Origin of the sequence: Brachybacterium sp. GCM10030267 (assembly GCF_042666875.1) — a bacterium.
Taxonomy (GTDB): Bacteria; Actinomycetota; Actinomycetes; order Actinomycetales; family Dermabacteraceae; genus Brachybacterium.
This window is the reverse complement of sequence record NZ_JBHTCX010000011.1, coordinates 56,417-112,519: the sequence shown is the minus strand read 5'-3', so window position 1 is coordinate 112,519 and position 56,103 is coordinate 56,417. Positions and strand designations below refer to the sequence as shown.

Annotated in this window: 51 protein-coding genes (1 of these 51 running past the window's edge); 19 read left to right on the top strand and 32 right to left on the bottom strand. The window is 70.8% G+C overall.

The genetic code is table 11. From position 1 onward, the window contains the following. Together ACFQS2_RS09760 and ACFQS2_RS09755 are read left to right on the top strand one after the other, a co-directional pair. Window positions 1–384, top strand: partial view of an ArsR/SmtB family transcription factor gene (locus ACFQS2_RS09760; protein ID WP_377020183.1) — the 3' portion only. It extends 87 nt beyond the left edge of the window; 384 of the gene's 471 nt are visible here — the last part of the coding sequence; the start codon falls outside the window, past its left edge; the stop codon is at window positions 382–384. 2 nt (window positions 385–386) lie between these two features. Beyond that, window positions 387–869: an SRPBCC domain-containing protein gene (locus ACFQS2_RS09755; RefSeq protein WP_377020182.1), complete on the top strand. Its 483-nt coding sequence runs from the start codon at window positions 387–389 to the stop codon at window positions 867–869. A 109-nt stretch (window positions 870–978) separates the two neighbouring features. Here ACFQS2_RS09755 and add read toward each other — a convergent pair whose 3' ends face one another. Continuing rightward, complete coding sequence (gene add, locus ACFQS2_RS09750; protein ID WP_377793549.1) at window positions 979–1,992, bottom strand: adenosine deaminase; 1,014 nt, start codon at window positions 1,990–1,992, stop codon at window positions 979–981. 180 nt (window positions 1,993–2,172) lie between these two features. Between add and ACFQS2_RS09745 the strand changes: the two genes are divergently transcribed. Continuing rightward, window positions 2,173–2,700 carry a hypothetical protein gene (locus tag ACFQS2_RS09745; protein WP_377793548.1) on the top strand — a complete coding sequence of 176 codons (528 nt, stop codon included), beginning with the start codon at window positions 2,173–2,175 and terminating at the stop codon, window positions 2,698–2,700. Between the two features lie 130 nt (window positions 2,701–2,830). Continuing rightward, a complete protein-coding gene (locus ACFQS2_RS09740; protein WP_377793547.1) occupies window positions 2,831–3,685 on the top strand; it encodes a GNAT family N-acetyltransferase in 855 nt (284 codons plus the stop codon). 24 nt (window positions 3,686–3,709) lie between these two features. On the opposite strand, the gene ACFQS2_RS09735 is transcribed toward ACFQS2_RS09740, so the two are convergent. Genes ACFQS2_RS09735 through ACFQS2_RS09725 form a run of 3 tightly spaced genes read right to left on the bottom strand, consistent with a single transcriptional unit; the run spans window position 3,710 to window position 7,024 of the window. Further along, window positions 3,710–5,386: an ABC transporter permease gene (locus tag ACFQS2_RS09735; protein WP_377793546.1), complete on the bottom strand. Its 1,677-nt coding sequence runs from the start codon at window positions 5,384–5,386 to the stop codon at window positions 3,710–3,712. Beyond that, a complete protein-coding gene (locus tag ACFQS2_RS09730; RefSeq protein ID WP_377020176.1) occupies window positions 5,383–6,318 on the bottom strand; it encodes an ATP-binding cassette domain-containing protein in 936 nt (311 codons plus the stop codon). Before ACFQS2_RS09730 ends, ACFQS2_RS09735 begins: the two co-directional genes overlap by 4 nt. 28 nt (window positions 6,319–6,346) lie before the next feature. Further along, a complete protein-coding gene (locus ACFQS2_RS09725; RefSeq protein WP_377020175.1) occupies window positions 6,347–7,024 on the bottom strand; it encodes a TetR family transcriptional regulator in 678 nt (225 codons plus the stop codon). A 246-nt stretch (window positions 7,025–7,270) separates the two neighbouring features. On the opposite strand from ACFQS2_RS09725, the gene ACFQS2_RS09720 reads away from it, so the two are divergent. Together ACFQS2_RS09720 and ACFQS2_RS09715 are read left to right on the top strand one after the other, a co-directional pair. Then, window positions 7,271–7,639: a hypothetical protein gene (locus ACFQS2_RS09720; RefSeq protein WP_377793545.1), complete on the top strand. Its 369-nt coding sequence runs from the start codon at window positions 7,271–7,273 to the stop codon at window positions 7,637–7,639. A gap of 2 nt (window positions 7,640–7,641) precedes the next feature. After that, window positions 7,642–8,451: a nitroreductase family protein gene (locus ACFQS2_RS09715; protein WP_377793544.1), complete on the top strand. Its 810-nt coding sequence runs from the start codon at window positions 7,642–7,644 to the stop codon at window positions 8,449–8,451. A gap of 86 nt (window positions 8,452–8,537) precedes the next feature. On the opposite strand, the gene ACFQS2_RS09710 is transcribed toward ACFQS2_RS09715, so the two are convergent. Further along, on the bottom strand, window positions 8,538–9,977 hold the full coding sequence (locus tag ACFQS2_RS09710; protein ID WP_377793543.1) for an acyl-CoA dehydrogenase family protein: 1,440 nt from the start codon (window positions 9,975–9,977) through the stop codon (window positions 8,538–8,540). After that, window positions 9,977–11,194 carry an acetyl-CoA C-acetyltransferase gene (locus tag ACFQS2_RS09705; RefSeq protein WP_377793542.1) on the bottom strand — a complete coding sequence of 406 codons (1,218 nt, stop codon included), beginning with the start codon at window positions 11,192–11,194 and terminating at the stop codon, window positions 9,977–9,979. The genes ACFQS2_RS09710 and ACFQS2_RS09705 overlap by 1 nt, the downstream gene beginning before the upstream one ends. 282 nt (window positions 11,195–11,476) lie before the next feature. On the opposite strand from ACFQS2_RS09705, the gene ACFQS2_RS09700 reads away from it, so the two are divergent. Then, entirely contained in the window at window positions 11,477–13,153 is a 1,677-nt protein-coding gene (locus tag ACFQS2_RS09700) for a catalase (protein ID WP_377793541.1), read from the top strand. Window positions 13,154–13,313: 160 nt separating this feature from the next. After that, window positions 13,314–13,838, top strand: a complete 525-nt coding sequence (locus ACFQS2_RS09695) for a GNAT family N-acetyltransferase (protein ID WP_377793540.1) — start codon at window positions 13,314–13,316, stop codon at window positions 13,836–13,838. A 212-nt stretch (window positions 13,839–14,050) separates the two neighbouring features. Here ACFQS2_RS09695 and ACFQS2_RS09690 read toward each other — a convergent pair whose 3' ends face one another. Together ACFQS2_RS09690 and ACFQS2_RS09685 are read right to left on the bottom strand one after the other, a co-directional pair. Beyond that, on the bottom strand, window positions 14,051–15,949 hold the full coding sequence (locus ACFQS2_RS09690) for a glycoside hydrolase family 76 protein (protein ID WP_377793539.1): 1,899 nt from the start codon (window positions 15,947–15,949) through the stop codon (window positions 14,051–14,053). Window positions 15,950–16,076: 127 nt separating this feature from the next. After that, on the bottom strand, window positions 16,077–16,709 hold the full coding sequence (locus ACFQS2_RS09685) for a hypothetical protein (protein WP_377793538.1): 633 nt from the start codon (window positions 16,707–16,709) through the stop codon (window positions 16,077–16,079). Window positions 16,710–16,916: 207 nt separating this feature from the next. Between ACFQS2_RS09685 and ACFQS2_RS09680 the strand changes: the two genes are divergently transcribed. Both ACFQS2_RS09680 and pdxH read left to right on the top strand, forming a co-directional pair. Further along, window positions 16,917–17,138 (top strand): hypothetical protein, encoded by a 222-nt coding sequence (locus ACFQS2_RS09680; RefSeq protein ID WP_377020165.1) that lies wholly within the window; start codon window positions 16,917–16,919, stop codon window positions 17,136–17,138. A gap of 76 nt (window positions 17,139–17,214) precedes the next feature. Then, window positions 17,215–17,895, top strand: a complete 681-nt coding sequence (pdxH, locus tag ACFQS2_RS09675; protein ID WP_377020164.1) for a pyridoxamine 5'-phosphate oxidase — start codon at window positions 17,215–17,217, stop codon at window positions 17,893–17,895. A gap of 37 nt (window positions 17,896–17,932) precedes the next feature. Here the strand turns inward: pdxH and ACFQS2_RS09670 are convergent, their stop codons facing one another. Then, entirely contained in the window at window positions 17,933–18,643 is a 711-nt protein-coding gene (locus ACFQS2_RS09670; RefSeq protein WP_377793537.1) for an AAA family ATPase, read from the bottom strand. Between the two features lie 152 nt (window positions 18,644–18,795). Here ACFQS2_RS09670 and ACFQS2_RS09665 point away from each other — a divergent pair, with 152 nt between their 5' ends. Next, window positions 18,796–19,245: an SRPBCC domain-containing protein gene (locus tag ACFQS2_RS09665; protein ID WP_377020162.1), complete on the top strand. Its 450-nt coding sequence runs from the start codon at window positions 18,796–18,798 to the stop codon at window positions 19,243–19,245. Window positions 19,246–19,330: 85 nt separating this feature from the next. On the opposite strand, the gene ACFQS2_RS09660 is transcribed toward ACFQS2_RS09665, so the two are convergent. Both ACFQS2_RS09660 and ACFQS2_RS09655 read right to left on the bottom strand, forming a co-directional pair. Next, window positions 19,331–20,209 (bottom strand): GH25 family lysozyme, encoded by an 879-nt coding sequence (locus tag ACFQS2_RS09660; RefSeq protein WP_377793536.1) that lies wholly within the window; start codon window positions 20,207–20,209, stop codon window positions 19,331–19,333. Window positions 20,210–20,332: 123 nt separating this feature from the next. Beyond that, complete coding sequence (locus ACFQS2_RS09655) at window positions 20,333–21,070, bottom strand: glutamine amidotransferase (protein WP_377793535.1); 738 nt, start codon at window positions 21,068–21,070, stop codon at window positions 20,333–20,335. 145 nt (window positions 21,071–21,215) lie between these two features. Between ACFQS2_RS09655 and ACFQS2_RS09650 the strand changes: the two genes are divergently transcribed. Next, the gene (locus ACFQS2_RS09650) at window positions 21,216–22,181 is read left to right on the top strand and encodes an aminoglycoside phosphotransferase family protein (RefSeq protein WP_377793534.1); all 966 of its coding nucleotides are present in this window, start codon (window positions 21,216–21,218) and stop codon (window positions 22,179–22,181) included. Between the two features lie 44 nt (window positions 22,182–22,225). Here the strand turns inward: ACFQS2_RS09650 and ACFQS2_RS09645 are convergent, their stop codons facing one another. Continuing rightward, window positions 22,226–24,241, bottom strand: coding sequence for an HNH endonuclease (locus ACFQS2_RS09645; RefSeq protein ID WP_377793533.1), 2,016 nt, complete (start codon window positions 24,239–24,241; stop codon window positions 22,226–22,228). Between the two features lie 431 nt (window positions 24,242–24,672). Here ACFQS2_RS09645 and ACFQS2_RS09640 point away from each other — a divergent pair, with 431 nt between their 5' ends. Continuing rightward, window positions 24,673–25,173, top strand: coding sequence for a glutathione peroxidase (locus tag ACFQS2_RS09640; RefSeq protein WP_377793532.1), 501 nt, complete (start codon window positions 24,673–24,675; stop codon window positions 25,171–25,173). 116 nt (window positions 25,174–25,289) lie between these two features. Here the strand turns inward: ACFQS2_RS09640 and ACFQS2_RS09635 are convergent, their stop codons facing one another. From ACFQS2_RS09635 to ACFQS2_RS09575, 13 genes are all read right to left on the bottom strand, one after another. Next, window positions 25,290–27,296, bottom strand: coding sequence for a serine hydrolase domain-containing protein (locus ACFQS2_RS09635; RefSeq protein WP_377793531.1), 2,007 nt, complete (start codon window positions 27,294–27,296; stop codon window positions 25,290–25,292). Window positions 27,297–27,485: 189 nt separating this feature from the next. Continuing rightward, on the bottom strand, window positions 27,486–27,980 hold the full coding sequence (locus tag ACFQS2_RS09630; RefSeq protein ID WP_377793530.1) for a hypothetical protein: 495 nt from the start codon (window positions 27,978–27,980) through the stop codon (window positions 27,486–27,488). A 142-nt stretch (window positions 27,981–28,122) separates the two neighbouring features. After that, complete coding sequence (locus ACFQS2_RS09625) at window positions 28,123–30,273, bottom strand: prolyl oligopeptidase family serine peptidase (protein ID WP_377793529.1); 2,151 nt, start codon at window positions 30,271–30,273, stop codon at window positions 28,123–28,125. A gap of 63 nt (window positions 30,274–30,336) precedes the next feature. Continuing rightward, window positions 30,337–30,762 (bottom strand): cation:proton antiporter, encoded by a 426-nt coding sequence (locus ACFQS2_RS09620; protein WP_377020153.1) that lies wholly within the window; start codon window positions 30,760–30,762, stop codon window positions 30,337–30,339. Beyond that, window positions 30,759–31,019 carry a monovalent cation/H+ antiporter complex subunit F gene (locus tag ACFQS2_RS09615; RefSeq protein ID WP_377020152.1) on the bottom strand — a complete coding sequence of 87 codons (261 nt, stop codon included), beginning with the start codon at window positions 31,017–31,019 and terminating at the stop codon, window positions 30,759–30,761. The genes ACFQS2_RS09620 and ACFQS2_RS09615 overlap by 4 nt, the downstream gene beginning before the upstream one ends. Then, complete coding sequence (locus ACFQS2_RS09610) at window positions 31,016–31,591, bottom strand: Na+/H+ antiporter subunit E (protein ID WP_377793528.1); 576 nt, start codon at window positions 31,589–31,591, stop codon at window positions 31,016–31,018. The genes ACFQS2_RS09615 and ACFQS2_RS09610 overlap by 4 nt, the downstream gene beginning before the upstream one ends. After that, window positions 31,588–33,129 carry a proton-conducting transporter membrane subunit gene (locus tag ACFQS2_RS09605; protein ID WP_377793527.1) on the bottom strand — a complete coding sequence of 514 codons (1,542 nt, stop codon included), beginning with the start codon at window positions 33,127–33,129 and terminating at the stop codon, window positions 31,588–31,590. The genes ACFQS2_RS09610 and ACFQS2_RS09605 overlap by 4 nt, the downstream gene beginning before the upstream one ends. After that, window positions 33,126–33,458, bottom strand: a complete 333-nt coding sequence (locus ACFQS2_RS09600; RefSeq protein WP_377020149.1) for a sodium:proton antiporter — start codon at window positions 33,456–33,458, stop codon at window positions 33,126–33,128. The genes ACFQS2_RS09605 and ACFQS2_RS09600 overlap by 4 nt, the downstream gene beginning before the upstream one ends. Next, window positions 33,455–36,496 carry a DUF4040 family protein gene (locus ACFQS2_RS09595; protein ID WP_377793526.1) on the bottom strand — a complete coding sequence of 1,014 codons (3,042 nt, stop codon included), beginning with the start codon at window positions 36,494–36,496 and terminating at the stop codon, window positions 33,455–33,457. Before ACFQS2_RS09595 ends, ACFQS2_RS09600 begins: the two co-directional genes overlap by 4 nt. Window positions 36,497–36,903: 407 nt before the next feature. After that, window positions 36,904–39,507 carry an alkaline phosphatase PhoX gene (locus tag ACFQS2_RS09590; protein ID WP_377020147.1) on the bottom strand — a complete coding sequence of 868 codons (2,604 nt, stop codon included), beginning with the start codon at window positions 39,505–39,507 and terminating at the stop codon, window positions 36,904–36,906. Between the two features lie 247 nt (window positions 39,508–39,754). Next, complete coding sequence (locus ACFQS2_RS09585) at window positions 39,755–40,168, bottom strand: universal stress protein (protein ID WP_377020146.1); 414 nt, start codon at window positions 40,166–40,168, stop codon at window positions 39,755–39,757. Window positions 40,169–40,240: 72 nt separating this feature from the next. Continuing rightward, window positions 40,241–41,701: an APC family permease gene (locus tag ACFQS2_RS09580; protein ID WP_377793525.1), complete on the bottom strand. Its 1,461-nt coding sequence runs from the start codon at window positions 41,699–41,701 to the stop codon at window positions 40,241–40,243. A gap of 288 nt (window positions 41,702–41,989) precedes the next feature. After that, complete coding sequence (locus tag ACFQS2_RS09575) at window positions 41,990–43,708, bottom strand: LssY C-terminal domain-containing protein (protein WP_377793524.1); 1,719 nt, start codon at window positions 43,706–43,708, stop codon at window positions 41,990–41,992. A gap of 77 nt (window positions 43,709–43,785) precedes the next feature. Between ACFQS2_RS09575 and ACFQS2_RS09570 the strand changes: the two genes are divergently transcribed. Then, complete coding sequence (locus ACFQS2_RS09570) at window positions 43,786–44,622, top strand: aldo/keto reductase (protein ID WP_377793523.1); 837 nt, start codon at window positions 43,786–43,788, stop codon at window positions 44,620–44,622. A 203-nt stretch (window positions 44,623–44,825) separates the two neighbouring features. Here the strand turns inward: ACFQS2_RS09570 and ACFQS2_RS09565 are convergent, their stop codons facing one another. The 4 genes from ACFQS2_RS09565 to ACFQS2_RS09550 all read right to left on the bottom strand — a co-directional run bounded on the left by ACFQS2_RS09565 (window position 44,826) and on the right by ACFQS2_RS09550 (window position 48,868). Then, window positions 44,826–45,590: an ABC transporter ATP-binding protein gene (locus ACFQS2_RS09565; protein WP_377793522.1), complete on the bottom strand. Its 765-nt coding sequence runs from the start codon at window positions 45,588–45,590 to the stop codon at window positions 44,826–44,828. Beyond that, entirely contained in the window at window positions 45,587–46,759 is a 1,173-nt protein-coding gene (locus tag ACFQS2_RS09560) for an iron chelate uptake ABC transporter family permease subunit (protein WP_377793521.1), read from the bottom strand. Before ACFQS2_RS09560 ends, ACFQS2_RS09565 begins: the two co-directional genes overlap by 4 nt. Beyond that, window positions 46,752–47,723: an ABC transporter permease gene (locus tag ACFQS2_RS09555; RefSeq protein ID WP_377793520.1), complete on the bottom strand. Its 972-nt coding sequence runs from the start codon at window positions 47,721–47,723 to the stop codon at window positions 46,752–46,754. The genes ACFQS2_RS09560 and ACFQS2_RS09555 overlap by 8 nt, the downstream gene beginning before the upstream one ends. A gap of 125 nt (window positions 47,724–47,848) precedes the next feature. Further along, window positions 47,849–48,868, bottom strand: coding sequence for a siderophore ABC transporter substrate-binding protein (locus tag ACFQS2_RS09550; protein WP_377793519.1), 1,020 nt, complete (start codon window positions 48,866–48,868; stop codon window positions 47,849–47,851). A gap of 219 nt (window positions 48,869–49,087) precedes the next feature. Here ACFQS2_RS09550 and ACFQS2_RS09545 point away from each other — a divergent pair, with 219 nt between their 5' ends. The 3 genes from ACFQS2_RS09545 to ACFQS2_RS09535 all read left to right on the top strand — a co-directional run bounded on the left by ACFQS2_RS09545 (window position 49,088) and on the right by ACFQS2_RS09535 (window position 51,874). Continuing rightward, complete coding sequence (locus tag ACFQS2_RS09545; protein WP_377793518.1) at window positions 49,088–50,071, top strand: hypothetical protein; 984 nt, start codon at window positions 49,088–49,090, stop codon at window positions 50,069–50,071. 148 nt (window positions 50,072–50,219) lie between these two features. Next, the gene (locus ACFQS2_RS09540; protein ID WP_377793517.1) at window positions 50,220–50,570 is read left to right on the top strand and encodes a YciI family protein; all 351 of its coding nucleotides are present in this window, start codon (window positions 50,220–50,222) and stop codon (window positions 50,568–50,570) included. A 5-nt stretch (window positions 50,571–50,575) separates the two neighbouring features. Further along, on the top strand, window positions 50,576–51,874 hold the full coding sequence (locus tag ACFQS2_RS09535) for an RNA polymerase sigma factor (protein ID WP_377793516.1): 1,299 nt from the start codon (window positions 50,576–50,578) through the stop codon (window positions 51,872–51,874). A gap of 74 nt (window positions 51,875–51,948) precedes the next feature. On the opposite strand, the gene ACFQS2_RS09530 is transcribed toward ACFQS2_RS09535, so the two are convergent. The 3 genes from ACFQS2_RS09530 to ACFQS2_RS09520 form a co-directional block, all read right to left on the bottom strand. Next, complete coding sequence (locus ACFQS2_RS09530; RefSeq protein WP_377793515.1) at window positions 51,949–52,380, bottom strand: hypothetical protein; 432 nt, start codon at window positions 52,378–52,380, stop codon at window positions 51,949–51,951. A 75-nt stretch (window positions 52,381–52,455) separates the two neighbouring features. Continuing rightward, window positions 52,456–52,767 (bottom strand): 2TM domain-containing protein, encoded by a 312-nt coding sequence (locus tag ACFQS2_RS09525; RefSeq protein ID WP_377793514.1) that lies wholly within the window; start codon window positions 52,765–52,767, stop codon window positions 52,456–52,458. A 138-nt stretch (window positions 52,768–52,905) separates the two neighbouring features. Beyond that, on the bottom strand, window positions 52,906–53,709 hold the full coding sequence (locus ACFQS2_RS09520) for a methyltransferase domain-containing protein (protein WP_377793513.1): 804 nt from the start codon (window positions 53,707–53,709) through the stop codon (window positions 52,906–52,908). Between the two features lie 274 nt (window positions 53,710–53,983). Here ACFQS2_RS09520 and ACFQS2_RS09515 point away from each other — a divergent pair, with 274 nt between their 5' ends. After that, window positions 53,984–55,513 carry a purine-cytosine permease family protein gene (locus ACFQS2_RS09515; protein WP_377793512.1) on the top strand — a complete coding sequence of 510 codons (1,530 nt, stop codon included), beginning with the start codon at window positions 53,984–53,986 and terminating at the stop codon, window positions 55,511–55,513. Between the two features lie 20 nt (window positions 55,514–55,533). After that, window positions 55,534–56,070 carry a hypothetical protein gene (locus ACFQS2_RS09510; RefSeq protein ID WP_377793511.1) on the top strand — a complete coding sequence of 179 codons (537 nt, stop codon included), beginning with the start codon at window positions 55,534–55,536 and terminating at the stop codon, window positions 56,068–56,070. Window positions 56,071–56,103: the final 33 nt, after the last annotated feature.

Genomic DNA, 56,103 nt, shown 5'->3' with positions numbered 1-56,103 from the left:
GACGGCGAGCAGTCGGTCTCGGCCCTGGCCCGGAACTACCCCATGAGCCTGACGGCGGTGCAGAAGCACGTCGTCGTGCTCGAGCGGGCCGGGCTCATCACACGGCGTCGCAGCGGCCGGGAGACCCTCGCTCGCGGTGACGCCGACAGCGTGCGCTCGGCCGCGCGGCTCCTTGCCGACCTGGAGGCCGCCCGCCGGGAGCACATCGCCCGCATCGACGAGCTGCTCGACTCCGCGGCCGAGGACGACCCGGCGGCATTCCCCAGCCGGCCGGACTCGCCACCACGCCCGCCGGAAGCTGCGGCTCACCAGCATGACCATGCGCCCCGCCGGTCGGCTTCCCTTCCCCGTCAGCCGGCACACCCGCCCCACCGGAAGGAATGACCATGCCTGTCACCGACATCAGCCACGACCTCGAGGCCATGACACTCACGATCACGGCGGAGTTCGCCGCGCCGGTCCGGCGGATCTGGGACATCTACGCCGATCCGCGCCAGCTCGAGAAGGTCTGGGGGCCCGAGGGCTACCCCGCCACCGTCGTCGACCACGACCTCTCCCCCGGCGGCCGGGTCACGTATTACATGACCGGCCCCGACGGGGATCGGTTCTACGGGTACTGGGAGGTGCTCACGGTCGATGAGCCGAACTCGTTCACCTACCGCGACGGCTTCGCGAACGAGGATTTCTCGCCGAATGAGAGCCTCCCGGCCGCCGAGTCCACCACCACGCTGAACGAGCACGACGGGAAGACGCGCGCAATCTACGTGACCACGTACAACTCCCGCGACGAGCTCCAGACGGTGCTCGACATGGGCGTCGAGGAGGGCTCGCGCTCGGCGATCAACCAGATCGACGACCTGGTGGCCTGACGGGCTGCGCAGATCTCGCGCGGACTCGGCTCCCGCGGACCGGCCCCGGGACCGCTCGGGGCCGGCTGCCGGCCGGCGCGCCCCCAGGGTGCGGTCGGCTCCCCCGCGCTCAGCCCTGTGCGGCGACCTCGTCGAGGCGACGCAGCCATCCCTGCGTCGCCTCGTCCCCGGCCCAGCTGATCTCGAGGGAGTTGCGCGCCAGGGTCACGACCTCTTCGCGCGTGAGCTGCTGCGCCTCGGCGAGCGCGAGGATGTTGTCGGCGACGTACCCCCCGAAGTACGAGGGGTCGTCGGAGGCGATGGAGACCTTCAGCCCGCTGCGGAGCAGCTCCGTGATCTCGGCGCCCTTCATCTGCTCGGTGACGAAGGAGTTCGACAACGGGCAGCAGGTGAAGCCGATGCCGCGCTGCTTCGCCTCCGCGACCAGGGCCGGGTCCTCGAGGATGTTCGAACCGTGGTCGATGCGCTCGACGCCGATCTCGTCCATGACGGTGGCGATGTGGCCGATCGCGTCGTCCTGATCGACGTCGCAGTGCATCGTCAGCCGGTAGCCCGCCTCCTTCGCGGCGGCGAAGACCGCGGCGAACTTCTCGGGCGGGTTGCCGCGCTCGTCGGAGTCCAGGCCCACGCCGACGATGCGGTCGCGGTAGGGCAGGGAGGCCTCGAGCGTCTCGCGGGCGGATTCGGCGCTCATGTCGCGCAGGAAGCACATGATCAGAGCGGCGTCGACACCCAGCGACGGCGCCTCCTGCACGGCCGACCACAGCCCGTCGACGACGGTGGAGAACGGGACGCCGCGGCTGGTGTGGGCCTGGGGATCGAAGAAGATCTCCGCCCGCACCACCCCGTCGGCGGCGGCGCGCTCGAGGTAGGCGAGGGCGAGGTCGTGGAAGTCCTGCTCGGTCACCAGCACCTCCATCGCCGGGTAGTACACGGCCAGGAAGCTGGTCAGATCGGTGAAGTCGTAGGTGGCACGGACATCCTCGACGGTGTCCTGCCCGATGTCGACCCCGTTGCGCCGGGCCAGTTCGAGCTTCAGCTCCGGTTCGAGGGTGCCCTCGATGTGCAGGTGCAGCTCGGCCTTGGGCAGGGCGGTGACGAACTCGCGGTCCACGACGGGCACGATGACTCTCCTCGGTGATCTCGACGCTCGCGGCATCAGGTGCCGCCGGCGCCAGAGTACGGCGCGCGGATGGGAGCGGCCCGGGACGGCCGGCCGGGCGGAGCCGGCCCGTGACACGGATCCGCACCGCGCCTACGGTGGAGCAACAGCACCGGAGCACGGATTCGGCGGGAGGTCGACATGCCGACGAGCGAGACGCGTGCCGCCGACGCGCCGTCGTCCCAGGTCGACAGGGGCCGCAGGGTCGTTCCGATCCGCCGTGCGCCCTGGACCATCGATCTGCTCGGGAGCGTGATGGCCGGCGTCGGCCTCTTCGGCTTCTGGGGTGGTGCCGGCGACATCGTCGGGGTGGCTCAGGGACTGGGCATCCTGATGCTGGCGGCCGGGTGCGTCCTCATCGGGCGCGTTCATGCCAAGCACCACGGACCCCGACCGACCAGGACCTTTCACAGTCCGCGCGCAGTGCTCGGCGCCTGCCTCGCCGTCGCGCCCCTGGCGCTCTTCGTGACGTTGCCGGCGAGCACCCCATCGTCCGCCATCGCGATCCTGGCGGTGGTGTTCGGCGGCATGTTCTACGCCGTCGTCCGTCTCGAGGACGAGGAGGCCGCGCGCCGGCCGGCGTCGCCGCGAAAGGCCGGCCCGGTCGCGACGTACCCCGAGGTCACGACCCACGAATCCCCTGACGGCGCCGACGATCGCCGACACTGAGGACGGGTACCTCACAGCGCCCCTCGTGGCGCCGGGGCTGCTCAACGCATCGGAGTAGCGTTGATCCGGGCCCGTCCTCGCTCGCGAGGAGCAGGCCGGATCCGCCGCGCCGGTCGAACGAGGAGCACGCATGACCCTGGAGGACGACTCCGCCGCCGAGCCGATGCACATCGCCGCGGACCGGCCACGGGCCCGGGCGCAGGACGTCCCCCTCGCCGGTGAGGATCGCAGTGACGGTCGACATGAGGGTCGCGGCAGTGCCACCGGAACAGACTGGAGCGCCCCTGCGGCGGACCACGACGGCGCGGCGGACGCCGTGCTGGACAATCCCGTGTGGTCCTCCCTCACCGGGCGTCACGCGCACCTGGCGATCGGCAACGGCCTGGTCAGGAAGTACCCCGACGACGTCTCCCCCTTCGTCGGCGTGAAGGACTGGGAGCACCCGGACGTGTGGGACGCGCTCCTGGAGGCGTTCGGCCATGACGCCGTTGTCAGCATCTCCCACGCCGACCCGCTGCTGCCGACGGGGTGGTCTCCCGTGTTCAGCATCGACGGCCTGCAGCTGACCGAGACCGACCGTCTCGCCGCCCGACCGGACCAGGAGGCGGTCGAGCTCGGTCCAGGGGACGCGTCCGAGATGCTCGCCCTGGTCCGACGCACCGAGCCCGGCCCCTTCCTGCCTCGCACTCCTGAGCTCGGTCGCTACGTGGGGATCCGTCGCGACGGCGAGCTGATCGCGATGGCCGGCGAGCGGCTGCAGCCCGAGGGATGGACCGAGATCAGCGCCGTCGCGGTCGACCCCGCCCACCGGCGCCAGGGCCTCGCCTCCCGTCTCGTGCTCGATGTCGCCTTCCACATCCAGCAGCGGGGCAGGCGGGCTTTCCTCCACGCGGCGGCCGCCAACACCGGCGCGATCGCCGCCTACGAGAGGCTCGGCTTCGCCCTGCGTCGCCGGCTCACCTTCGGCGCCGCCCGCACACCCTGAGGGTCCGGACCGGCGGGAACCGGCTCAGGATCCCGACTGCACCTCGCGGCGGCGGAACCCGACCAGGGCGAGCAGGTAGAGGATGGCCACGACCGCGGTCACCCCGAGCGCTCCCCCGGCCTCGAAGTCCTCCACGAACGGTTCCGAGACCCAGTGGAACGGGGAGATGCCGAGCAGAGCGTCGGGGAAATCGAAGATGGTGCCGAACATCTGGGCGACCAGCACGAAGGCCAGCAGCAGCCAGGTCAGGCCGGCCGCCCGCGGCACCCACGCGTACAGCGCCGCGGACAGCGCCGCGAACAGCACGATCGGTGGGGCGTGGGAGGCGAAGGCCGCGAGATAGGCGGGAAGCTCCGGTTCGTCGACCCCCACGAGGATCGCCCCGATCCACATCGCCACCACGGACAGCGCGAACAGTGCGGCCGCACCGATGCCGGAGACCAGCAGCTGCGCTCCGAGCCAGCGCCACCGGGAGACGGGCCCGGCCAGGACGATCTCTAGCCGCCCGGCAATCTCCTCGCTCCGGCAGTACTGGTGGGTGGTCACGATCGCGACGGCCACCACGCACAGGGCCACGAACAGCAGCATCACGGCGAGGAAGGACTCCGTGAAGGCGGCGGGGTCCGTGCCGAACAGCGCCCCCAGAGCGGGATTGTCCGCGACGAGCTCGGAGGCGAGGTCGTTCATCGTGCTCAGCATGGTGCCGGTGGCGAACCACATCAGGGCCATGCCCAGCCCGCACCACAGCAGGGTCGCGCGCTGCTGACGCCAGGCCATCGCGATCGGCGTGCTCAGGCTCGCCAGTGCGTGCGCTCGCCCGGCGCGGTCGGCCGTGAGCCCCTGGCCGAAGTCCCGGCGTCGGGCGAGGGAGGCGGCAAGAAACAGCAGCACCGCGGTCGCGGCGATCGACAGCAGCGCCGGCCACCAGCGCAGGTCGACGAAGGCCCGCATCTGCTGGGCCCAGGCCACCGGGGAGAACCACGACAGCGCGGAGCCCTTCAGCTCGATCATGTCGCCGGCGGCACGGATCACGAAGGCCACGGCGAACACCGCCAGGCCGAGCCCGGTCGCACCGCGGGCCGAGGCGGTGATCTGGCAGGTCACCAGCGCCACGGCCCCGAACACCAGGGCGGACAGCGCACTGCCGCCCATCATCCCGAGGCCGTCGACGAGGGAAGGGTCCTCCCCGGCCAGGGACGCCAGCGCTCCGATCGCGGCGATGACCATGAGGTGCAGGACCAGGGTCAGCAGCGCCGCGGCGACGGGCGCCAGGGGGCCGACGGCGCTGGCGCGCACCAGCTCGGCGCGGGCGCTCTCCTCCTCGGCGCGGGTATGACGGACGACGTGGAGGATCGCCATGATCGACAGCGCCAGCACGGTCCAGGTGGTGCCCTCGTTGGCGACGGCGACCATCGGGGCGTAGTCGTCCAGGCCGTAGCCGGGACCGCCCATCACGATGCCCGAGGGCGTGCGCATCACCTCGGCGCGGGCGGCGAGTGCGGAGTCGTCGAAGATCGAGCTCAGCGCCACCGAGAAGTAGGCGATGAAGGCCGCCATCGACAGCACCCACACGCTCATCCGCACCCGGTCGCGGCGCAGGATGTGACGGGTAATGGCCAGGGTGCCGGTCAGCGGGGATCCGCCCCGGCTCCGATCGTCCGGAGCGGGGGCCCGGTGCGTGGGTGCGGTGGACGTGGTCATCGGACCGGCTCGCTCTCGGGCGCGATCCCGCTCTCGGCGAGGTCGTCGCCGTAGTGGCGCATGAACAGGTCCTCGAGCGAGGGCGGCGTCGCGGTCAGGGAGGCCACCTGCTGAGAGGTCAGCGCGTCGAGCACGGCGGCGATCGACGTGTCGTCGACGTCGGCCGTCAGGCGAGTGCCGTCCTTGACGGCGACCGTCTCGGGATCATGGACACCGTCGAGGCCGGTGACCGCCTCGGCCTGCCCGCGGATGACAGCGGTGACGCGGGTGCGGGTGAGGTGGCGCAGGTCCTCGAGGGTGCCGGATTCGACGGCCTTGCCGGCACGGATGATGGTGACGGTGTCGCAGAGCTTCTCGACCTCGCTGAGGATGTGGCTGCTCAGCAGCACTGCCCGCCCCTGGGCCTTGAGCTCGCGCACCTCCTCGGTGAAGACCGCTTCCATCAGCGGGTCCAGTCCCGCCGTCGGCTCGTCGAGGATGAGCAGCTCGGCGTCGCTGGCGAAGGCGGCCACCAGCGCGACCTTCTGCCGGTTGCCCTTGGAGTAGGTGCGGGCCTTCTTGCGGGGGTCGAGCTCGAAGCGCTCGAGGAGATCGGCTCGGCGGCGGGGGTCGGGCTTTCCCCGCAGGCGGGAGAGGTAGTCGATCGCCTCGCCGCCGGTGAGGTTCGGCCACAGCGCGACGTCACCGGGGACGTAGGCGAGGCGGCGGTGGAGGGCGACGGCGTCGGCCCAGGGGTCGCCGCCGAACAGGCGGACGCTGCCGGCGTCGGCCCGCAGCAGTCCCAGCAGCACGCGGATGGTGGTCGACTTGCCGGCGCCGTTGGGGCCGAGGAAGCCGCGCACCTCGCCCTCGCCGACGCTGAGGTCGAGGCCGTCCAGCGCGGTGAAGGAGCCGAACTTCTTGGTCAGGTTCTGGATGTCGATGGGGTTCATGGCATGAGTCCTCTGCGGTCTCGGATGATCAGGCCGGATCCGGCGGGTCCGGCGACGTGGCGTCCTCGGCGGACGCCTCCGTGCCGGACGGCGGATCGGAGAGGTAGAGCAGGTACTCCTGCAGCACGGTCCCGGAGGTGAAGAACCCGTCGGTGTACAGCTCGAGGCTCGGCAGCGCGGTCTCGACCTGGAGCCGCCGCAGCATGCCGGCGAGGTCGTGGCGTTCGGCCGGATCGGCCAGGAGCATGGAGACCAGCAGCGAGCCGAGACCGGCCTGGACCATGAAGCGGGCGCGGGCGCGCTCGTCGCGGCTGGGCTTGGCGACCCCGTCGGCGACCGCCTCGGCGACATAGGACTCGGCGTCCTCGATCATGTGGTCGACGAAGATCCGGCCGAAGTCCCCGCCGTCGAGCAGCGAGTGCATCATGTATCCGATCAGGACGGCCTGGTCCTCCTGAGCGGGCAGGGCTGACATCAGAGTGCCGCGCCGGGTGGCGCGGATGTTCTCCGTCTTCACCTCCCGGATCCACTCCAGGACGAATTCGTCGCAGGCCTCGCGCAGTCCGTCCTTGGATCCGAAGCGCTTCATGAGCAGGGCGGCGCTGACGCCGGCGTCCGCGGCGATCGTGCGCAGCGTGGCGCCGAAGCCGTCGTGGGCGAACCGCTCGATCGCGGCACGGACGACGGGATCCGCCCTCGGCAGCATCGCGTTCCCCTTCCGGTCCATCCTGTGGCGTGAACAGCTGTTCACCGTGGCGCTGTCAGCGTAAACGGCTGTTCACCCCGAACGCAAGAGCATTCTCGCTCCGGCCCGCACGAGTCGTGCCTTCGGGCCGCCCGCCTCCGTGGCGCCCGCCTCCGTGTCGCCCACGAGGGATGGGCACGTGCACCCGGACCGATCGATCCGGTGCGACATGGCATCCGGCGTCGAGGAGGGCGATACTCCGGAGATATGCGGTCCATTCGTTCCTCTCGTCCCGCCGTGGGCTGCGACTCCGTGGCCGGCATCGCCGTGGCCCTCGCGGCCGGGTGCTATGCGGCCAATGTCGCCCTCGGCCTGTCGGTGGCGTCCCGGCTGGTCGACACCTCGAACGCCCGGTGGATCCACCACGGCCTGTTCATCGCCACCGCGACCAGCACCGGGGTCGCGCTCGCGCTCTCCGGCATCCGGCGCGACCCGTCAGCGCTCCCCCTGGCTGCGACGGCGGTACCGCTGGTGATGCTGCAGCGGCACGGGTCCCGGCCACTGGCCCGGCATACCCGCACGGCTATGCTCGCAGCGCCCGGCTACGTCATCGCTCTCGTCCTGGCCCGGAGGTGACCATGGAATTCCTCGACGCCGTCTTCTCCCGCCGCACCACCAACGGCCCGCTGCGCCCGGACCCCGTCAGCCCCGAGCACCAGCAGTTGCTGATCCGGGCCGCCGCGGCCGCGCCCTCCCAGTTCAACAGCCAGCCGTGGCGGTTCGTGTTGATCGAGGACCCCGGCACGATCGCAGAGGTGGCCCGGATCAGCGGGGAGAGCATGACGCAGGTGATGAGCGAGGGCACGTTCTTCCACCGCTATCGCAGGTACTTTCGGTTCAGCCAGAAGGAGATGGACCAGACCCGCAGCGGGATGCTGTTCGACCGTCTGCCCGCGCTGCTGCGGCCGTTCACCGGGCAGGTCTTCACCGATTCGGGCCAGAAGCTGATGAACCGCCTGCGGGTTCCGCAGAAGCTGGGCGAGGACAACCGGAAGCTGGTGGCCGGATCACCGCTGCTGGTGGGTGTGATGCTGGAGCGCCAGGAGTACCGTCCCGAGCAGCTCTCGGGGTTCTACTCGGTCTTCAGCATGGGCGCGGCGATGGAGAACCTGTGGCTGACCACGACACAGCTGGGCATGGGCATTCAATTCGTCTCCTTCCCCATGGAGGTGCCGGAGAACCGGCAGCGGATCGTGGAGATGCTGCGGGTGCCCGATGATCTCGAACTGATGGCCGTCTACCGGCTCGGCTACCTGCCCGAGAGGCAGCACCGGCCGACGATCGACTGGTCCAGCCGGGAGCGGAAGCTGCCCTCCCAGTTCGTCTTTCGCGAGACCTGCGAGAGACCGCAGACGGGCTGGGACGAGGACTCGCGGCCGGGGGTGTGAGGTCGGCGGGCTCGGCCGGGGATGTGAGCGATGTCCGCGTGCAGAGCGACCGCGTCACGGATGGCCCGGGCTGCGGCCTCCTGGCCTCACACGAACGCGCTGGTCCCCGTCACGCTCCGGCCGACGATGAGGGACTGCATGGTGTCGGTGCCCTCGTAGGTGTGCAGTGCTTCGATGTCGGCCTTGTGCCTCGCCACGCGGTTCTCCAGCAGGATCCCGGAGCCGCCGAGGAGGTCCCGGGCATCCGCGGCGATCTCCCGGGCGGCACGGGTGTTGTGCACCTTGGCCAGCGATGCCTGCTCGGGGCGCACGGCTCCGGCGGATTCGAGGTCAGCCAGCCGGGTGCAGTACAGCTGCATCGACGTCAGCGTCGCCAGCATGGTCGACAGGCGCACCTGGATGTGCTGGGACTTCGCGAGCGGGCGCCCGAACTGGATGCGGGTGCGCGCATGTTCGAGGGCGGACTCGTAGCAGGCGGTCGCGTGCCCGAGCGCGCCCCAGGCCACACCGGCGCGGGTCGCGAACAGCACCGTCGAGGTGTCCTTGAACGAGCGCGCACCGGGCAGGCGCGCCTCCAGCGGCACGCGTACCCCGTCGAGGGTGATGTGGGCCTGGTGGATGGCGCGCAGGGCGACCTTGCCGCGGATCACCTCGGCCTCGTAGCCGGGCAGGTGCTGCTCGATGAGGAAGCCGCTGACCTGGCCATGGAGGGCATCGTCGGCCGGGTCGTCGATGCGTGCCCACACCACGGTGAGGTGGCCACCGGCACCGTTGCCGATCCAGCGCTTCTCGCCGGTGAGCACCCATTGGTCGCCGTCCCGTCGCGCCACGGTCTCCAGCGAGACGGAGTCGGAGCCGTGGTCGGGCTCGGTCAGGGCGAAGCCGGCGTACTCGCGACCGGTGACGATCGGGTCGACCCAGCGCTGCTTCTGCTCGTCGGACCCGAGCAGCACGATCGAGCGCAGCGCGAGCCCGCCCTGGACGCCGACCATGGTGCCCAGCGAGCCGTCGATGCGGGAGAGCTCCATGTTGACCAGGCCGGTGGCGAGCGGGGAGAGCTTCCGGTGGCCGGGGACATCGAGGCCGTCGGTCAGGAGGTCGAGTTCGCCGAGGCGGCCGATCAGCTCGACGGGGTACTCGCCGCGATCCCACCAGTCGTTGATCCGCGGCAGCACGTCGGCGGCGAGGGAACGGGCGGTGCGCCACGCCTCGAGGTCCTCCCCTGCCACGTCCTGGAACAGGCCGAAGTGATCGGCCTGGAGGGGCAGCAGCTCGGCGGGTTCGGCCGCGTCGGCATCGGGCGCGGAGATCACGGCGTGATCGGTGGCGACGGAGTCGGAGGTCGGCTGGTCGGCCTCGGCGCCGAGGTCGCCGCCGAGGGAGATGGGGCGGCCGGCCGGGGGTCGTGCGTCCCACGGGGACGGGTCCGTGCCCGGTGGCGGGAGCGGCGCCGGGACGGGGTCGGGGTTCGGACCGGGCCCCGGGTCCGGCATCGGTCCGGGATCGGGCGTGGAGTTGCTGGTCATCAGGACATCCTCTCGATGATGAGGGCCATTCCCTGGCCGCCGCCGACGCACAGGGTGGCCAGGCCGAACTGTCCGTCGCGCTCGCGCAGGCCGTTCAGCAGTGTGATGGTCATGCGCGCCCCGGTGGAGCCCCAGGGGTGGCCCAGGGCGATCGCGCCGCCGTGGACGTTGAGCCTGTCGTGGTCGATTCCGAGATCCTCGGCCGACGGGATGACCTGCGCGGCGAAGGCCTCGTTCAGCTCGACCAGGTCGATGTCGCCGATGCTCATCCCGGCGTGGGCGAGGGCGCGGCGTGTGGAGTCCACCGGTCCCAGGCCCATGATCTCGGGACTGAGGCCCGAGACGCCCGTGGCCACGATCCGGGCGAGCGGGGTCAGTCCGAGCTCGCGGGCGTAGTCCTCGGACATCACCACCAGCGCGGCGGCGCCGTCGGAGAGCGGGCAGCAGTTGCCGGCGGTGACGGTGCCACCGGGCCGGAACACCGGGTCGAGGCCGGTGACCTTCTCGAGCGTGGTGCCGGGGCGCGGGGAGTCGTCGGCCTCGACCGTGCTGCCGTCGGGCAGCGTGACCGGGGTGATGTCGCGGGCGAAGAACCCGGAGGCGATGGCGGCCTCGGCGCGCTGCTGGGAGCGGACGCCGTACTCGTCCTGGGCCTGGCGGGAGATGCCGCGCAGCTCGGCGACGTTCTCGGCGGTCTGGCCCATGAGGATGTAGGGGTCCGGCAGCTCTCCGTCCTCCCGCGGGTCGTGCCACGGGGCGGGGATCTCGCGGGCGGCTCGCTTCTCGGTGCGCTCCCAGGCGGGCTGGAACATCGGATCGCGCACGTCGTCCTCGACCAGCTTGCCGGTGCCGAAGGACAGCGATTCGACGCCTGCGGAGATCACGGCGCGCGCCTCCCCGGCGCGGATGGCGTGGAAGGCGGTGCGGGTGGTCTCGATCGAGGAGGCGCAGAAACGGCTCACCGTCGCACCGGGCACGGCATCCAGTCCGAGGCGGGTGGCGACCACGCGGGCGAGATTGCCGCCCTGGTAGCCCTCCGGGATGGCGCAGCCCAGCTGCAGGTCGTCGATGGTCGTCGGGTCCAGGTCCGGTACCTGGTCGAGGGCCGCTCGGACCATCTGGGATGCGAGCTCGTCCGGGCGGACGTCCTGCAGCGACCCCTTGCGGGCGCGCCCGATCGGTGAGCGGGCGGCGGCGACGATGACGGCCTCGGGCACGTGGTTCTCCTTCGACGACGGTGTCTGCGGGCGGTGCGGACGACGGCGCTGATCGAGGGGATCCGGTCGCGTCCGGCTGTTCCTGATACTACGGGTTGCAGTTACTTGGTGGGAAGTCCGGGCGGACGCCGCCGCACCATGCGGTCGGACCCTTGCCCTCGCCCCGGGATTCCGACAACAGTGGGCTACGACACACCCCCAGCCCGCGGTGTGCTCGCAGGGCGTGCCCGCCACGGCCGTCCGGGGTGCGCCCGGGACCGCTCGTGAAGGAGGCCAGCAGCCATGACCGAACATCGCCCGCCGGCAGGAGACCCGTCGCAGGCCGCGCTGACGGATCGTCAGGGCCACCCCGTCTACGACAACCAGAACATGCGCACCGTGGGCGCGCGCGGTCCGGCGACCATGGAGAACTACCAGTTCCTCGAGAAGATGAGCCACTTCGATCGCGAGCGCGTGCCGGAGCGGGTCGTCCACGCCCGCGGCGCCACCGCGTACGGCTACTTCGAGTCCTACGGGAGATGGGGCGAGGAGCCGATCTCGAACTTCACCCGCGCGAAGGTGTTCCAGGGCGAGGGCAAGCGCACCGACCTGGCCATCCGCTTCTCCACCGTCGCCGGCGGGCGCGACTCCTCGGAGCTGGCCCGGGACCCGCGCGGATTCGCGATCAAGTTCTACACCGAGGACGGCAACTGGGACCTCGTCGGCAACAACCTCGGCGTCTTCTTCATCCGCGATGCGATCAAGTTCCCCGACTTCATCCACACCCAGAAGCCGGACCCGGTCACCAACCAGGCGTCGGTCCCCAACCGCGCCTTCGACTTCTTCAGCCAGTCGCCCGAGTCGCTGCACATGGTCACGGTGCTGTTCAGTCCGCGCGGCATCCCGGCGAGCTACCGCACGCAGCAGGGTTTCGGCGTGAACACCTACAAGTGGATCAACGCCGACGGGCAGACGGTGCTGGTCAAGTACCACTGGATCCCCACGCTCGGCGTCTCCTCGCTGACGGCCGAGGACGCCAGCAAGATCCAGGCCCAGGAGCTCGGGTACCACACCAAGGACCTGTACGACGCGATCGAGCGCGGCGACTACCCCGAGTGGGAGCTGCGGGTGCAGATGATGTCCGACGACGAGCACCCCGAGCTCGACTTCGACCCGCTGGATGACACCAAGGTCTGGCCGGAGGAGCTGTTCGAGCCCAAACCCGTCGGCCGCATGGTGCTCAACCGCGTCCCCGACAACTTCTTCGCCGAGAGCGAGCAGATCTCCTTCGGCACCGGCGTGCTGGTGGACGGCCTGGACTTCTCCGACGACAAGATGCTGATCGGCCGGACGTTCTCCTATTCCGACACCCAGCGCCACCGGGTGGGGCCGAACTACCTGCAGCTGCCGGTGAACCAGCCGAAGGTTCGGGTCGCGACCAATCAGCGCGATGGTCAGATGACGTACCACGTGGACACGGATCCGGTGCAGAACACGAGCGTGAACTACGAACCCACCGTGACCGGCGGCCTGCGGGAGACGGAGCGGAGCTCGGGGTACCACGCCAGCGTCGGCTCGGAGGTCTCCGGGCGTCTGACCCGGTCACCGATCCCGCGCACCAACGACTACAAGCAGGCCGGCGAGCGGTTCCATCTGCAGGAGGACTGGGAGAAGGAGGACCTGATCACCAACCTGGTGGGCGCACTCTCCCAGTGCGACCGCCACATCCAGGAGCGGATGGTCTGGCACTTCTACCTGGCCGACGACGAGTACGGTCGCCGAGTGGGCGATGGCCTGGGCATCACCGTGGACGACGTCAAGGATCTCGAGCCGCTGGTGACCCAGACCCTCACCGACGAGGAGCAGGAGCGGCTGCGCAACCTCGGCCACAACGGGCCGCGCGACGTCGAGGGGCTGACCATGACCCACTGCGTGCCCAACAAGCGCATGGAGGTCGATGAGTCGACCATGATGATGTGAGGCTGCAGGGGGCCTGTCGCGATGAGGCCCGACGCGACGGGGCCCGACTCGACGGGCCGTCGTGACGGGCCGTCGTGACGGGCCGTCACCATGGGCCGCCGTGATGGGCCCGCGTGTCGGGCCGTCGTGGTGGCGCCCCGATGCGAGGCAGACTTCAGGTATGCCCACCGCGCCGGCCCCGGACCGCCACTTCTCGATCGATATTCCACGCCCACAGGACGCCCCGGCTCTCGCGCGGGTGCATGTCCGCGGCTGGCAGGTCGCCTACGGGCACCTGCTGGAGGGCGAGAAGTTCTTCGGCAGGCCGGCCATAGACCGCCGCACCGCGCAGTGGCGGACGTGGCTCACCGCGGGCACGCCCGCCCACGCGCAGGGCATCTACCGGATCGGGCGCGACGGCGCGGGCCTGCCCGTGGGCCTCGCGGCGAGCTGGCCCTCTCGGGATCCGGAGCCGGTCCGCGAGCGCGAGCTCTCGCTGCTGTACATCGAGCAGGCCTGGTTCGGCAGCGGGCTGGGCCGAGCCCTGGCCGAGTCCGTCATCGGCGAGGGGCCGGCGAGCGTCTGGGTCGCCGAGGACAATCCTCGCGCCCGCCGGTTCTACGAGAAGCTCGGCTTCGCCGCCGACGGGGCCGCCCACGTCGAGGAGCACCTGGGGAACCTGAGGGATATCCGCATGGTGCGGTGAGGGACTGGCCCGTGGTGCGGTGAGGGACTGGCCCGTGGTGACGGCCGCGGCGGCGGGGTCCGCTGCGCCGGTCACCGCAGGGCCGGGGCATCTGACCACAGATGGGTCCCGGTGCACTGGCCCGGGGCGTGGTCGACTACTGGCGGCTCAGCGGGTGCCGTGGCTATATGAGCATCAGCTTCCGCTATGTCGCCAGTCGTCGTCGCCGCCCCTCAGGACGCGTCGTACTCCACGCTCACGTGGTGGACCTGGCCTCCCCAGCCGTCCTCGGGGAACGCGTCGGAGACTCGCAGGTAGACGTCCTTGTCCTCCCCCTCGAGGTATGGGGTGAGGTCGAGGGTGTGCTCGGCCCGGTTGGAGGCGTCCCGGATCTGCTCGTCCTCGCTCAGCGCACGCGTCCAGTTCTCGCCGTCCGGGCCCAGGTCGACCAGGTACTGGTTGCTGATCGTCAGCGTGAGCTGGGCCGACGTGGTGCTCGCGGGGAACGGGAAGCGATAGATGAAGTAGCTGTCCCCGTCGGCGAACCGGCCGGGTTCGATCGTCACGCCGGAACCGCCGGCATCCCACAGCCACGGCGCGTCGTCGATGGTGCCGGCCTCGAAATCGATGGTGCGGGCCACCACGATGCCGGTCCGGGCGGTGAACTCGAGCCCGGCGGGGGCCGTGGCGGTCACGGAGACCGTGTGGATGCCGTCGGGAGCGTCCGACGGGACGTTCACGGTCACGGGGACCACGGCGCTCACCGGGCGCCCGTCCCGCGCGCTCTTCGGCACGTCCAGCGTGACCCGCTCGTCGGTCTCCAGCTCCCAGCCGTCCGGCCCCTGCGCCTCCAGGCGCACGTGCACCCGCCGTGCGTGCGCTGAGGTGATCGCGACGTTGAGGTCGAGCTGGATCTGCGTGGGCTCGCCGTCGGGCATCACCACAGGAGCCTGGGCGAGGGAGGCGGACAGCGACCGGTCCACGCCGTCCTCGGGGAGGTCGGCGATCAGGGCGCTGAGGGCACTGGCCTGGGTGCGCCAGTCGAAGACGTTCGGGGACTCCTCGGTGCTGGCCCCCGCCCAGCGCACACCGAGCTGGTCGGCGATGTTGCGGTCCTGCTCCCAGATCGTGGCGGCCTGGGTGGCGACCACGTCGCGGTACCGGGCATCGCCCGTGGTGTCGGCGAGGTCCATCAGGTAGCGCAGGAAGATGCCCTTGAACTGCTTGTGGTTGTCGTTCGTGGTCTCCCCCAGCACGTCGGTCCACTCGGTGAGGATCCCCTCGGTGACCAGAGCGCCTTCGGCGAGCGCCGAGTCCGCGAAGTAGCGGGCCTTCTCCAGCAGGTCCGGGTCGTCGGTGGCACGCCACAGTTCGAGCGCGGCGCCGATCGCGAGGCCCTGGTTGTAGGTATAGATGCGGTCGCCGTTGTTCTCGCAGGCGTCGGTCAGGCCGTCATTGAGCAGGCCGTCCTCGTTGATCATGCCGCTGCCGAGGTACCAGTCCCACGCCGCCCGGGAGCGCTCCAGCCACGTGGTATCCCCGGGGATGCGGTTGTGCAGCTCGGCCGTCAGGCGGATCCACTGGCCGTTGGTGACGGCGTTCTTGTAGGTGCGCTCCTCGTTCCACCAGATGCCCCCGCCGCAGGTGCTGGGGTCCCAGAAGTCGTTCATGAAGTCACCGATGGTCACGGCCATGTCGAGGTACTTCTGGTTCCCCGTGAGGTCGTACGTGGTGATCCAGGTCAGCGCCCACCAGCCGGAATCGTCGATGGCGCGGCTGGTGAAGTTCCCGTAGAGCTCGTCGCCGGAGAGCTCGCCGGCAGGGAACGGGCCCTTGTTCCTCTCGAAGGTGTGGTCGAGGTGATCCAGGTAGCGCCGGTCCCCGGTGCGCAGCATGTAGTCGCCGATGGTCTGGAGCGCGACGGCCGAGTTCCACCAGCTCGAGGGGAACCATGCCTTGTGCTGGTCGTAGTCGCGCATCAGCACGTCGGCGGCGACGCGGGCGCGGGCCAGGGCCTCCGAGCTCTCCGTCCGCGGGCCGGCCGGTGGTGCCGCGTGGGCGGCAGAGGCGAGGCCGAGGGCGGGCAGCGAGGCTGCCGTGAGGGTGACGAGGGTGCGGCGTGACATCTTCATCGATGAACTTCCGATCATGGTGCTCGGTCAGGGAACATCCTGCTCATGCCGTGAGCGTTCACAGCCGCCGTACAGCGTGGCACCAGGGCGGTGAGACGTCAATCACGTCGTGCCGCGCCGGGCTGTCTCAGCATCCTGTCTGCGAGTCCTGCGGGTCGCTGCGCACGTGCAGAGGTCGGCCGTCGTCGACGCTGATGACGAGGTTGCCGCTTCCCGTGGCGTCGCCCGGCCCGAAGAACATGACCGTGCCCGTGCGCGACTCGCCGTCGGTGAGGGCCTTGCCGGGCACGAGCAGCGGGTGCGCCAGGATCTCCAGGCCCGGGTCGGCGCCGTGGGCTGCGAACGGCCCTGCCATGCGCTGGACGAGGAGTTCGGAGGCCGGCTCCCAGCTGCCCTCGCCCTCGTAGGCGACGGTCAGCTCGATGATGAAGTACTCCCGGCACTTGGCCGGGCCCTTCCAGCCCGGATCGATGTCGGGAGAATCCGCTGTGACGCTCTCTGCCCGGTTGACGCTGACGCTGACCTCGCCGCCTTCTGCCGTGGCCCACACCAGCGAGTCCTGCCCGATGCGGGCGGGGTCGAACCGGGTGCCGCGGGGAGCCTGGTCGCCGACCACGGTGCCGGGAGGGCGGCTGTCGCCCACCGCCGGATCGGCGCGAACGGCGAGCGCCGCGATGACGACACCGCCGGCCAGCAGCAGCGCGAGCACCACGATCGCGGCGACGACGAACGGCCGCCGTCTGCTGCCCGCGTGCGCCATTGAGGGCCCCTCCACGTCATTCGAGTGTTCCGTGACTACGGCAGGCTAGCCTGCCCGGCCGTCATCCGACGTGGGAATGCCAACCGTCGTGCTCGTGGTCGTACGCCTCGGCTCCCACCGGTCCGTCACCGAGGCCCGTCCGTGGGTGGACGGCTCCGCTCCTGCCGGCGGACGCGGGGCCTCCCCGACCATCACCAGAGTGGAGTCATGAAGAACGCGACCATCGCCACCAGCCGAACCCGTGCCGCCGACCATGAGTTCATCGAGTATCGCCCCCTGCCCGCGGCCTGGGGTGACCTCGAGGCCCTCCGCAGCGTCCGAGCCGCCAAGGCCCGCGCCGGGGAGTTCCGGCCGATCCGGACCGCGCGGCCGCTCGGAGATCCCCGCGGGCCGAAGGCCGCCCATCGGGGCCGGCGACGAACGTCCTAGGATCAGGGGCACGACATAGTTGTCCGCCGCGCGGCCTCAGCGGGCGCCGGCGGCCTCTGAGACGAAGGTCGAGGACATGAACGAAGATCCCGCTGGGCGCCTGGCGGGCGAGCGTCACGACTATCTGGCCGGATCGCTGGCCGATGATGCTCCGTCGGATCCGCTGGCGCTGTTCGACATCTGGATGGACGAGGCCTTCGCCCGGCGCGATGAGCAGGGCGACCTGACCGACCCGTCGGCCGTGGTGCTCTCGACCGTGGCGATGGATGCGATGGGCCGCCCCCGCCCCCGGTCGCGGACCGTGCTGCTGAAGGGACACGACGGCGAGGGGTTCGTGCTGTACACGAACCTGACCTCCCCCAAGGCCACCGAGCTGGATGCGGCGCCGCATGCCGCCCTGCTGCTGCCCTGGTACCCCATGCAGCGACAGGTGCGGATCGAAGGGGCCGTCAGCCACCTCTCCGACGCGGAGTCCGACGCGTACTGGGCGCAGCGTCCGCGAGGCGCGCAGCTCGGCGCGTGGGCGTCCCACCAATCACGGCCCATCGCCTCGCGTGCCGCTCTCGATGCGCAGTACGACGAGGTCGAGGCCCGCTTCGAGGGCCATGAGGTCTCCCGCCCGCCGTTCTGGGGCGGCCTGCGGGTGCTCGCGGAGCGGATGGAGTTCTGGCAGGGGCGGGAGAACCGCTTCCACGACCGGATCGCGTACGACCGCGCGGCCGACGGCGCCTGGCAGCGTCACCGTCTGCAGCCGTGAACGCGCAGCAGAACAGCGCTCGACAGCCCCGGCGGTATCAGCCCAGGTGACGCAGGAATCGCTGGGGCGACTCCAGGAAACTGCGCCACGTGCGCACGAGATCCAGGTCGTCGTAGGTGGCGGCTCGGATGCCCCAGGGGCCCAGTTCGTACAGATCGGCGCCGGGCAGGGCGGCAAGGACGGGTGAGTGCGTGGACAGGATGATCTGCGCTCCGCCGGCGACGAGGTCGCGCAACAGTCCCAGCAGCGCCAGGCATCCGCTGAGGGACAGCGCGGATTCGGGTTCGTCCAGCAGCCAGAGCCCGCCGATACGTGACCGCTCCGAGACGATCTCCAGGAACGATTCGCCGTGGCTGCGCTCGTGCATCACGCCTCCCACACCGATCTCCTCGTAGTAGGTGAACAGAGAATGCATGGTCTCGGCGCGCAGGAAGAACCCCTTCTTGGACGCACCCGCGCCGCGCACCAGCTGCAGGTGGTCGACCAGCGGTGACTCGGTCGCGCGCGTGGAGTGCATGGCTCCGGTGCCGCCGCCTTCGACATTGAGCCCGTAGGCGCCGGCGATCGCCTCGACCACGGTGGACTTGCCGGCGCCGTTGTCCCCGGTCAGCACCGTGATTCGGCCGAACTCCAGTCCTTGGGTCAGCAGCTGTTCCATCGGCGGCAGGGTCGCGGGCCACTCACCCATGTCCGCCGGGGAGAGGGCGTGCATGCGTACTGCACGCAGCGGGAGCACGGGATCGACCATCTCCCCAGCATGCAGGAGCGCGCCGACACCTCGCGCGGCGGAGCGAGCTGACGTCGACGTGCGGTGACGCCCCGGCGACCAGTTATCGAACACCTGTGGACGGCTCGGGTGGCGGCCTCCCGAGCCCCCGTCGGCCGCCCTACCGTGGTCTTATGCAGACCGAGATCACTCCCCCACCCACCGGCCTCACCCGCGACGCCGGGTGGGAGCTCGGTGTCCGCCGCACTCTCTCCGCCCCGCTCGAGGACGTCTGGCGCCGGCTGCTGGCCGAGTGGCTGCCGCAGTGGCTGGGCGTCGAGAACGTCCCGCAGATGGTCGGCGCCCCCATGCGTCACGACGGTCAAACCCGCGGCCGGGTGGTGGGCTGCCACGTGGGCCGACGGGTGCGCGTGCGCTGGACGCCGCCGACCCTCGATCACGAGACCGTCTTCCAGGTGACCCTGCTGGAGGCCTCGGGCGGCACCACGGTCGCCATCCATCAGGAGCGCCTGCTGGGCGCGGCCGAACGGCAGGGGCTGCTCGAGCACTGGACGACGATCCTGGACGAGCTCGTCGCGGCCATCGACCGCGAGACCGCCGTCAACCACGACCTGCCGAACTGAGAGCCTCGCCGCCAGCATCCCCCGGCGCGGGGCGCCGCCGACGGACCGCGACCGATCGGCAACCGGGTCCGGGGTGCGCCCGGGCTCAGCCGTCCTCGGGCTCGTGGGTCAGTTCCCCTTCGCCCGCGGGGATCGACGCGTGCTCGCGGAGCGTCTCGATCCGGGCGACGTCGATGTCGACGCCGCCCTCGATGCCGGAGGCCTCGCCGTCGAAGCGCAGCTGCCACACGGACCAGTCCGCCCGGTCGGGTCTGCCGGTCTCCGAGAACAGCCAGTCGGGCCGCGAATCCGTCACCGGCAGTCCGTAGTGCTCACGCCACTCGGAGGAGGAGTAGATAACCAGACGACGACCCCACTCCTCCTCGACGGCGGCGGTGAAGGCATCGATCTCGGCCTGCGCATCGGCCGCCTCGGGCCGCTGCTGGCAGGCGCCGTCGAACTCGAGATCGAGCGCGGGCGGCAGCGCACTGTCATCCGGCGGTGCGGCGGCCAGGAAGTCCGCGGCCTGGTCGGCCCCCGGTGAGCACAGCGTGAAGTAGTGGTACGCGCCGGGGGTGACTCCTGCGGCACGGGCTCCGTCCCAGTTCTCGGCGAACCGGGAGTCCGTGAAGCCGGTGCCCTCGGTGGCCTTGATGTAGGCGAATCCGTAGCCGTCGGCGGCGACCTGGCTCCAGTCGATCTCCCGCTGATGTGCGGAGACGTCCAGGCCCATGATCTCGTCCTCGGCCAGCTCGACCCCGTCGGGCAACTGGGCACGCGCCGGCGCGTCGGGCGGGGTCACGGGTGCGGTCATGGCGGCGTCGTCGGCCTGGAAGGGTTCCGGTTCGGTGGCTGCCCCGCCCCCTCCGCGCAGAGCGCCGATGAGGACGGCTGTGCACCCGCCGAGGACGAGCACCAGGCACAGCACCAGCCCGCCCGCGACGAGCTGGCGGCGTCGGACCTGCTCGCGAGTGAATCGGGGCACGGTGCGGACCTTACCTGAGCAGAGGTGCGCAGGCCGGGAACGGAGCCGGGCACAGCGGGCGGACACGGCTCAGCGGACGCACACCGCTCAGCGGACGGACACGGCTCAGCGCGCGGACACCGCTCAGCGCGCGAACAGGGTCGCGAAGGCGCGGAGCAGCTTCGGGGGTTCGTCGGCCTCGACGCTCTCGAGCGCGGCGAAGATGTCCTCCATCTCGTCGGGCGAGAAGTACCCATGGTCGCGATAGGCACGGGCGCGGTCGATGATCGAGGGGATGTCGAGCTCGGGGTGGAACTGGGTGGCGTACTGGCGGGTGCCGACGCGGAACATCTGCACGGGCGAGGCGTTGCCGGTGGCCAGCAGCGTCGCGTGATCCGGAAGCGTATGGACGGCTTCCTTGTGCCCGACGAGCCCGATGAAGGACTCGGCGAGTCCTGCCTCCTGGATCAGCGGATCCTGGCGGCCATCGGCCGTGAGCGTCACGTCGATGGCCCCGAGCGGTTCCCCGTAGGTGCGGTCGATGACAGCGCCCTGGTGCGTGCCGAGGGTGCCGATTCCGTAGCAGGCGCCGAAGAAGGGGATGTCCTCGGCGATGACCTGGTCCAGCACCCGGAAGATCTCCTTCTCGGCGCGCTTCTCGGCCTCGGACTTGGTCTGCTCCGGATCGGAGACGGTGAAGGGGCTGCCGCCGAGGATGATCCCGGAGATGTCCGCTGCCGCCAGCTCGGGGTACGGGTCACGGTCCAATCGCACCCAGATCAGATCACCTTCGTCCAGCCCGGTGAAGGAGAGGACGGACTCCTTCTCGGTGTAGGCGACGTCGTCCTCGGGGCGGGTGGCGATCAGCACGAACGGTTTCACGGAAGAATGTTAGCCGCCGGGGCTGTACGGGTCGGCCGGTTGCGCCGGCGCGATATGTCCCCAGGTGCAGGCTCGGTGTGCGCCCCGCCTCCGCTCTCGCGCTCGCTTTTCGTCCTCCTCGTCCTCGTCCTCACAGGAGATGGTCATGACCGGTCCCTCCAGGATCGACCGTGCCACTGACGCCCCCGACCCGCCTCCGCTGATCGCTGGATACCCGTTGCCGCCTCTCCTGGCCGACAACGAGGAGCCGGGCGTCGTCGCCTGGCGCTCCGGACTGCCCGGCATCGTCGACGAGGTGCTCGATGAATGGTCGCTGTCGGTCTCGACGCCCTTCTCCCCCGGTGGGTCGGCGGCGTGGGTGGCACCGGTGCGCGACGGCCATGGCGCGGAGCTGGTGCTGAAGGTGGCGTGGGCCCACGAGGAGGCGCGCGACGAGGCCCCAGGGATGGCCCTGTGGCAGGGACGCGGCGCAGCAGAGGTGGTGCACAGTGAGCGCCGCGGAGAGACATCGCTGCTGCTCATGGAGCGCATTCGGCCTGGTATCCCACTCGCGGAACTGCTGACCTGGCCGGAGCGCGACGAGGTGGTCGCGGATCTCCTGCGACGCATGTGGGAGTCGCCGAGTGTCATCGCTTCCCCGTCCGACGCAGCGCAGTTCCGGCCGCTGGCCCACATGTGTGCGTGGTGGGCGGACAGCGCCCAGCAGCGCGCCGACGACCGGATCTCACCTCTACCCCACGATCTTGTCGACCAGGGACTGGCGCTGTTCCGTGAGCTGCCTCGGCAGTGGGGCGGTGAGCCCGTGCTTCTGGCTACCGACCTGCACCCGTCGAACGTTCTGGCGCGAGGAGAGGGCAGGCAACGGCAGTGGGTGCTGATCGATCCCAAGCCATATGTCGGCGACCCGCACTACGACGTCCTCCAGCACATGCTCAATGACCCGCAGCGCCTCACCTCTCAGCCCGGTGAGTTCGCCGATCGCATGTCTGATCTGGCCGGGCTGGATCCGCAGCGGACGCGCCGCTGGCTGTTCGCGCGATGCGTGCAGGAAGCGGGCGTGATGAACGGGGCGGCCGAGGTGGCACTCCGGTTGGCGGCCGACGGGGTGTAGTCCGATCGGGCCGCAGCCAGGCGAGATCGACGCCGCCGCGCGACTCATCGTTCGGCACTTTCTCGTCGGTCCCGACGTGATCGGCGCTCTCCTCGCTCCTGTCGGTTAGCTCGGTCCTGCCGGGCACGACGTCCGCGTGGTTTCCGCTGCTTCCGAGGTGCCGGCCGTTCAGGATCGAACAGCCCGGCGCGATGGAGGGCTTCATAGGCTGCGGTGACATCGCCCGGAGACGGCTGTGACCGCTGGTTGCCGGATGCTGTGGGACCGGAACCTCGGTCGGCAGGAACTGTGTTGCCGCTCTTGGCCCCATGGCCTCTCTCGGCCCCATTGCCGCTCTTGGCCCCATGGCCTCTCTCGGCCCCATTGCCGCTCTTGGCCCCATGGCCTCTCTCGGCCCCATTGCCGCTCTTGGCCCCACTGCCACCCTCAGCATTGTCGCCACCATCTTCACCGTCCCCGCCGTCCCCGTCGGCCCCGTCGGCCCCGTCGGCCCCGTCGGCCCCGACAGTAGGAACCGGCAGTGATTGCAGCGGGGCGAGAGGACTGGGCGTGGTGGTGCGGCTGGTGCCGGCCATGCCGGTCCAGGTCACGCGGTGGCCCGGGCGCTCAGGATCGGCGGTTCGCACCACGGAGCGGGTGTCGTGCTCCTTCTGGTTGCAGTGCGCACACACGTCCTGGCCGTTGTCGATACTGGTGGGCCCGCCCTCGGCATGCGGGGTGATGTGGTCCCGCTGTCGCGCGGCGGCATTGCAGAACGGCCCCCGGCAGGACGTATCGCGCCAGCTGAGGAACCGGCGCATCGCAGGTGGGAACTCGCGCGCCCTGGATTCGACGCCGACCAGCTCCCCGGAGGTGGGGTGGGTGTACAGCCGGCGGATGACAGCGCGCAGGGCGGGCCCGTCCGGTCCCAGCGGGTCCCGGTCGATGCTCGCGGTATCGGGCGGCTCCTGGCCGGGCCCGGCGAGATCAGCAGGCTGGCGGGGTTCGGCGAGAGCGGCCCGGAGCTGAGCCCGGACGGCTTCGGCGGGCACCGGTCCGTACCCCTCGATCTGGGCGGCGTCGCCGCAATCCGAGTTGAACAGGGCGCGGTCGGTGATCATCACCCCCACGTCGAGGGTCACCGGCTCCATGCCGCCCTCACGGCGCAGCAGAGTCTCGGTGAAGGCGTCGGCCATCAGAGTGCTGTGGTTCTCGCCGGGGCTGAGGGTGCCGTCGGCTTCGGCGCGGCGCCGCTCCGCCTCCAGCGAGAGCCGCTTGTGGACCAGACGGGCATCGATCGCAGGCAGTCGCGCACTCACAGTCGCCATCCCGTGCTCGCCCGGGGTGAACGTCACGCAGCGTTCCTTGCGGGCCTTGGTGTGGCGGTACGTCGTCCCATCGGGGTCGATGTGCTCGGCCACGGCGGCCACCTCCCGGCGCCATTGACGCACCCCGGCCCCGTCCAGGTCCGGCAGGCGTTCGCCGAGGATGGCATCGACGGTCTTGCGCTGATCCTCGTCGATGGGCGACATCGCGTCCGCCGTGGCATAGGCGACCTGAGCGGTGACCTTGCCCGATCCCATCGCGGAGAGCATCTCGGGCATCGAGGCCACCATGCGTCGCGCCGCCGAGAACGTCCGGCCGGCAGTTGCAGGGGACCGCCGGGTCATCAACGACAGGTCCCGGCGCGTGGCCGCATCGGACTGGCGGTTGATGCGCTCCATCGGAGGCAGCACCGCATCCTCGTGCGCCGTGCTGTCGCGGGCGGCGGCGATCAGATCCCGTGTGGTCGCCTTGCCGAGGGCGACGACGGTGCGCGCCTCCAGAGCATCCAGGGCGCTGCGTGCCTCCTGGATCGTGGCGAGGAGGTTGGTGAACACCGCTCGCTCCTGGGTACCGACCTCGAACAGCCGACGCGGATCGGTGGCGATCGATTCGAGGATGAAGCCGTCATCGGCCAGCAGATCTGCAAGACCCGCCAGACCAGCGGCGCGCACAGCAGCCACCGACCGTGGCGGGCCCGGGGGCTGCTGCGCGGTCGGGCCCTCTCCCGGAGGTGGTGACTGCTGTGATGTGGACATAGCTCCATCCTCTCGCGCATCACCACGTATCGAAACCTCGTTCCCCGGAATGTGGACAAATTTTTGCGACGATCCCTCCACACTTTCTGCGTGCCACATAGTCGCCCACCCCCAGCACTGTCACCGCTGGTGACCGAGGGGGAGCACACATCGGCGCCATCGCCTCACGCCGGCCGGCCGGACATCGCCCCCTCTCTGCACGCTCCGATCAGCCGCAATTAGACACTCATAACGAATTGCGCCAGCCAGCACCGAATAATGTGGACGAATGAGCATTGTGGAGGAACCATTCACGAGCAGCGACCGACACCCGGGCGCGCCGCGACAGAACTGGCGCCGTCACACCTCCGGCGCCGGCCCGGACGTGAGGCCGCACCACCCGGCCCGGCCAGCCCTGTGAGGCCCACATCTCAGAGGTCCACAATGGACTCATGACGACTCTTGCCGACTTCACCGCGAGCACGATCACCGGGCAGGACAAGAACCTCGCCGACTACGTCGGGTCGGCCGCGCTGGTGGTCAACACCGCCAGCAAGTGCGGCTTCACCCCGCAGTACGCAGGGCTCCAGGATCTGTACGCCCGCTTCCATGAGCGCGGCCTGGTGGTGCTCGGCTTCCCCTGCGACCAGTTCATGCACCAGGAGCCGGGCACCGAGTCCGAGATCGCCGAGTTCTGCTCCGTCAACTTCGGCGTCGAGTTCCCGATGTTCGCGAAGGTCGACGTCAACGGCGAGGACGCGCACCCGCTGTACACGTGGCTGACCAGCTCGCACGCCGGTCCGCACGGCGATATCCCCGCCGGCGAGATCGGCTGGAACTTCACCAAGTTCCTCATCGGCCGCGACGGTGCCGTCATCGCCCGCTACGGACCGAAGGTGGAGCCGGCCGACATCGCCGACGACATCGAGCGGACGTTGGCCGCCGACGCCTGAGACCCGCCCGCTGCAGCCAGGCCCCGCCCCCTGCGGTCAGGCCCCGCCCGCTGCGGTCCGGCAGAGATGCCGATACCGTCAGCCCGGAGATGCCGAGCGACCCGCCGCCGGGCAGCTCACTCCCCCAGCACCCACCCGTCGGCCACGATCACCTCACGGTCCGCAGCACGATCGGTGTCCAGCAGCTCGTGGTGCCCGTCCACTACCCGGATCCGGCCCACCCACGCACCGAGCCCGCGGGTGGCGCCGTCGGTCGTCACGGTCAGCCGGATCTGCACCTCGTCGCCGAGCACTTCTCCCGCCGAGTCGACCAGGGGGAACGTACCGGTCCACTGCTGACGTCGGCCCCAGCCGGTGATCTGACCGTCGGGCACCTCGACCGGTTCCTGATGGCGGGCCTCGAGCGTCCCGGCCAGCGGGTACCAGCTCGAGCCCTGGTCCTGCGAGGCCTCGACCGACAGCACGTCGTACGCGGTCTCGAGATGAGCGAACAGATCCAGCACCAGCTCCGGGCTGCGGGCCCCGCCGCTGCCCAGATCGAGGCCGGCCGTGAGGGTCGCCGTGGAATCGTCCTCGGCGCCAGCGCTCCAGCCCTCCCGCAGCTTCGTCGGCACAATGCCCAGGGCACCCGCCACGCACGTGGAGACCTCCCGCCGGGTGGCGGAGGTGGAGGACCACTCGCGTGTGGGGTGGACGGAGTTGACGAGCATGATGACGATGGTGTCGGTCAGCGGGTCGATCACCAGCGAGGTGCCGGTGAAGCCGGTGTGCGCCCCGCTATACGGGCTGGTCAGGCCTGCGTGGTAGTACCAGGCCTCCAGCTCGGGGCCGAGGCCGCGGCGGGCACCGCCGACCCCGGTGACCGCGGCGATGCGGTCGGTGAACATCTCCTGCACGGTCTGGGCGGAGAGGATCTCGGCCTTCCCGTAGCGCCCGCCGCCGAGGAACATCTGCCCGAAGACGGCCAGGTCGCGGGCGGTGGAGAAGACCCCGGCGTGCCCGGCGACGCCGCCGAGCGAGTAGGCGTTCTCGTCGTGGACGTGACCGTGGACGAGCTCCCCGTAGTAGTCGATGTACTCGGTGGCGGCGATCCGCGGGCGCAGCTCCGCGGGCGGGTTGTACATGGTCTCGTGCATGCCGAGGGGCTCGGTGATGTGCTCGCGCACGTACTCGTCCAAGCTCTGCCCGGCGAGCTTCTCGACGATCAGCCCCAGCGTGATCAGGCCGAGGTCGCTGTAGACGTACTCGGTGCCGGGCGGGGCCTGCGGTGCGACCGTCAGCACGGCGTCCAGCCGCGAGGGCACGTCGGGGTAGGAGGAGTAGAGGTTGATGAAGGGCGGCAGGCCGCCGACGTGGGTGAGCAGGTGCTGGACGGTGACGTCGGCCTTGCCGTTCGCGGCGAAGGCCGGCAGATGCGAGGCGACGGGGTCCTCCAGCGACAGCTCGCCCTGCTCGATCAGCTGCATCACCGAGGTGGCGGTGAACAGTTTCGAGATGGAGGCGAGGTCGTAGATCGTGTCGCTGCGCGCCTCGATCCACTGATCCTCGGGCAGCTGCTCGGTCGCATTCTTCCAGCGCAGCGCGTACCCGTCGGCGTGCTCATAGGCGATGCCCGCCTGGGAGGCGACCAGCAGCGAGGCGCCGGAGAAGCGGGGCGGATCGTGGTCCAGGCCGGCGCGGATGATCGCGGGCAGCTCCTCGAGCGAGTCGGCGTCGAGGCCGACGGAGCCGGGCTCGGCCTCTCGCAGCGTCCTGCCCGATCGCTGGCGGTCCCAGGGATGGCGGTGGGGTTTCCCGCGGCTCCAGTCCGGTGCGGCCAGGGCCGAGCGAGAGGAGGGCTCGTCCTTGTGCGGAGCGGGATCGCCCTTCGCCCAGCCGGCGATCGGCACTCCGACGGCGGTGGCGGTGGCCGCCAGCGCGGTGCCGGCCAGGCCCGCGCGGCGGGTGAGTCCGGCGCGGCGGAGGCGGCCGCCGCTGGAGCTGGGACCGCTGCCGCGGACGGCACCCGCGCGACCGGCATCGCCGCCGGTGGCGGACGTGTCGCCGCCACCGGGCTCTCCCCCGCGGCCGACTGCTCCGGCCTCGGGGTTCTCGTCGCTGCTCGGCGTCGTCCGGGAATACATGGGAGCTCCTTCGCATCGCGTCGCGGCAGGAAAGGGGCTCGTGCGCCGGCGACGACGAGACCTGCCTGGCGCCGCTGCCGGTGGGTCCGTCGGCCGCCGCACGCCGTCGACCACGGTAGCCGGACGCCCGGCGATGTGCCACTCGTCACGATGGGCCGAGCGGGGTGGCGGTCGATGAGTGGCGCAGGGTCAGGCTCGTGGCCGTGCGCCGCGTTCTCGCCGGAGCCGTTGGACGCTGCGCACCATGATCGCGCCGCCGGCCAGCAGCAGCGCGATGCGGACGAGCCCGCCCAGGACCTCGAGAACCGTGAAGACGATCTCGACCGTGGAAAGGCCCGGGGGGTCTCCGTAGGTCTCGAACGACAGGCCGAACATCCCGAAGAGCCCCATGGCCGCCGCCACGAGGATGAAGATCCCGCCCCGGCGCAGGTTCGCGACACCCCTGACGACCACCAGGATGGCCAGGATCAGCAAGGCCAAGGACAGGCCGGCCTCGAGAGCCCACAGCCCCGTCAGTGTCAGCACCCAGGCCACCTCGCGGGCCATCGAGCCAGCCGCCCACGCCATGAGAGGCCTCTCGCTGAGACCGAAGACCAGCCCGGCGGCGATAGCGACCACGAGAGCCGCCGCGACCACGACGGCGGCGGTGGCCGGTCGCAGCGGCTGCGCGACGGGGCGCGGCACCGCTCCCGGGCCCGCCCCTGCGCCCGGTCCTCCCCCGGGACCCGGCCCTGCGCCTGGTCCTCCCCCGGGACCCGGCCCTGCGCCTGATCCCGTGCCACCCGGTCCCTGCCCGGATTCTGGCCCCATGCTCATCCCGCCGCCCTCAGTCGCGCTGCAGCTCGAGCACCGGCACGCACGCCGGGCTGAATCCCAGCACCTGCCCGTAGAACGACAGGCTCGCCTCGGTGGCGCGGATGATCGACTCCGCCTTGCGGAACCCGTGCTGCTCCCCCTCGAACAGGAGGTAGGCGTGCGGGATCCCCTTGGCCGCGAGCGCGTCACGGAACAGTTCGGACTGGCTGGGCGGCACGATCCGGTCCTCGTCGCCCTGGAGCAGCAGCACCGGCACCTCGAGCTCGTCGACGTGGTTGAGCGGGGCGCGCTCGACGTACAGGTCGCGGCGCTCGGGATAGGGGCCGACGAGGCCGTCGATGTAGCGCGACTCGAAGTCGTGGGTGTCCAGGCGGAACTTCTCGAGCTCGGCGACGCCGAAGCTGGACACGCCCGCGGCGAAGGTGTCGGTGCGGGTCAGGCAGGCGAGCGTGGTCCAGCCGCCGGCGCTGCCGCCCTCGATCGCCAGTCGCTTCCCGTCGGCGATTCCCTGGGAAACCAGATGTTCCATGACGGCGACGGTGTCGGCGACGTCGACCACGCCCCACTGCCCGCGCAGACGGTTGCGGTAAGCGCGGCCGTAGCCGGTCGAGCCGCCGTAGTTGACCTCCACCACGCCCAGGCCCCGGGAGGTGTAGTACGCGACCGGGAGCGAGAGGACCGGCGGGACGTGCCCGGTCGGACCACCGTGGACGCGAGCGATGAACGGCGGCAGATCTCCCTCGCGGCCGGCCATGCCGTCCTGCCGGGGCCGGTACACGATGGCGTGGACGACACCGCCCTCGGCGAGGGGAACCTCGATGCTCTCGCCGACGGGCAGGGCGCCGGGGTCCGGGGCGTCGTTGCGCGAGGAGCGCAGCAGAGTCAGCGAGGACAGGACGGCCGACGGACCATCGCCCGCCGACGTTGGGGCCGTCGACGGGTCCGTCGCGGCGGCGGGCCGGTCACCATGGCCGGCCGCGAGCTCGAGTCGCGCGGTGTGGATCGCGGCGAACTGCGTCGGCGATGCCCCGGCCAGCACCATCAGCCCGTCGGCGCGCACGAGGGCCGCGCTGATCTGCGTCAGCGGGCACTCCAGCGGCGTCAGCTCGGCCGTGCTGAGCCTCAGCACCCCGAGGTTCGCGGCGGCGCGACCGTACTGGACGAGGGCCCGGTCGGCGTCGAGCACCTGGTACCAGGTGCTGCCGAGGGTCCACATCGGCCCGGCGAACTCCTGGTCGAGCTCGAGGACCTGCCGGGCGCCGGCTTCGGCCGACCAGGTCCAGGGGTTCCACCAGCCGGAGGCGTCGGAGACGAACATCAGCCGCTGGTCGTCGAGCCATTCCGGCTGCAGGACGGAGGTCTCGGGACCGCCCGCGATCACGTCACCGGGGCCCGCACTGCCTCCGGCCAGCGGTGCCACGTGCAGCTGGGTGCCGTCCCACGGCATCTGCGGGTGCTCCCAGCTCAGCCAGGCGACCCGGGTCCCGTCCGGGCTGATGCGCGGATGGGCGACGAACCGTGAGGCCGGGGTGACGCGCCGGACGGCGGACGGGTCCTCGGCGGCCGAGCCGTCCAGGGGCACGGCCGCGACGTAGCGCTCGATGTGGGGTGCGCCGTCGGCATCGGCGCGCGGGCCCTGGTCACCGCCGGTGTGGTCCTCGCAGATCCACCAGATCTCGACGGTGCCGTCGGCCAGGGTGACCGGCGTGGGGTCGGCCCAGCGCAGCGAGGGCCCGTGGGCGGAATCGACCTCGGGGCCGAGGGGCGAGAGCGGGCGCGGCTGCTCGCCCTCCCGGACGGCGTGGACGCGCTGGTCCTCGAAGTTCACGAACACCACCAGCGGGGGCTCGGAGCCTGTCCCGGCGGCGCCGGGGACGACGGTCCAGCTCGCTCCGCCGTACTCGTGCACGCGTGAGCGCGCGTTGAACGGCGCGGGCAGGACGGTGACCGCAGCAGCTGCCGCATCGCCGTCACGGCCGGCGACGTCGACCGCTCCTGCCGAGCGCACGATCGCCTGGCGCCCGCCCTCGGTGGCGATGCCTTCGGTCCACCACACGGCGTCGCCGACCAGGCGCGGGGCGCCGAGCCTGGTCCCGCCGGTTGCGAGCTGCTCGGCGGTGATGGGCGAGGGCCAGGAGCCGTAGGGCAGTGTCGTCACCATGGCCCCACAGTAGAGGGCCCCGCCGGGCCCCGACGGCGGCTGTGGACAGACGTCACCCGGGTGTTACCGGCCGTCGGGCCCCATCTCCTCACCCGGGCGCACCTCGGTGTGCGGGGTCTGCTCGCCCTCACCGGGGGCGCGAGCGAGATCCTGCGGCGCGGTGCGCGGGTCGACCGGGGAGCCGGAGAGATAGGCGGCCCGCGCCAGCACGTTCGAGGCGATCGAGGAGACGATGATCAGGGCGATGACCGTGATGATCGACTTGACCAGCATCGCGACCTCGAAGCCGCTGATCTGGGTGTGGCGCAGGAACGCGGCGACCACGATCATCGGCAGCCCGAGGCCGGTGGCCGGGGAGAGCACGTTGATGCGGCTGAGGGCGTCGCGGGCGTGGAACATCGACAGGGCGGCCGTGAGCATCCAGAACGCGCCGCCGAGCAGGAGCACGGCGGTCACGACGGTCACGACGAGATCGAGTGCGGCGCTCATCGCTGCCCCCTGGTGAGGATGCGGGCGAGGGCGACGGTCGAGAGGATGCCGAGCACAGCGGCGATCAGCGCCGCGTCCACCGCCGCGGCGGATTCCTTGATCAGGCCGACGATGATGATCACGCCGACGCCGGAGAAGAACACCAGGTCACCGACCACGGCACGGCTGGCGGGGTCCGGGGCGGTGGCCATGCGGAACAGTCCGACCAGGATCGTCGCACCCAGCATCGCGGTGGTCAGCCACAGGACGATGGTCATCGCTCCTCCTCCGGATCGGTCGCCGAGGGGCCGGCCGCCGACGGGCCGGTCGCCGACGGGCCGGCCGCCGAGGGGTCGGACCCCTCCGAGCCGGTCGCGAGCGGGGCCTGCCCCTGCTCCCGGTCACCGCTGCGGCCCCCGCTGTCGTGGATGCGCCGTGCTTCCCGGCCATCGGCGTAGCGCTCGTCGGCCAGTCCGCCGCGGCGGGGATGCAGGGCGGCATCCGCCCCGCCCCGCCCGCGGGTGGCGCGCAGCAGCCGCTCCTCCATCTCGGCGAGGTCGGAGAGCACCTGCTCGCGGGAGGTGGCGAACAGGGCGTGGACGAACAGGCTGGGCCGCTCCTCGGCCGTGCCGTGCGCCGTGCCCACCACGAGGGTGCCGGGGGTGATCGTGATCGAGGAGGCCATCGCGACGATCTCGATGTCGGTGGTTGCCCGCAGACGGTACTCGACGATCGCCGGGGAGCTGTGCACTCCGGGGGTGTAGACGCCCTTGGCGACCTCGACCGAGCCCTTGAGGATCTCGACGAGGATCCACAGCGCGTAGGACAGCGTGTACCACAGCCGCATCATCCGCCCCTCACCGCCTCCACGTAGGCGCCGACGTCCAGCAGGTCCGTGGCGGCGAGGTCCACCGTCGGCAGCAGGAGGCCGATGCCGACGAACATCGCCAGCGACAGCGCCATCATCGACGCACCGGGCAGGGCGAGGCGCCAGGGCACGCGCACCTCGTCCGGCAGCGGGGTCTCTGCCCCACGGCCGGTGCGGGGGTCATCGGGTCGGTAGGTGGTCATGTCCTCGCCCCAGGCGATACCGCGCCACACGCGCTGCAGGCCCAGCAGGGAGCCGACGGACGCGACGACCACCGCGAGGACGGCTGCCCAGCCCAGCACCGCCTCACCGGTGGAGGCCTGCTCCGCCGAGGCGCTGAGCAGACCCACCTTGCCCCACAGTCCGGAGGTGGGCGGCAGGCCGACGAGGCTGAACAGGCCCAGGGCGATGATCCCGACGACCCACGGGTCGCGCCGCGCCAGCCCGGAGAGGTGGTCGAGACGGCCGGAGCCGTAGGTGTGCTCGACCGCGCCGGTGGTCAGCAGCAGCGCCGACATCGTCACCACGTGGTGGATGAGGTAGAAGATGCCGGCGGTCAGGGACAGCTGGGTCAGCAGCACCAGGCCCAGCAGGATGTGGCCGACGCCGGCGACCATCTGGTGACCCATCGCGGTGCGGACGCGGGAGGCGCCGGCGGTGGCGAACGCGCCGACCAGGATGGTCGCGATCACGAGGACGGCGAGCACGGCCAGGAACGGCAGCCCGTCGGAGAAGGTCACCGTGATGATGCGGTAGATCGCGTACAGCGCCACCTTGGTGTGCAGGGCGGAGAACAGGCCCATGATCCCCGCCGAGGTCGCCGGGTAGGCCCGCGGCAGCCAGGAGTGGACCGGGACCATGCCGCCCTTGACCGCCAGGGCCAGCAGCACCACGGCCAGCGCCGCGGCGGTGACGGGATCCTCGCTGCCGGCGCCGGCCAGGGCCGCGAGGTTCACCGTGCCCGCGGCGCCGTACACGAAGGCCACGCCGATCACGAGTACCGTCGAGGTGAGCAGATTGACCAGCACGAACAGGCGGCCGATGCCGAGTCGCCGCCAGGTCCCGGTCAGCGCGATGAGGGCGTAGGAGGGCATCAGCATGACCTCGACCCACACGAACAGGTTGAACAGGTCCCCGGTGAGCAGGGCGCCGTTGACGCCTGCCGTCAGCAGCAGCACCAGCGGCGGCACGAACCGGTAGTGGGACTCCCCCGTCAGCAGCAGGAACACGCTCGCCGCCAGGGTCGCGACCGCGGTGACCAGCAGCATCAGCGCGCTGAACGAGTCGGAGACGAAGGGGATCGCCAGCACGTCCGAGAAGCCGCCGACGGCGTGGGCGACGACGGGCTCGCTGCGGTGGTACGCCAGCAGCCAGATCGCGCCGACCCCGGAGATCACCGGCACGGCGATCAGCAGCACGCTCTCGACGAGATGGCGGCGGACGAGGACCAGCGCGGCGGCTCCCAGCAGGGGGATCACCACGAACAGGGGCAGCAGCGACGGGGCGACGGCGGGGATCATGAGTCCTCACTCTCGCCGGTCTTCGGGTGATGGGACATGTCGTCGTCGTGGCCGATGACCGCCAGGGTGAGCATGAAGATGGTGACGGCCATGGTGATCACGATGGCCGTGAGCACGAAGGCCTGCGGGAGCGGATCGGCCATCTCGGGACGGGCCGAGATATCGGTCAGCGGCTCGGCGCGCCATCCGGGGACGCCGCTGGCCAGCAGGATGAAGTTCGCGGCGTGGCTGAGCAGGGTCATGCCGAACACGGCGCGCACCATGGAGCGCTGCAACAGCAGGTACACCCCGCCGCCGACGAGGACGGCCACGGTCAGGCTGAGGATCATCGGCGACCGGGCTCCTTCGGTTCGGTGCCGGCGGTGAGATGGGAGGTGCCCATCCCCACGCGGCGCCGGCGGGGGGCGGGTTCGCCGCGGGTGGTCTCCAGCGGGCCGGACAGCTCGCCCTCGACCGCCTCGTCGGTGCGTTCGCGGGTGCCCTCGACGGGCGGCACGTCGCCCCGCGAGGCACTGACCCCGAGCAGGTTCACCGCGATCATCACCAGCCCCAGCACCGCCAGGTACACCCCGAGGTCGAAGATCATCGAGGTAGAGACGTGGACACCCAGCAGGTACCCGTGCAGCGGTTCGAGGAACCCGGTCTTCGCGTAGCCGAGGAAGCCGGCCCCGAGCGCGACGCCGATCCCGCCGCCGATCAGCACCACCGGCAGCTTCGGCGGCCCGATCGGGCGGTCCATGGAGGTCGAGAGGTACAGCAGCGCCACGATCGCCGAACCGACCAGGGCAGCGATGAAGCCGCCGCCGGGAGCGTTGTGCCCACGCAGGAAAAGCATCACCGAGATGATCGCCAGGATCGGTCCGGTCACCCGCACCATCAGCTGCAGCGCGGCGGCGTTGCCCCAGGCGGAGTCGATCGCACGATGGGCCGAGGTGCCCTCGGGCCGCAGCTGCGGTTCGTCGCCCGGCTGATGGTCCGTGGGCTCGTCGGGGTCGATGAACCGGTCGCGGATGCTGGAGAGCACGGCGACGATCGCGATGCCCGCCATGCCGAGCACGGACAGCTCGCCGAGGGTGTCCAGGGCACGGAACTCCACGAGGATCACGTTGACGATGTTGTGGCCGCCGGTGATCTCCTCGGCGTGGTCGATGTAGTACTGGGCGACGTCGCTGCGGCCCCGTCGGCCCACGAACAGGAACATGCCGGCCCCGGCGGCCAGGCCGACCAGCACCGCGATGGTGATCGAGCCGCGGCGGCGGGGCCAATGCGGGAACACGAAGCCCTTGGGCAGACGCTGGAGGACCAGCATGATCACGATGATCGTCAGCGACTCGACCAGCAGCTGGGTCAGGGCGACGTCCGGCGCGCCCAGGGAGAGGATCTGCACGGTCGCCAGGATCCCGATCGCGGCGAGAGCGACCGCGGCGCCCAGGCGGTCGTGACGCGTGCACATCACCACGACCGCGGCCGTGATCAGCACCAGCAGGACGAGGTCGATGGGCTGGTTGGTGCCGGGGGCCAGCGGGACGAGGTCGCCGGCCAGCACCGCCAGCGAGCCCAGCACGACCGCTGCGAAGGCCACCACGATCGCGCCCAGGTGCCGCATCGGGTCGTCCGAGGCGATCGGGCGGACCAGGACGGCCGCGATGCGCTCGGCCAGGCGGTCGACGGCGGTCAGCACGCGGGCGCCGTCGACCGGGAACGGGCGCGCCTCCAGGGCGGGCAGCAGCGGGCGGCGGACCAGGGCGATCACGGTGCCCAGCACGATGACGCCGGCGGTGAGGCCCAGCTCCGGGGTGATGCCGTGCCAGAGGGCGAGGTGAGCGTGGTGCTCGCCGCCCAGAGCGGCCTCCATCGCCCGGGAGACCGGGGTGTCCAGCACGCCGACCCACAGGGCCAGGGGCAGCCCGGCGAGGATGGGCAGCGCGGCCGGCCAGAGGAACAGCGCCTCGGGACGGTGGGCGTCGGCCGCCCGCACCGTCGCCCCGGTGGGATCGGTGCTGCCGGCTTCCTGGGCCGGCGTCACGCCGTCCGTGCGGGCGAGTGCGTCCTCGTCCCGGCCGTCGACGAAGATGCCGAGCACGATCTTGGCGCAGTAGGCGAAGGTGAGCACGCTCGCCCCGGCGATGCCGAGCGCGACCGTCCATCCCACCCAGGCCGGGCCATGGGCTTCGAGGGCGCCGGTCAGCAGCGATTCCTTGGAGGCGAAGCCGAGCATCGGGGGCAGGCCCGCCATCGACATGCAGCCCAGCAGCGTGATGACGAACGAGCCCGGCATGGCGCGCAGCAGCGCCGGCATCCGGCGCAGCTCGCGGGTGTGCACGGCGTGGTCGACCACTCCGACCATCATGAACAGCCCGGACTTGAACAGGGCATGGGCGATCGTGTGCACCACCGCCGCGAGGATCGCCGCCTCGGTGCCGACGCCGATGACGGTGACGATCAGGCCCAGCTGACTGACCGTGGAGTAGGCCATCAGCTTCTTCAGGTCCGGCTGCTGAAGGGCGAGGAATCCGCCGACGAAGGCGGTGATCAGGCCCGCCACGATCAGCAGCACGTTCCACGCCAGCACGTCGTGGAAGGCAGGGCTGAAGCGCAGCAGCAGGAAGATGCCGGCCTTGACCACGGCGGCCGCGTGCAGGTACGCCGAGACCGGGGTGGCCGCGGCCATCGCGTCGGGCAGCCACACGTGGAAGGGGAACTGGGCGGACTTGGTGCAGGCGGCGACGGCGACCAGCACCGCCACCAGGGTCGCGAAGCCGGGGTCGGTGGACCAGACGTCGGAGGCGAGGACCTCGTGCAGCGAGGTGGTGCCCAGCCGCACCACCATCAGCGACACGGCCGTCAGCAGGCTCAGGCCGCCGAGGAAGGTGATCAGCAGCGTGCGCATCGAGGCGGCCTGGCCGGCGCTGCCCGAGCGGGCGATCAGCAGGAAGGAGGCGATCGAGGTGAGCTCCCAGGTGATGAACAGCAGCACCAGGTCGTCGGCGAGCACGAGGCCCACCATCGACAGGGTGAACAGCACCATCACCAGGGAGAAGCTGAGGTGGCGCCCGGGCTCGAAGTATCGCGCCGAGTAGGCGAGCACGATCGCGCCGATGACCAGGGCGATCATGGCGAAGACGATGCCGACGCCGTCCGCGCGCAGGGCGAGATCGATGTCCCACTGCGGAGCCCACGGCATCGTGAACACAGCAGCGGGATCGTCCCCGGCGCCGGCGAGGACCGCCGAGGCGGCCGGGATCAGGGTCGCGGTGGCCACGAGGTACAGCCCGGCGAGCACCCAGCAGGCGGCGCGGCCGAGCACCCGGTCCAGCAGCGGCGTGAGCGCGGCCGTGGCGAGCAGGATCAGGAGCGTCCAGAGCACCGACACCGTCAGCACCCCGGCCGGGAGCGGTCGGACGTGGCGGGGCGGGGCATGGCCGTGATCCTACCGATCCGCAGGCGGCGGCCAAAGTTCCGGACGCCTACCGGGCACTCCGACGGGCCCGCGCGCGCACGCGAGATAAATAAGTCTCGTTCGCACGCCTCACGCCCCGTTTCCGTGGCCGGAATCACGCGCTCGAGGGGTGCTCCGGGCTGAGGCCGAGGCATCGGCCGGCCCCGCGGAGCCGACCCCGCAGTGGCGGAGCCGATCCCGGCGCGGCGGTCATGCGCACCTCGGACGGCCACGACCAACGGCCCCGCAGCCGTGTGGCTGCGGGGCCGTGTGGCTGCGGGGCCGTCGCGTCGTCGGGACCGGAGGGTCGGCCACCCGATGCAGGAGACCGGCGATCAGCCGCCCATGAACGTGATGTTCTGCTCCGTGCGGGCGCGGTGCAGGAACGCCGCGGTGGCGTCACGGTTCATCGGGTTCAGCGGACGGTAGGTGCCATCGCTCCAGCCCTTGGAGATGCCCTGGTCCTCGAGCCAGGCGATCTCCTTGGCGTACATGATGTGCGTGGGCACGTCCTCGAAGGGACGCTCGGTGGGCTCGTCGAAGGCGGGCGAGCCGGCGTAGCGGTACATGAACGCCGCCATCGCATCGCGCGCGATGGGCTGGGTGGGCCGGAAGGTGCGGTCGCTCCAGCCGGTCGTGATGCCCTGCTGGTACGCCCAGATGATCGCGTCGTAGTGCTCCTGACCGCGCTCGACGTCGCGGAACGGCTCGCTGCGCGGGGGCGTGACCTCCGGCGAACCGGCCAGGCGGTGCAGGAACGCGGCCATCGCGTCACGGTTGACGGGCTGGACGGGACGGAAGGTGCCGTCCTTGTAGCCCTTGGCGATGCCGTTCTCGTACGCCCAGATGACCGACTCGTAGTGCTCGTCCTCGGGGCCCATGTCGGAGAAGGGGTGCTCCTCGGCGATCGGCAGCACCTGGATCACGGCGGGCTTGGGGCCGACGCCGTCGAAGTCGGGGAAGTAGGAGCGCTGGTCGCCCCACTCGCCGTCCTCACCGGGGTGCTGGACCGAGACGAAGGCGGTCTGGTCCTGGTCGCGGATGATCGGGCCGCAGGTCTCGGCGTCGATCGGGACCGAGAGGAACTGCTCGACGCGGCCGCGGCTGTCGCCGTCCAGGGTCACGCGGAACAGGCCGTCGTTGTAGCCGATGCCGGAGGGGGCGCCGTCGGTGGAGATCCAGAGGTTGCCCACCGAGTCGAAGGCGAGGTTGTCGGGGCAGGAGATCGGGGAGACCTTGTCCTGCGGGAAGCCGGAGAAGTACGTCTGATCGCCCTGCTCGGGGTCACCGCACACCATCAGCAGGTTCCAGGAGAACGTCGTCGAGGATTGGTCGCCCTGCTCGTCGATCTCCACGATGTGGCCGTCGCGGTTCTCCGTGCGAGGGTTCATCTCGTCGGCCGGCGCGTTGCCGTCGACGCCGCGGCCGGAGTTGTTGGTACAGGCGACGTACACGCGGCGGGAGGCCAGGGAGGGCTCGACGTCCTCGCAGCGGTCCATCTTGGTCGGGCCCACGGTGTCGGCCGCGAGGCGGGTGTTGACCAGGACCTCCTCGACGGTGAAGCCCTCGACCTGGGACTTGCCCTTGAGCACGAGCGGCAGCCACTCGCCGGTGCCGTCGAAGGCGCCGTCGGAGGGAACCTCGCCGGAGCCGTCGATCTCGTCGGCGGAGTTGCCGGTAAACTTGGCGACGAAGAGGTCGCCCTCCTCCAGCAGCTTCATGTTGTGGTCGCGGTCGCCCTCGACGTACTTCTTCTTGGAGACGAACTTGTAGAGGTAGTCGAAGACCTCGTCGTCGCCCATGTACGCGACGACGCGGTCGTCCTCGCCGATGATCACGTTGGCGCCCTCGTGCTTGAAGCGGCCCATCGCGGTGTGCTTGCGAGGGGTGGACTCGGGGTCGAACGGGTCGACCTCGACGATCCAGCCGAAGCGGTTGGGCTCGTTCTCGTAGCCCTCGTTGCGGGCGTCGAAGCGGTCGTACTTCTGCTCCCACAGGCGGGAGGTCTCGCGGTCAGCCAGGCCGTAGCGCTGCTCGGCCTCGGAGGTGCCGGGAGCGCGGAAGTAGCCGTGGAAGTTCTCCTCGCCGGAGAGCAGCGTGCCCCAGGGGGTCAGGCCGCCGGCGCAGTTGCCGAGCGTGCCCAGGACGGTCCTGCCCTTGGGGTCATCAGCGGTCGTGACCAGGTCGCTGCCGGCGGCGGGGCCGGTCAGGGCGAACTCGTCGTCGAGATGGATGCGGCGGTTCAGCTCCGCGCCCTGGACATAGCTGTAGGGCGAGATGGCGTTCTCGCGCTCGAGCTCGACGACGGTGAGCCCGTGGGCGGCCATGCCGATCTCGATGATGTCGTCCTGGTCCGTGTCGGCCGGGAACATGATGTTCTCGTTCGTGTACTCGTGGTTCACGAACATCACGGCGCGCTTGCCGTCGGTGTCCGGGATCTCCTGGATCTCGGTGTAGTCGTTGTTGTAGCCGAACTGGACCCGCTGCGCCTCGGCGCTCTGGGCGTTCCAGTCGAACTCGGGGGCGTCGTCGAACAGCGGGTCGCCCCAGCGGATCACGGGGTGCCACTCGAAGCCCTCGGGCACGGTGAACTCGTCGGTCTCGAAGTTCACCGGAGCGATCGCGTCGAAGTCGAGCGAGGTGCCGTTGGGGGCGAGGGCGGGCGCGGGGCCGACGGTCGGGGCCGCCGGGGAGGAGCCGGCCGGGGCCGCGACGGCGCCCTGGGTGCCGGCCAGGGCGATCGCGATGGCGCCGCCGGTGCCGCCGAGCATGGTGCGGCGGGAGAGCGCGGCGGAGGCGATGTCGCGGAAGGTGGAGTTGTCGCTGTGGTTGCAGGGGCCGTAGGCGCACTGGTTACCGCACTTCAGCGCACACGTCACCGCCGAGCGCTTGCCGCGCACGGAGTCCTTCATCATCAGGGGCAGGTCGATCAGGGCCATCGGAAGATCCTTTGCTGTTGATCGTGCTCTCGGCCGCGATAACGGGCGGAGTCGACCTGACAATGCGCCAGCAAAGTGATCCCGTTCTCGCCCTGAGGCGACACCGGGGTGAACTCTGGGAGGAATTCGTATGACGCGTGCGCGGCGTTCCGGGCTCGGCTCAGGGTCCGTGCCGGTCAGGGCCGCGGTGGGCGGAGGGGTCAGGGCCCGGTGGGCTGAAGGGTCATGGCCTGGGTGGGCTGAGGGGTCAGGGCCTCGGTGGGCTGACGAAGGTGTCGGGCTTGACCAGCACCACCGGCACGGGCGATTCGATCGCGACCCGCTGCGAGGTCGAGCCCAGCAGGATCTTCCCGATCGGGGTGCGGCGCCGGATGCCGATCACGACGAGGTCGACGGCGTCGTTCTCGATGGCGTCGAGGATGTCGTCGGCCGGGTCGTCGCGCTTGGGGACGGTGCGCAGCTCGTGCTCGAGACCGGTCTCGGCCAGGCGCTCCGCGAGCGGCCGGGGGTCACTGACACCGCGTGCCTTGCGCGGGTCCGGCGCGCGCTCGGAGGCGAGCACCAGGAGGGAGGCGTCGCGCCGCCTCGCCTCCTCGACGGCGAAGGCGAGCGCGGCCTCACTGGTCGCACTGGGGACATAGGCCAGCAGGACGGTGGTCATGGCATCTCCCTGGGGGAACGATCGAAGAGGGCGGCGACTCGGGCGAGGTCCGGGTTCCGCCGGGAACTGAGCTCAGCCGAGGTCATCGGGGTGGCGGATGCGGGTGCGCCGGGATCGGACGGCGCTGTTGTAGATCCAGGTGATCGCGAACAGCACCAGGCCGATCGCGAGGAGACCGCCGGCGATGATGTAGTTCTGCGCGGGCTGCGCCAGCGGCGTGATCAGGGCGAAGGCGGTGATCGCGCCGATCACCGGAAGCACCGTCGGGGTCCGGAAGTGGCCCTCGCGGCCCGGTTCCCGGCGCAGGACCAGCACCGCCACGTTGACCAGGCCGAACACGGCCAGCAGCAGCAGCGCGGTGGTGCCGCCGAGAGCGGAGATGGTGCCTTCGGCGAGGACGTAGCGCACGGTGAGCACCAGCGCGAAGGCCAAGCCGGTGGAGAAGAGGATCCCGGCCCACGGGGTGCGTCGGCTGCGCAGCACCCCTCGCAGGAACCCGGGCAGCACTTCCTGCTTGGCCATGCCGTACAGCAGGCGGGAGGCCATCATCATGTTGATCAGCACCGTGTTGGCCACCGCGAAGATCGAGATGAACGCGAAGATCGTATCGATCGGGATGCCCGGGGCGCCGACCTCGACGACGGTCAGCAGCGGTGTGGTCGCCTCCGTGAGCTGACCGATCGGGACCACGGCCACGGCGAGCACGGAGATCAGCACGTAGATCACGCCGGTGATGGACAGGCCCCCGATCAGTGCGCGCGGGAAGTTCTTGACCGGGTTGACCGTCTCCTCGGCCATGTTCACCGAGTCCTCGAAGCCGACCATCGAGAAGAACGCCAGGGCGGTGGCGCCGATGACGGCCATGAACAGGCTCTTGTCGTTCGCGGTCTCGAACAGGATCACGCGGGAGAAGTCCGCCTTGCCCTCGGCGATCGCGAAGAAGCCGACGAGGATGACGAGGGTGAGGCCGGAGAGCTCGATGAGGGTCAGGGCGACGTTCGCCTTCACCGACTCCGAGACGCCGTAGAGATTGATCAGGGCGACCAGGGCGATGAACGCCAGCGCGATCGCCGTCGCGGTCCCGGTCGCGGCGCCCCCGAGGGTCTCGTCGAGCCCGAAGGCCTTGAGCACGTTGTCGGCGAGGAAGATCGAGCTGGTCGAGGCCGAGGTGATGCCGGAGGAGAGCACCGCGAAGGTGACCATGAAGGTCAGGAAATGGATGCCGAACGCCTTGTGGACGTACAGCGCGGCACCGGCGGCCTGCGGGTACTTGGTGACCATCTCGACGTAGGACAGCGCCGAGACCATGGCCACGGCGAAGGCGATGATGATCGGCAGCCAGCCCGCGCCGCCCACTTCCCCGGCGACCTTGCCGGTCAGGGCGTAGACGCCGGTTCCCAGGATGTCGCCGACGATGAACAGCAGCAGGAGCTTGGGGGTGATGGCCTGCTTCAGCTCGGGCTGGTCGGAGGCGCCGCCGGCCGGTGCCGGGTCGCCCGGCGCTGCCGGGGCAGGCTCGTGGGGCTCGCTCATCAGGATCCTCCCGGGGAACGGGGATTCGGGCGGGCCGCTCAAGGTGGCGCCGGGCTCGCGATGAGCGTCGGCGCGCAGGGACACCGTGAACGGCTGACAGCGAACTCTACTCCGTGGTGTCCGTGCTCACACCGAGGCCGACGGGAAACAGAACGACGTGTTGCGCCGCGCCCGGTCCGGCCGCGAACTCGCGTCTCCACCGGCCTCAGCAGACCGGCTCTGCCAGCTCTGCCAGCCCTGCCGGCTCTGCCAGCCCTGTCAGCGCTGCGCCGAACGCTCTCGCGACCATCAGCGCCGCTGCGTCGGCCGCTCCGCCGGTTGCGCCAGGTCCCCCTCCGGCAGCCCGTCGTCCGTCCCGCCGGGGGCGTGGCCGTCCACCTCGCCGGCCTGGCCCCGGTCCTCGGACCTGCTCTCGCCAACGTCCACGTCCTCGCCAGCGGCCTGGTCCGCGCCCCGGTCCTCGTCTGCGTCCTCGTCCTCGTCCTCGTGGGAGGAGACGCGCAGCGTCTGCACCCACTGGCGAGAGGCGTCGGAGCTGATCGCGAGCACGCCGAGGGCGGAGGCACCGGCGCCGACCAGCAGCGAGTGGGTCACGTCGCCGCCGGAGGAGGTGGCCAACGCCAGGCGCACGACCGCGTCGGCCGTGAACACAGCCATCAGGGCGATCCGGGCCCAGCGGCTGCGGCGCAGCACCCCGATCAGCAGCAGCACCAGCATCAGCGCGAACCCGGAGGCCACGCCCAACCCGGTCTGGCCGGGGAACAGCAGCGTCGCGTCATCGAACAGAGGCAGCGGGCTCGTCCCCAGCAGCTGGGTGAGCCATTGCGCGACCACGAGCCCCGCCTGCAGCAGCACGAGGGCGCCGGTGAACGCGACCGTCGGCGGCGGCAGGTGGTGGTCGGCCGCCCGGGCCACGGCCTCGTGGAAGTCGTCGACGGTCCCGTGCCACTGCGCAGAGATCTCGTTGCCCAGATCGGTGCGGCCGGTGACACCGCTGGTGAGGCGGGCCGCGGCCAGCGCGGACTGGGTCGCGGCGCGGGCGCGGGCCTTCATCACGGTGGTCCCCGTCGGCCGGTGCCGGGGCAGCATCATCGCGGTCGCCCCGTCGGACCGGGAGGCGGCGCCGGCCACATCGATCACCGGCAGGTGGCCGTCGGTGCGGAACCGGTCGCCCTGGCCATTGCGGTGGTGGTATGCGGTCGAGAACTCGTGGATCATCTCGACGGGGATCTCCCGGTCGGCGTAGCGCACGGTGTCGATCAGGTAGTCGCGCTCGACGTCGATGTTCTCGTCGATGCGGTGGGTGACCTGGAGGGTGAAGAAGGAGAAGCCGACGGCGCGGTCGTAGGTGCCGGCGGCGAGCCAGTCCGCCCGGTACCCGCCGGGCAGCACGAAGTCCGGCGGCATCCGCCAGAACCGCACGTGGTGACGTTTGGTGGTGGTCCCGCCGACCTCCTGCTGGTAGGTGAAGTCGTGGCGTCGGCCCATCAGGTACAGGTCGGAGACGGGTGCCGAGGGGTACGAGCTGCGCAGCAGCGTGGAGCGGACCATCGACCAGGCCGAGGAGACGGTGCGCTCCTCGGCGAGCACCCAGCCCGCGCGGCGCATCGCCACGTGCAGATCGCGCTCGGGGCCGTCGAAGGCGAGGTTGATCGGGTCCGAGAGCACGCCCTCGGTGGTGCGCGTGCGGCCGAAGAAGTAGTCCGGCAGATAGATCCAGGTCATCAGCTGATGCAGGCGCGGCAGCGTGATGTAGGTCAGCAGGATCCAGAATCCAGCCAGGTACAGCAGCCGGATGGGCGTCAGCGAGAAGCCCTCGATCAGGTACAGCAGCGCCAGCCACACCGAGACCACCACGCCGGTGGCGATGAACAGGGTGTCCAGCAGTCCGTACACGTCCAGCCGCCGCCCCTCGGGGGTGTGCCCGCGGGCATGGTCGTAGGCGGGCGGCCCGTCGGGGACGGGCCGCTCCAGCGGTGCAAGACGTGAGCTGCGTGCCGGTGTCACCGGGTCCGCCCCGGGCTCGTCGAGCTCATGACTCCATCGTAGGCTGGCGGCGACGCCGATCCCTCCAGGAGGAGACCATGTCCACCAGTCCTTCGCTGACCTTTCATGACGGCCACTCGATCCCGCAGCTCGGCTACGGCGTGTACAAGGTCGACAACGAGGTCGCGGCCGACCTGACCGGGCAGGCCATCGACGCCGGCTACCGTCACATCGACACCGCCAAGCTGTACGGCAACGAGGAGGGCGTGGGCCGCGCGGTGCGCGCCGCCGACGTGCCCCGCGAGGACCTCTTCGTCACCACCAAGCTGTGGAACGACGAGCACGCCTACGATGACGCGATCGCCGCGTGCGAGGCGTCCCTGGAGCGGCTGGGCCTGGACTACATGGACCTCTACCTCATCCACTGGGCGGTCCCGTCCCAGGGCCAGTACGTCGAGGCGTGGGAGGCGCTGGTCGAGTTGCAGAAGCGGGGCCTGACCCGCTCGATCGGTGTCTCGAACTTCCCGCTCGCCGAGCTCGAGGAGATCATCGCCGCCACCGGCGTCACCCCGGTGATCCACCAGATCGAGCTGCATCCCTACTTCCAGCAGCGCGAGCTGCGCGAGGCCCACGCCCAGCACAGCATCCTCACCCAGTCCTGGGGGCCGCTCGGCCAGGGCAAGTCCGACCTCCTCGAGAACCCCGTCATCACCGGCATCGCCGCTGCCCACGGCGCCACCCCGGCCCAGGTGGTCCTCGCCTGGCATCTCGCCCACGACATCGTGGCGATCCCGAAGTCGGCCACGCCCTCGCGGATCGTGGAGAACCTGGAGTCGGTCCAGCTGCAGCTGAGCCCCGACGACATCGCCGCGATCGACGAGCTGGACCGCCCCGACGGCCGCGCCGGGTTCGACCCCGCCCAGAAGCGCGACTGACGCCGAGGCGGGCGCGCGCCGGCCCGACCTCGCTGCGACCCGTCGCGGCCCGGCGCGGCCCGGCGCGACTCCTCCGCAGGATCCGTGACCGCGTTGGTATGGCGCTCCAATTCCCACGAGGTCGCGGATCCCGCGCTGCCGGCGCAGGGTCGGGCGTCGTCGGCCCCGAGCGCAGAAGCGTCGGCGCAGCCTTCCGCCTGCTCTCAGTAGTACACGGCGAGCGGGCCGCTGGGCCCTTCGATGACCTGGACCGGGGTGTCGAACACCCGGGTGAGCACCTCGCCGTCTATGATCTGCTCGACCGGGCCGGCCTCGACCACACCGCCGTCCTTCATCGCGATGATGTGGTCGCCGTAGTGGGCGGCGAAGTTGATGTCGTGCAGCACCACGACGACGGTGCGGCCCAGCTCGCGGGCGGCATCCCGCAGCCGGCCCATCATCTGCACGCTGTGGCGCATGTCGAGGTTGTTCAGCGGTTCGTCCAGCAGCACGTACTCGGTGTCCTGGGCGAGGACCATGGCGACGTAGGCACGCTGTCGCTGGCCGCCGGAGAGCTGGTCGAGGTAGCGGTCCTCGAGCTCGTCGAGGTTCAGGAAGTCGATGGCCTCGCTGATCTTCTGCTCATCCAGCCTGGTCAGTCGCCCCTTGGAGTAGGGGAAGCGGCCGAAGCCCACCAACTGGCGCACGGTGAGCCGGGTGATGAAGTGGTTCTCCTGGCGCAGCACGGAGAGGATCTTCGCGAGGTCCTTCGAGGCGGTGGAGCCGACGTCGTACCCGGCCACCTCGATCGCGCCCTCGTCGATCCCCAGTAGCCGGCCGGCCATGGTCAGCAGCGTGGACTTGCCCGCGCCGTTCGGGCCCACCAGCGCCGTGACCCCGCCGGCGGGGATCTCGAGGCTGACCGGGCCGATCTCGATGGTCCGCGAGCCCGAGGTGTATCGCTTCCGCACCGCGTCGATGGTGATCACAGGCGCCCCTTCCGCAGGATGACGGCGAGGAAGACGGACCCGCCGACGAGTTCGATGATGATGGAGACCACTCCCTGCGCGTAGAACACGTGGTTCATCAGGAAGTACGCCCCGGAGAGCACGACGAATCCGGCCAGCACGCCGACCGGCAGCAGCCGGCGATGGTCGTGGGTGCCGGTCAGCTGGTACGTCAGCGTCGCGACCAGGAAGCCGAAGAAGGTCATGGGGCCGATCAAGGCGGTGGAGACCGCCATCAGCACCGAGACCAGCACCAGGGTGTAGATGGTCTGGCGGCCGTGGTCCACGCCGACGTTCAGGCACACGTCCCGGCCCAGGGCGATGACGTTGAGGCGGCGGGCGTTCAGCCACACCAGCACCCCGGCGACCAGGCACAGCGGGATCGCGTAGGGCAGGTATTCGACGCTCGCGTTGGTGACCGAGCCGAACAGGCGGGCGCTGAGCACGTCGAACTCGCTGGGGCTCAGCAGGCGCTGCATGAAGGTCGAGACCGACCCCAGCCCTCCCCCGATGATGATGCCGATCAGCAGCATCACCTGCATGTTCGCGTACTTCCCGCGCAGCAGCCAGCCGTACAGCAGCACGGAGAGGCCCACCATCAGCGCCACCTGCGCGAGGAACTGCGCGGTGCCCTGGAGCGCCACCACTCCGGCTACGCCGAGCAGATAGACGGCGGCGGTCTGGATGACGGTGTACAGCGACTCGAAGCCCATGATCGAGGGCGTGATGATGCGGTTGTTCGTCACCGTCTGGAAGGCGATGGTGGCTGTGGCCTGGCAGAACGCGGCGATCGCCATCACCACCAGGGAGGTCGCGCGCAGCTCGGCGATCAGCCAGAAGCCCCGGGTGCCGACGGGCATCGGGTTGTCGATGGCCAGCAGTCCGAGCCCGAACGCGGCCGCGAGGACCACGAGCGCGCCGACCACGCTCCAGTAGCGCCTGCTGGACCTGGCGTCCGGAAAGGGACCGGAGCTGCTGCGGCGCCGGGGCAGCGGGCGCGGGGCCGCCGCGTCGAGGACGGCGTCGGCCGGGGCGGTGGACACGGCCCGCCCGGTGTCCGCGCCGGTCGCCGCCCCAGCGGCGGGTGCCGGGCCCGTGACGGGTGCCGGTCCCGCGGCGGGTGCCGAGCCGGTCAGCGTGCGCTCACCCATGCCGGCGCTGCCTCAGCAGGAGGGCGATGAACACGATGGCGCCGACGATCCCCAGGATCAGGGAGACCGGCACCTCGAAGGGCATGATGATCGTGCGCCCGATGAGGTCGCAGACGGTGACCACGGCGATGCCCAGCAGCGCCACCCACGGCAGGTTGCTGCGCAGGTCGTCGCCCCGGATCATCGAGACCACGTTGGGCACGATGAGACCGAGGAAGGGCAGGTTCCCCACCACCACGGTGACCACGCCGGTGGCGATGGCGACCAGGCCGGTGCCCATCAGCAGCACCCGCTGGTAGTTCACGCCGACGTTGGTGGCGATGTCCTCGCCCAACCCGGCGACGGTGAGCCGGTCGGCGACCAGGAACACCGCCACCCCGGCCAGCGCCACGATCCACAGCACCTCGTACTGGCCCCGCAGCACGGAGGTGAAGGAGCCGGCGAACCACACCCCGAGGTTCTGCAGGGCGTCGAACTGGAGGGCGACGAAGGTCGAGACGGAGCCGACGACGGCACCGAGCATGATGCCGATGATCGGCACGATCAGGGAGCTGCGCAGGGTCACCTTCCGCAGGAAGGCGAAGAACACCATGGTGCCGACGAAGGCGAAGGCGATCGCGACCGTCATCCGGGTCAGGAGGCCGGCCTGCGGCGCGAGCACCATCACCAGGATCAGCCCCAGGCCGGCCCATTCCGTGGTGCCGGTGGTCGAGGGTTCGACGAACCGGTTCTGGGTCATCAGCTGCATGATCAGCCCGGACATGGCCATCGCAGCGCCGGCGAGAACCAGCGCGATGGTGCGCGGGATCCGGGTGATCGCGAACATCGCGCCGCCGTCCTCGGCTCCCACCACGTCGTAGACACCGGTCAGCAGCGACGCGACCAGCAGCAGGGCCACCACCGCGAGGGCGACGACGAGCTTCGCATCCAGCAGCGGTTCGCGGCCGCGAGCTCGCTCGGGCACCCCGTCGGGCGCCAACGCGACCGTCGGCGCAGCGGGTCGAGGCGAGGCAGCGGGTCGAGGCGAGGCAGCGGGCCGAGGCGAGGCAGCGGGTCGAGGTGAGGACGAGGACGACATCGCGCCAGGGCTCAGGCCGCGCCCTCGAGGGCGTCGGCCAGGGCCTCGAAGTATTCCGTGTACGTCTGGATCGATTCGTTGGTGTACGTATCCGCGGGCATGTAGACGAGGCGGCCCTCGGCGACGGCGGTGACCCCGGCGAGCGCCTCGGAGGCCTCGAAGACCTCGGCCGCCGGCTCGTAGGCCGGGTCGTCGGCGGAGATCGCGGCGTCACGGTCCATGACCAGGATCCAGTCCGGGTTGGACTCGGCGATGGCCTCGACGGAGATGTCGTCGCCCTGATGGTCGTCGCTGGCGCCCTCCACCTCGAGCGCGGGGACGAAGCCGAAGGCCTCGAACGTCCAGCCCAGGGTGCGGCCTGCTCCGGGGGCGATGTACCCGATCTCGCCGCCGGAGACGTTGACGGCCATGACGGTGTCGGAGCCGTTGTAGGCGGCGGTGACGCGCTCCATGGCGGCATCGAGGTCGGCGCCGAGCTGCTCGGCCTCGGCCTCCTTGGAGAACACCGTCCCGAGGGCGCTGACCTGGCGCTTGAGCTCGTCCGCGAAGGGCTGGTCGTCGCGGGGGTCGAGCTCGAGGATGGCCGCGTCCGGGGCGAGACGGGCGAAGTCCTCGTGGTAGTCCGCGAAGCGCTGACCGTTGATGATCAGGGTCGGCTCGGCGGCGACGACCGCCTCGAGATCGGGTTCGCGATGGTTGCCGAGATCGATGATCGACTCGTCGTCCCGGTAGGAGATCGTCGTCGGCATCAGGGCGCGCGCGGCAGCAGTGAGCGTGACATCCCAGTCCTGGAGCGTCTCGAAGGTGCGGTTGTCCGTCGCGACGACGGAGGCCGGCGGGGTCTGGACGGTCTGGGTGCCGTTGTTGTCCTCGATCTCCACGGTGCCCGCCGCGCCGCTGTCACCCCCGTCGGACGCACCGCCGTCGGCGGCCTGGGTGCTGCCGCCACAGGCGGTCAGGACCACGCCCAGAGCACCGGCGGTGGAGAGCGCGCTGAAGTGGCGACGGGAGAGACGGGAGTGGGAGGTCATGGGGCTGCCTTCTGTCGAGGGAAAGGGACCGGTCCGGGAGAGCGGAGCGCGTCGCGGCCACACTGAGGTTAGCCTTACCTCTGCCATTTACGCCACTCATGCTTTGCATTATTTCGCGTATCGAGACGGGCACGGGAGCCGCGACCCCGCCGCTAGGCTGGGCCGCGGCCGGGCACGCGTATCGTCCGCGCCGGGGAGCAGGGCTCGAGGGGAGCAGCAATGTCCGAGCGTCCAGGCACGTCCGAGCCGCCGCAGCTGCCCGACTTCAGCGGCGGGGCATCGATCCCGGGAACCGGAACCCCGGGCACCGGTGGCGGGCCTGGTGGCTCCGGTGGCTCCGATGGGGTCGGTGGGCCTAGCGGGCCCAGTGCCGGGCACGGCGGGACTCCCGGCGGGGGCGGCGGCAGGGGCCCGATCATCGCCGTCGCCCTCGGCGGCGTCGGTGTTCTGGTGGTGGTGCTCGCGATCGTGGCACTCGTGTTCTCACAGACCGTGTTCTCGACTGACGCCGAGGATCCGACCGCCGCCGAGGAGACCTCTGCTGCCGATGATCCCGAGGAGACCCGGCCCGAGGAGTACGTCCCCTCCGAGGAGGCGACGGACGAGGCCGGCGGCGCCGAGCCGACGTTCACCGAGCAGCCCACCACCGAGTGCACGGTCCACGAGGACAACAACTCGCAGGCCGAGCAGTCCGACGGCACGGTGCGCAGCGGCGGTCTGGAGTTCGCTGTCCAGCCGGATTGGGGCACCGGGAGCAACTGGGGCTCGCAGTCCTCGTACATGGTTGATGTCGCCGCCGCGGAGCAGGAGGTCGAGGACGGTTGGTACTCCGTCGCCGCCGTGGGCGCCGTGGAGTACCCCGAGGACGAGGGCGGCTACCCGGGCGTCGAGGACGCCGCGCGAGCCATCTTCCAGTGCGGCATCTCGCGCGATCAGGCCCAGGAGATCTACGGACCGGACCCTGAGCTGGAGAACTACCGCGACGAGGCCCTCACGGTCGACGGGCACGACGGCTGGATCGTCACCGCGACGGTCATGCTCTCGGACCTCAGCCTGCTCGACACCACGGAGTCATGGGAGATCGCCGTGATCGTCGTGGATACGCCGGAGGGCCCCGCGGCGTTCGACGGCGGTGCCGCCACCGGGCACGAGCAGCAGGTCGCCGACCTCCAGGCCATGATCGACAGCCTCAGCGTGGCCTGACAGCGCGGGATGTGCCCGGCACGGGGCGGGGCGGGCGATCCCGGCGACGTCGATCCGATTCCGGAGAACTGTCGATCTGCTCGGCGCCCGTTCGTCATAGTGGTGTCCGGGCCGCTCGGCTCGGTCACCGCACCACCGAGGAGTGAGCATGAAGTACGTACTGCTGCTGATGGGAAACATGGCCGATGACCGCTGCGGCGAGACCGACGAGGGCCCGAACCCCGAGGAGTTCATGGCCTTCGACGCGGAACTGAAGGAGGCCGGCGTGCTCGCCGGCGGCTTCGCCCTCACCGATCCGGACGAGGGCACGAGCGTCTCCAAGGCCGATCGCGATGCCGAACCGGTGATCACCGCCGGTCCCTATGCCGAGAGCCGCGAGTTCGTCGGCGGCACCATCGTCCTGGATGTCGCGAACCTTGACGAGGCTCTGACCTGGGCCACCAAGTGCCCTGGGGCGATCGGCGGCCGCATCGAGGTGCGCCCGCTCGCGGAGTACTGAGGGCGGTGACCATCGCCGCGGCGCACGAGGAGCCGCCCGCCGACGACGTGCTGACCCGGGTCCACCGGGAGGAGCACAGCCGCCTGCTGGCAACCCTCGTGCGCCGCTTCGGCGATCTCGACCTCGCCGAGGACGCCGCCCAGGAGGCGATGGAATCCGCCCTGCGCACGTGGCCTCGGCAGGGCGTGCCCGAACGGCCGCTGGCCTGGCTGACCACCGCCGCCAAGCGCGTCGCCCTGGACCGCGTGCGACGTGACGCCACCTACGCCCGCCGGCTCGCGGAGCTGCACGTGGCCGAAGAGGCCGCGGCCACGCCTCCGGCCGATGCTGACGTCCTCGCCGACGGGGACCTGCCCGACGAGCGCCTCGCCATGCTGATGGGTTGCTGCCACCCCGCCATCGCCCCGGCCGACCGCATCACCCTGATGCTGCGCTTCGTGGGCTCGCTGAGCACCGCGGAGATCGCGCAGGCCCTGCTGGTACCGGTGGCGACCCTGCAGGCGCGGATCACCCGCACCAAGAAGCGGATCGCGGCCAACCGGATCCCGTTGACGGTGCCGGCCGATCCCGCGGACCGCGAGCGCCGGCTGCCTCTGGTGCTGACCGCGATCTCGCTGATCTTCACCGAGGGCTATGCCGCAACCAGTGGTGACGCCCCGATCCGGCAGGAGCTCACGGCCGAGGCGATCCGTCTGGCGCGGATCACGCACGGCCTGCTCCCCTCGGCCGCGGAACCACAGGGGCTGCTGGGCCTGCTGCTGCTCGCCGATGCCCGCTCCCCAGCCCGCCAGGACGCCGACGGCGTGCCGATCCCACTCGAGGACCAGGACCGCTCGCGGTGGGATCGCGATCTGCTCGCCGAGGGCCTGGCACTGGCCGAGGGGGCGGCGGGCCGCCCGGATGCCGGACGCTTCACGATCCAGGCCGCGATCGCCGCCGTGCACGCGGAGGCCGCGCGCTACGAGGACACCGACTGGCCGCAGATCCTCTCGCTGTACGACCTGCTGCTGGCACGCGGCGAGGACCCGGTAGTGCGGATGAACCGGGCCATTGCCGTGGGGAGGGCACGAGGACCTCAGGAAGGGCTGGCACTGCTCGAGGGGCTGGCCGATGATCCCGAACTCGCCCGCCACCATCCCTTCCACATCGCGGTCGCCCTGTTCCGCGACGAGGTGGGCCGGCGCGAGGAGGCCGCGGCAGCGTGGGCCCGGGCGCTCGAGCAGGTGGACAACGCCGCCGAGCAGCGGTTCATCGAGCGACGCCTGGCCGAGAGCGAGGGCTCGACATCCACGGCCCGGGACTGACGACCTCCGCCGCCGGCGGGCGTGGGCCCGGCCTACGACGGGCCCGACCGTCGGCGAGGAAGGCGTTCAGCCGGTCAGGCCTTCAGCGACTTCTTCTGCTTGGTCTGCTTCTTCTCCGCCAGCAGGAGAGCGCCGGCGATCGCGAGCAGCCAGGTGTCCTTCGCGACGGCCGTGCCGTCCTGACTGGGACGCACGCCGTCGGACTCGGTCATCTCGGGGGTGCGCAGGTACATCGAGACCAGGCTTCCCGAGAAGGCGGCCAGGACCGCGCCCGCGATCCGGTTGGGCACGAAGGGCAGCAGCAGCGAGGCGCCGACGGCGATCTCGCCGTAGCTGAGGAACTTCGCGAACTGCTCCGGCGTGAGCTTCTCCAGCGGCGGGACGCCCTTGGCGGCCATGCCCTGGAGGCCCTCGGCCATCTCGGCCGGCATGCCGAGCTTGCCGATTCCGGAGTTGAGGATGAACGCGCCGGGGATGGCGCGGAGGGCGATGGTGCTGAGGCTCATGTCGTCTCCAACGTCGAGGGTGGTTGCGTATTCAACGATACGCTCCCGCGCCCGTCTCGTCGAGGCCCCGCGGGCTCAGCGACGCCCGCGCAGCCGGTCCATCTCCTTGCGGACCCGGTCCTCGCTCTCGCCCGGGCCGAACAGTTCCCATGCCTGCCAGAACAGGCCGATCCCCCAGAACACCAGCACGAACAGCGGCCAGGGGAACCCGTAGCCGTAGCTGGCCCAGGACCAGAACAGGATCCCGTTGACCATCAGATAGACGGCCACCTGGACCGCGAACCCGCGGCGGGCGTGGATGTTCCGGGCGGCCTGTCGACGCAGTCCGGCCTCGTCGTCCTCGGGGATGTCGTGCGGGGCATCGGTGCGGTCATACGGCGTCTGCATCGCCGGCTCTCCCACTTGCTGCGCGGAACCGCCCGGTGCGGCTCCTTCCCTGTCCACGACCGTAGGAAGCCACGGCGAGCAGCGCCCATGACGGCTGTCATCGATGCACCCGACTCGGCGTCACGAGGGCGTGGCCCGTCAGGGCCGGGCGAGGATCTCGCCGTGCAGGAGCACGAACCAGCCGTCGGGGTGGTCGGCCCAGCGACCGAACGCAGCGGCGATCTCCTCGAGCTCGTCGATGTCGGCCCACCCCTGGCGCTGGAGCTGATCGGCCAGCGGCGGCGTCGTGATCCGGCCGCTCCAGGTCTCGGACCAGGTCGCGCGGGTCTGCGGGGTCGCGTACAGCACCGTGGACGAGCTCGGCGTGACGTCCCCGAAGCCCGCTTCGTGCGCCCAGGCGAGCAACCGGCGACCCGCATCGGGGGTTCCCCCGTTGGCGCGGGCAGCGCGCACGTACAGCCCGCGCCATCTCTCCAGCAACGGGTCCTCGGGGAACCACCGGAAGCCGTCGTAGTCGCTGTCCCGGATCGCGACGACCCCGCCCGGGCCGGTGATCCGGCGGAACTCGGCGAGGGCGACCACCGGCCGGGGCAGATGCTGGAGGACCTGGTGGGCATGGACGACGTCGAAGGCGCCGTCGGCGAACGGCAGCTCATGAGCATCCCCGACCACCACCTCCACCGCGTCCAGCTCCTGCCGTGCGAGCTCCTCGCGCGTGATGCCGGCGGCGTGCTCGTCCACTTCGAGGGCGACCACGTTCTCCGGGCCGACGAGCCGGGCCAGCCCCGCAGTGATCGTCCCCGCCCCGCTGCCCACATCGAGCAGCCGCTGCCCGGCGCGAAGCTGCGGCAGGAGGTAGGCGGAGGAGTTCTCGGCGGTGCGCTGACGGTGGCTGCCGAGGACTGCGGCACCGTAGCCGTGGGTGTAGGTCGGAACGGGCATGGGCCGACGGTAGGTGCCCCGGAGCGGGACGGGAACGGCGGTCCGTCCCGTGGGCGCAGCTGCACCTCCCGAGCCGCGGATCGCCGAGGGGCCCGATCTCCTGGACCGCGCCGAGCCTCCGGCGAGCATGTCGGCCGCCTCGTCCAGCACGCGGCGGGGGTATGGCACCGCGTTTGGGCGGCGAGCCTGCTGAGTGCCGTCATGGGACACTGCAGCTGACATCCGTCCACCCCGTCGGCCGGCCGTGCGCTGGTCGTTCTCTCCCGGAGCCGACATGACCTCCCCTGACAGCACCACTGCGCCGACGCCTCCCCCGGCCCCCGTCGGCGGCGCCGGCGTCATCGAGACCACCGGCATCGAGATCATCGCGGAGTCGGAGAGGACAGCGCGCCCGCGCGATCTCGTCTGGCCGTGGTTCGCCGCGAACGTCTCGGTGTTCGGCATGAGCTACGGCTCGTACCTGCTGGGATTCGGGATCAGCTTCTGGCAGGCCACGATCGTCGCGATCATCGGCATCATCATCAGCTTCGCCCTGTGCGGGCTGGTCGCGATCGCCGGCAAGCGCGGCAGCGCGCCGACGATGGTGCTCTCCCGCGCCGCGTTCGGCGTCCACGGGCAGAAGGTGCCCGGCATCGTCTCGTGGCTGACCTCGATCGGCTGGGAGACGAGCCTGGCGATCTCCGCGGTGCTGGCCACCGCCACCGTGTTCGACGTGCTCGGGGTCGCTTCCGGGCAGGCGGTCACCGTGATCGCGGCGATCCTCATCGCCACCCTGATCGTGGTGGCGAGCGTGCTCGGCTATCACACGATCATGCGCCTGCAGTCGATCCTGACCTGGGCCACCGGCGCCATGACCATCGTCTTCATGGCCCTGACCATTCCCGCCATCGACTGGGCCGCGGTGGCGTCGGCGCCGAACGGGCCGCCGCAGGCGATGGTCGGTGCGCTGGTGATGGTGATGACCGGCTTCGGGCTGGGCTGGATCAACATCGCCGCCGACTGGTCGCGGTACCAGAAGCGCACGGCGTCCGACGGGTCGATCGTGCTGTGGAACACCGTGGGCGGTGCGGCCGCGCCGGTGGTGCTGGTGATCTTCGGGCTGCTGCTGGCCGGCTCGGATCCCGATCTGAGTGCCGCGATCGAGGGCGACCCGATCGGCGCGCTGATCTCGATCCTGCCGCTGTGGGCGCTGATCCCCTTCTGGATCGTGGCGGTGCTGACCCTGGTCTCCGGGGCGGTGCTGGGCATCTACTCCTCCGGCCTGACCCTGCTGAGCCTGGGCATCAGGATCCCGCGCCCGGCCGCCGCCGCGGTCGACGGGCTGATCCTCACCGTCGGCACCATCTGGGTCGCGTTCTTCGCCACCAGCTTCATCGGCCCGTTCCAGAGCTTCCTGATCACCCTCGGCGTGCCGATCGCCGCGTGGGCCGGGATCCTGATCGCCGACGTCCTCTCCCGCCGCGCGGACTACGACGAGAAGGCCCTGTTCGACCCGAGCGGCCGCTACGGCGCCGTGGACTGGACCTCCGTGGTCACACTGGTGGTGGCCTCGGTGATCGGCTGGGGCCTGGTCGTGAACTCCTTCACCGAGGCCGCGCCGTGGAACAACTGGCAGGGCTACCTGCTTCAGCCGCTGGGCCTGGGTACCTTCGTGGACGACCCGGCCGGTTCCTACTGGGAGGGCAACTGGGCCTACTCCAACATCGGCGTGCTCCTCGCCCTCGTGCTCGGCTTCGGCGTCACCTGGTTCGCCCGCCGCGGCACCATCCGCCGGCAGGAGCAGGGCGCGGCTGCTCGGGCCTGAGCATTCGGAAGGAAGAAAACATGTCCGTCATGGAGATCGTGGCCTTCATCCCGATCATCGTCGGCCTCTGGCTGCTGAGCTTCCTGGTCCGGCGCCCGTGGATCCGCAAGCGGCATCCCGAGCGCCGCTGCGTCTCGCGGCTGGTGGGCGTGATCGGCTTCGTGATCCTGCTGTTCGGCGTCCTGCTCGTGCTCGCGGGGATCACGAAGGGCGAGAACCCTGCCGAGATCAGGGCCGATGTGATCGCCGGCAGCGTGCTTCTGCTGATCGCGATCCTGCTGCTGTGGACCTTCTTCATCGTCTACGTCGAGGCGGGGCCGGACGCCTTCAGATCCCGAGGCATGCTGGGGCGCACCCGGACCATTCGCTACGCGGACATCGCCCGCATCAGCTATATCGGCTCCGGCGGCCCCGACGGCACGAACATCTCAAGCACCAGCCAGACCAGACTCAGGGCACGCGACGGCACCACGATCACCGCGGGCAACGGGCTGTTCGACTGGGAGCACTATCGGGCGTGGCAGGAGCGCACGGGACAGCAGGCACCGGAGGAGTGACCTCGGCGCGGGCCACTCCACCCCGTCCCTGTG

Bases quoted from the DNA above. Each gene is read 5' to 3' on its own strand.
- ACFQS2_RS09745 (WP_377793548.1), top strand. From the start codon at position 2,173: ATGCCGACGAGCGAGACGCGTGCCGCCGACGCGCCGTCGTCCCAGGTC.
- ACFQS2_RS09720 (WP_377793545.1), top strand. From the start codon at position 7,271: ATGCGGTCCATTCGTTCCTCTCGTCCCGCCGTGGGCTGCGACTCCGTG.
- ACFQS2_RS09700 (WP_377793541.1), top strand. From the start codon at position 11,477: ATGACCGAACATCGCCCGCCGGCAGGAGACCCGTCGCAGGCCGCGCTG.
- ACFQS2_RS09600 (WP_377020149.1), bottom strand. From the start codon at position 33,458: ATGATCCTCAGCCTGACCGTGGCCGTCCTCGTCGGCGGCGGGGTGTAC.
- ACFQS2_RS09550 (WP_377793519.1), bottom strand. From the start codon at position 48,868: ATGACCTCCCACTCCCGTCTCTCCCGTCGCCACTTCAGCGCGCTCTCC.
- ACFQS2_RS09585 (WP_377020146.1), bottom strand. From the start codon at position 40,168: ATGACCACCGTCCTGCTGGCCTATGTCCCCAGTGCGACCAGTGAGGCC.
- ACFQS2_RS09640 (WP_377793532.1), top strand. From the start codon at position 24,673: ATGACGACTCTTGCCGACTTCACCGCGAGCACGATCACCGGGCAGGAC.
- ACFQS2_RS09710 (WP_377793543.1), bottom strand. From the start codon at position 9,977: ATGACCAGCAACTCCACGCCCGATCCCGGACCGATGCCGGACCCGGGG.
- ACFQS2_RS09650 (WP_377793534.1), top strand. From the start codon at position 21,216: ATGACCGGTCCCTCCAGGATCGACCGTGCCACTGACGCCCCCGACCCG.
- ACFQS2_RS09510 (WP_377793511.1), top strand. From the start codon at position 55,534: ATGTCCGTCATGGAGATCGTGGCCTTCATCCCGATCATCGTCGGCCTC.
- pdxH (WP_377020164.1), top strand. From the start codon at position 17,215: ATGAACGAAGATCCCGCTGGGCGCCTGGCGGGCGAGCGTCACGACTAT.
- ACFQS2_RS09520 (WP_377793513.1), bottom strand. From the start codon at position 53,709: ATGCCCGTTCCGACCTACACCCACGGCTACGGTGCCGCAGTCCTCGGC.
- ACFQS2_RS09730 (WP_377020176.1), bottom strand. From the start codon at position 6,318: ATGAACCCCATCGACATCCAGAACCTGACCAAGAAGTTCGGCTCCTTC.
- ACFQS2_RS09645 (WP_377793533.1), bottom strand. From the start codon at position 24,241: ATGTCCACATCACAGCAGTCACCACCTCCGGGAGAGGGCCCGACCGCG.
- ACFQS2_RS09695 (WP_377793540.1), top strand. From the start codon at position 13,314: ATGCCCACCGCGCCGGCCCCGGACCGCCACTTCTCGATCGATATTCCA.
- ACFQS2_RS09610 (WP_377793528.1), bottom strand. From the start codon at position 31,591: ATGATGCGGCTGTGGTACACGCTGTCCTACGCGCTGTGGATCCTCGTC.
- ACFQS2_RS09665 (WP_377020162.1), top strand. From the start codon at position 18,796: ATGCAGACCGAGATCACTCCCCCACCCACCGGCCTCACCCGCGACGCC.
- ACFQS2_RS09615 (WP_377020152.1), bottom strand. From the start codon at position 31,019: ATGACCATCGTCCTGTGGCTGACCACCGCGATGCTGGGTGCGACGATC.
- ACFQS2_RS09690 (WP_377793539.1), bottom strand. From the start codon at position 15,949: ATGAAGATGTCACGCCGCACCCTCGTCACCCTCACGGCAGCCTCGCTG.
- ACFQS2_RS09515 (WP_377793512.1), top strand. From the start codon at position 53,984: ATGACCTCCCCTGACAGCACCACTGCGCCGACGCCTCCCCCGGCCCCC.
- ACFQS2_RS09715 (WP_377793544.1), top strand. From the start codon at position 7,642: ATGGAATTCCTCGACGCCGTCTTCTCCCGCCGCACCACCAACGGCCCG.
- ACFQS2_RS09625 (WP_377793529.1), bottom strand. From the start codon at position 30,273: ATGGTGACGACACTGCCCTACGGCTCCTGGCCCTCGCCCATCACCGCC.
- ACFQS2_RS09635 (WP_377793531.1), bottom strand. From the start codon at position 27,296: ATGTATTCCCGGACGACGCCGAGCAGCGACGAGAACCCCGAGGCCGGA.
- ACFQS2_RS09740 (WP_377793547.1), top strand. From the start codon at position 2,831: ATGACCCTGGAGGACGACTCCGCCGCCGAGCCGATGCACATCGCCGCG.
- ACFQS2_RS09530 (WP_377793515.1), bottom strand. From the start codon at position 52,380: ATGAGCCTCAGCACCATCGCCCTCCGCGCCATCCCCGGCGCGTTCATC.
- ACFQS2_RS09605 (WP_377793527.1), bottom strand. From the start codon at position 33,129: ATGATCCCCGCCGTCGCCCCGTCGCTGCTGCCCCTGTTCGTGGTGATC.
- ACFQS2_RS09540 (WP_377793517.1), top strand. From the start codon at position 50,220: ATGAAGTACGTACTGCTGCTGATGGGAAACATGGCCGATGACCGCTGC.
- ACFQS2_RS09525 (WP_377793514.1), bottom strand. From the start codon at position 52,767: ATGCAGACGCCGTATGACCGCACCGATGCCCCGCACGACATCCCCGAG.
- ACFQS2_RS09685 (WP_377793538.1), bottom strand. From the start codon at position 16,709: ATGGCGCACGCGGGCAGCAGACGGCGGCCGTTCGTCGTCGCCGCGATC.
- ACFQS2_RS09755 (WP_377020182.1), top strand. From the start codon at position 387: ATGCCTGTCACCGACATCAGCCACGACCTCGAGGCCATGACACTCACG.
- ACFQS2_RS09545 (WP_377793518.1), top strand. From the start codon at position 49,088: ATGTCCGAGCGTCCAGGCACGTCCGAGCCGCCGCAGCTGCCCGACTTC.
- ACFQS2_RS09620 (WP_377020153.1), bottom strand. From the start codon at position 30,762: ATGAGCGCCGCACTCGATCTCGTCGTGACCGTCGTGACCGCCGTGCTC.
- ACFQS2_RS09725 (WP_377020175.1), bottom strand. From the start codon at position 7,024: ATGCTGCCGAGGGCGGATCCCGTCGTCCGTGCCGCGATCGAGCGGTTC.
- ACFQS2_RS09670 (WP_377793537.1), bottom strand. From the start codon at position 18,643: ATGGTCGATCCCGTGCTCCCGCTGCGTGCAGTACGCATGCACGCCCTC.
- ACFQS2_RS09590 (WP_377020147.1), bottom strand. From the start codon at position 39,507: ATGGCCCTGATCGACCTGCCCCTGATGATGAAGGACTCCGTGCGCGGC.
- ACFQS2_RS09580 (WP_377793525.1), bottom strand. From the start codon at position 41,701: ATGAGCGAGCCCCACGAGCCTGCCCCGGCAGCGCCGGGCGACCCGGCA.
- ACFQS2_RS09560 (WP_377793521.1), bottom strand. From the start codon at position 46,759: ATGGGTGAGCGCACGCTGACCGGCTCGGCACCCGCCGCGGGACCGGCA.
- ACFQS2_RS09570 (WP_377793523.1), top strand. From the start codon at position 43,786: ATGTCCACCAGTCCTTCGCTGACCTTTCATGACGGCCACTCGATCCCG.
- ACFQS2_RS09735 (WP_377793546.1), bottom strand. From the start codon at position 5,386: ATGACCACGTCCACCGCACCCACGCACCGGGCCCCCGCTCCGGACGAT.
- ACFQS2_RS09680 (WP_377020165.1), top strand. From the start codon at position 16,917: ATGAAGAACGCGACCATCGCCACCAGCCGAACCCGTGCCGCCGACCAT.